40 protein-coding genes and 1 pseudogene are annotated in these 40,972 nt (G+C 70.1%); 23 read left to right on the top strand and 18 right to left on the bottom strand.

Features of this window, described 5'->3' with window-relative positions; translation table 11 throughout:
• From ACFSXZ_RS30140 to ACFSXZ_RS30150, 3 genes and pseudogenes are all read left to right on the top strand, one after another.
• A pseudogene (locus ACFSXZ_RS30140) lies at positions 1-318 on the top strand (hypothetical protein); the annotation flags it as partial.
• Positions 305-1,081, top strand: a complete 777-nt coding sequence (locus tag ACFSXZ_RS30145) for an ESX secretion-associated protein EspG (RefSeq protein WP_378268736.1) — start codon at positions 305-307, stop codon at positions 1,079-1,081. The pseudogene ACFSXZ_RS30140 and the gene ACFSXZ_RS30145, both read left to right, overlap by 14 nt.
• A gap of 105 nt (positions 1,082-1,186) precedes the next feature.
• The gene (locus tag ACFSXZ_RS30150) at positions 1,187-1,615 is read left to right on the top strand and encodes a YbaB/EbfC family nucleoid-associated protein (RefSeq protein WP_378268738.1); all 429 of its coding nucleotides are present in this window, start codon (positions 1,187-1,189) and stop codon (positions 1,613-1,615) included.
• 17 nt (positions 1,616-1,632) lie between these two features.
• Here ACFSXZ_RS30150 and ACFSXZ_RS30155 read toward each other — a convergent pair whose 3' ends face one another.
• Entirely contained in the window at positions 1,633-2,115 is a 483-nt protein-coding gene (locus ACFSXZ_RS30155; RefSeq protein WP_378268739.1) for a GNAT family N-acetyltransferase, read from the bottom strand.
• 96 nt (positions 2,116-2,211) lie between these two features.
• On the opposite strand from ACFSXZ_RS30155, the gene ACFSXZ_RS30160 reads away from it, so the two are divergent.
• On the top strand, positions 2,212-2,619 hold the full coding sequence (locus ACFSXZ_RS30160; protein WP_378268741.1) for a hypothetical protein: 408 nt from the start codon (positions 2,212-2,214) through the stop codon (positions 2,617-2,619).
• A 4-nt stretch (positions 2,620-2,623) separates the two neighbouring features.
• On the opposite strand, the gene ACFSXZ_RS30165 is transcribed toward ACFSXZ_RS30160, so the two are convergent.
• Positions 2,624-4,024, bottom strand: coding sequence for an MFS transporter (locus tag ACFSXZ_RS30165; RefSeq protein ID WP_378268743.1), 1,401 nt, complete (start codon positions 4,022-4,024; stop codon positions 2,624-2,626).
• A gap of 58 nt (positions 4,025-4,082) precedes the next feature.
• Here ACFSXZ_RS30165 and ACFSXZ_RS30170 point away from each other — a divergent pair, with 58 nt between their 5' ends.
• Complete coding sequence (locus tag ACFSXZ_RS30170; RefSeq protein WP_378268744.1) at positions 4,083-4,520, top strand: MarR family winged helix-turn-helix transcriptional regulator; 438 nt, start codon at positions 4,083-4,085, stop codon at positions 4,518-4,520.
• A gap of 16 nt (positions 4,521-4,536) precedes the next feature.
• Here the strand turns inward: ACFSXZ_RS30170 and ACFSXZ_RS30175 are convergent, their stop codons facing one another.
• Genes ACFSXZ_RS30175 through ACFSXZ_RS30195 form a run of 5 tightly spaced genes read right to left on the bottom strand, consistent with a single transcriptional unit; the run spans position 4,537 to position 8,962 of the window.
• Positions 4,537-5,763 carry a sensor histidine kinase gene (locus ACFSXZ_RS30175; RefSeq protein WP_378269092.1) on the bottom strand — a complete coding sequence of 409 codons (1,227 nt, stop codon included), beginning with the start codon at positions 5,761-5,763 and terminating at the stop codon, positions 4,537-4,539.
• A 16-nt stretch (positions 5,764-5,779) separates the two neighbouring features.
• Complete coding sequence (locus tag ACFSXZ_RS30180; RefSeq protein ID WP_378268746.1) at positions 5,780-6,454, bottom strand: response regulator transcription factor; 675 nt, start codon at positions 6,452-6,454, stop codon at positions 5,780-5,782.
• Positions 6,451-7,149: an FAD:protein FMN transferase gene (locus ACFSXZ_RS30185; protein WP_378268747.1), complete on the bottom strand. Its 699-nt coding sequence runs from the start codon at positions 7,147-7,149 to the stop codon at positions 6,451-6,453. The genes ACFSXZ_RS30180 and ACFSXZ_RS30185 overlap by 4 nt, the downstream gene beginning before the upstream one ends.
• Positions 7,149-7,616 carry an FMN-binding protein gene (locus tag ACFSXZ_RS30190; protein WP_378268748.1) on the bottom strand — a complete coding sequence of 156 codons (468 nt, stop codon included), beginning with the start codon at positions 7,614-7,616 and terminating at the stop codon, positions 7,149-7,151. The genes ACFSXZ_RS30185 and ACFSXZ_RS30190 overlap by 1 nt, the downstream gene beginning before the upstream one ends.
• Before the next feature lie 11 nt (positions 7,617-7,627).
• Positions 7,628-8,962, bottom strand: a complete 1,335-nt coding sequence (locus ACFSXZ_RS30195) for a ferredoxin reductase family protein (RefSeq protein WP_378268749.1) — start codon at positions 8,960-8,962, stop codon at positions 7,628-7,630.
• A gap of 318 nt (positions 8,963-9,280) precedes the next feature.
• On the opposite strand from ACFSXZ_RS30195, the gene ACFSXZ_RS30200 reads away from it, so the two are divergent.
• Positions 9,281-9,472, top strand: a complete 192-nt coding sequence (locus tag ACFSXZ_RS30200) for a PspC domain-containing protein (protein WP_378268750.1) — start codon at positions 9,281-9,283, stop codon at positions 9,470-9,472.
• Between the two features lie 45 nt (positions 9,473-9,517).
• Here ACFSXZ_RS30200 and ACFSXZ_RS30205 read toward each other — a convergent pair whose 3' ends face one another.
• Positions 9,518-10,633 (bottom strand): FAD-dependent monooxygenase, encoded by a 1,116-nt coding sequence (locus tag ACFSXZ_RS30205; RefSeq protein ID WP_378268752.1) that lies wholly within the window; start codon positions 10,631-10,633, stop codon positions 9,518-9,520.
• Positions 10,634-10,669: 36 nt separating this feature from the next.
• Complete coding sequence (locus ACFSXZ_RS30210) at positions 10,670-10,798, bottom strand: hypothetical protein (RefSeq protein WP_378268754.1); 129 nt, start codon at positions 10,796-10,798, stop codon at positions 10,670-10,672.
• Positions 10,799-10,974: 176 nt separating this feature from the next.
• On the opposite strand from ACFSXZ_RS30210, the gene ACFSXZ_RS30215 reads away from it, so the two are divergent.
• Positions 10,975-11,616, top strand: coding sequence for a TetR/AcrR family transcriptional regulator (locus ACFSXZ_RS30215; protein ID WP_378268756.1), 642 nt, complete (start codon positions 10,975-10,977; stop codon positions 11,614-11,616).
• On the opposite strand, the gene ACFSXZ_RS30220 is transcribed toward ACFSXZ_RS30215, so the two are convergent.
• Complete coding sequence (locus ACFSXZ_RS30220) at positions 11,613-13,691, bottom strand: S9 family peptidase (protein ID WP_378268757.1); 2,079 nt, start codon at positions 13,689-13,691, stop codon at positions 11,613-11,615. The genes ACFSXZ_RS30215 and ACFSXZ_RS30220 overlap by 4 nt on opposite strands.
• A gap of 147 nt (positions 13,692-13,838) precedes the next feature.
• On the opposite strand from ACFSXZ_RS30220, the gene ACFSXZ_RS30225 reads away from it, so the two are divergent.
• Both ACFSXZ_RS30225 and ACFSXZ_RS30230 read left to right on the top strand, forming a co-directional pair.
• A complete protein-coding gene (locus ACFSXZ_RS30225) occupies positions 13,839-14,942 on the top strand; it encodes a glycoside hydrolase family 172 protein (protein WP_378268759.1) in 1,104 nt (367 codons plus the stop codon).
• Positions 14,943-15,331: 389 nt separating this feature from the next.
• Positions 15,332-15,883, top strand: coding sequence for a GTP-binding protein (locus tag ACFSXZ_RS30230; protein ID WP_378268761.1), 552 nt, complete (start codon positions 15,332-15,334; stop codon positions 15,881-15,883).
• A 373-nt stretch (positions 15,884-16,256) separates the two neighbouring features.
• Here the strand turns inward: ACFSXZ_RS30230 and ACFSXZ_RS30235 are convergent, their stop codons facing one another.
• Positions 16,257-17,000, bottom strand: coding sequence for a TetR family transcriptional regulator (locus ACFSXZ_RS30235; RefSeq protein ID WP_378268763.1), 744 nt, complete (start codon positions 16,998-17,000; stop codon positions 16,257-16,259).
• Between the two features lie 91 nt (positions 17,001-17,091).
• Here ACFSXZ_RS30235 and ACFSXZ_RS30240 point away from each other — a divergent pair, with 91 nt between their 5' ends.
• Positions 17,092-17,559, top strand: coding sequence for a hypothetical protein (locus ACFSXZ_RS30240; protein ID WP_378268765.1), 468 nt, complete (start codon positions 17,092-17,094; stop codon positions 17,557-17,559).
• Positions 17,560-17,739: 180 nt separating this feature from the next.
• Here ACFSXZ_RS30240 and ACFSXZ_RS30245 read toward each other — a convergent pair whose 3' ends face one another.
• Entirely contained in the window at positions 17,740-19,899 is a 2,160-nt protein-coding gene (locus ACFSXZ_RS30245; RefSeq protein ID WP_378268767.1) for a transglycosylase domain-containing protein, read from the bottom strand.
• Positions 19,900-20,085: 186 nt separating this feature from the next.
• Positions 20,086-21,963: a GMC family oxidoreductase gene (locus tag ACFSXZ_RS30250; protein ID WP_378268768.1), complete on the bottom strand. Its 1,878-nt coding sequence runs from the start codon at positions 21,961-21,963 to the stop codon at positions 20,086-20,088.
• Between the two features lie 423 nt (positions 21,964-22,386).
• Here ACFSXZ_RS30250 and ACFSXZ_RS30255 point away from each other — a divergent pair, with 423 nt between their 5' ends.
• The 4 genes from ACFSXZ_RS30255 (at position 22,387) to ACFSXZ_RS30270 (ending at position 26,539) form a co-directional block, all read left to right on the top strand.
• The gene (locus ACFSXZ_RS30255; protein WP_378268769.1) at positions 22,387-23,268 is read left to right on the top strand and encodes an SAM-dependent methyltransferase; all 882 of its coding nucleotides are present in this window, start codon (positions 22,387-22,389) and stop codon (positions 23,266-23,268) included.
• Positions 23,269-23,352: 84 nt separating this feature from the next.
• Positions 23,353-24,987 carry a cytochrome bc1 complex cytochrome b subunit gene (gene qcrB, locus ACFSXZ_RS30260; RefSeq protein ID WP_378268771.1) on the top strand — a complete coding sequence of 545 codons (1,635 nt, stop codon included), beginning with the start codon at positions 23,353-23,355 and terminating at the stop codon, positions 24,985-24,987.
• 151 nt (positions 24,988-25,138) lie between these two features.
• Positions 25,139-26,206 carry a carboxylate-amine ligase gene (locus ACFSXZ_RS30265; RefSeq protein WP_378268772.1) on the top strand — a complete coding sequence of 356 codons (1,068 nt, stop codon included), beginning with the start codon at positions 25,139-25,141 and terminating at the stop codon, positions 26,204-26,206.
• Positions 26,207-26,302: 96 nt separating this feature from the next.
• Entirely contained in the window at positions 26,303-26,539 is a 237-nt protein-coding gene (locus tag ACFSXZ_RS30270; RefSeq protein WP_378268774.1) for a lipopolysaccharide assembly protein LapA domain-containing protein, read from the top strand.
• Between the two features lie 45 nt (positions 26,540-26,584).
• On the opposite strand, the gene ACFSXZ_RS30275 is transcribed toward ACFSXZ_RS30270, so the two are convergent.
• The gene (locus ACFSXZ_RS30275; RefSeq protein WP_378268776.1) at positions 26,585-27,055 is read right to left on the bottom strand and encodes a TspO/MBR family protein; all 471 of its coding nucleotides are present in this window, start codon (positions 27,053-27,055) and stop codon (positions 26,585-26,587) included.
• Between the two features lie 134 nt (positions 27,056-27,189).
• On the opposite strand from ACFSXZ_RS30275, the gene ACFSXZ_RS30280 reads away from it, so the two are divergent.
• The 4 genes from ACFSXZ_RS30280 to lipB all read left to right on the top strand — a co-directional run bounded on the left by ACFSXZ_RS30280 (position 27,190) and on the right by lipB (position 32,226).
• Complete coding sequence (locus ACFSXZ_RS30280) at positions 27,190-28,521, top strand: chloride channel protein (RefSeq protein ID WP_378268778.1); 1,332 nt, start codon at positions 27,190-27,192, stop codon at positions 28,519-28,521.
• A gap of 173 nt (positions 28,522-28,694) precedes the next feature.
• Complete coding sequence (locus ACFSXZ_RS30285) at positions 28,695-30,065, top strand: MFS transporter (protein ID WP_378268779.1); 1,371 nt, start codon at positions 28,695-28,697, stop codon at positions 30,063-30,065.
• A 685-nt stretch (positions 30,066-30,750) separates the two neighbouring features.
• Positions 30,751-31,002: a hypothetical protein gene (locus ACFSXZ_RS30290; RefSeq protein WP_378268780.1), complete on the top strand. Its 252-nt coding sequence runs from the start codon at positions 30,751-30,753 to the stop codon at positions 31,000-31,002.
• 555 nt (positions 31,003-31,557) lie between these two features.
• Entirely contained in the window at positions 31,558-32,226 is a 669-nt protein-coding gene (gene lipB, locus ACFSXZ_RS30295) for a lipoyl(octanoyl) transferase LipB (RefSeq protein ID WP_378268781.1), read from the top strand.
• A 68-nt stretch (positions 32,227-32,294) separates the two neighbouring features.
• Here the strand turns inward: lipB and ACFSXZ_RS30300 are convergent, their stop codons facing one another.
• A complete protein-coding gene (locus tag ACFSXZ_RS30300; protein WP_378268783.1) occupies positions 32,295-32,924 on the bottom strand; it encodes an aldo/keto reductase in 630 nt (209 codons plus the stop codon).
• A gap of 193 nt (positions 32,925-33,117) precedes the next feature.
• Here ACFSXZ_RS30300 and ACFSXZ_RS30305 point away from each other — a divergent pair, with 193 nt between their 5' ends.
• Positions 33,118-34,650 (top strand): MDR family MFS transporter, encoded by a 1,533-nt coding sequence (locus ACFSXZ_RS30305; RefSeq protein WP_378268785.1) that lies wholly within the window; start codon positions 33,118-33,120, stop codon positions 34,648-34,650.
• Between the two features lie 194 nt (positions 34,651-34,844).
• Complete coding sequence (bla, locus tag ACFSXZ_RS30310) at positions 34,845-35,741, top strand: class A beta-lactamase (RefSeq protein ID WP_378268787.1); 897 nt, start codon at positions 34,845-34,847, stop codon at positions 35,739-35,741.
• Here the strand turns inward: bla and ACFSXZ_RS30315 are convergent.
• Both ACFSXZ_RS30315 and ACFSXZ_RS30320 read right to left on the bottom strand, forming a co-directional pair.
• Positions 35,736-36,383 (bottom strand): class F sortase, encoded by a 648-nt coding sequence (locus ACFSXZ_RS30315; RefSeq protein ID WP_378268789.1) that lies wholly within the window; start codon positions 36,381-36,383, stop codon positions 35,736-35,738. The two genes, bla and ACFSXZ_RS30315, sit on opposite strands and share 6 nt — an antisense overlap.
• On the bottom strand, positions 36,380-37,204 hold the full coding sequence (locus ACFSXZ_RS30320) for a DUF4397 domain-containing protein (RefSeq protein ID WP_378268790.1): 825 nt from the start codon (positions 37,202-37,204) through the stop codon (positions 36,380-36,382). The genes ACFSXZ_RS30315 and ACFSXZ_RS30320 overlap by 4 nt, the downstream gene beginning before the upstream one ends.
• A gap of 278 nt (positions 37,205-37,482) precedes the next feature.
• Between ACFSXZ_RS30320 and ACFSXZ_RS30325 the strand changes: the two genes are divergently transcribed.
• Complete coding sequence (locus ACFSXZ_RS30325) at positions 37,483-38,055, top strand: YceI family protein (protein WP_378268791.1); 573 nt, start codon at positions 37,483-37,485, stop codon at positions 38,053-38,055.
• Between the two features lie 129 nt (positions 38,056-38,184).
• On the opposite strand, the gene ACFSXZ_RS30330 is transcribed toward ACFSXZ_RS30325, so the two are convergent.
• Entirely contained in the window at positions 38,185-38,991 is an 807-nt protein-coding gene (locus tag ACFSXZ_RS30330) for an RICIN domain-containing protein (protein ID WP_378268792.1), read from the bottom strand.
• 314 nt (positions 38,992-39,305) lie between these two features.
• On the opposite strand from ACFSXZ_RS30330, the gene ACFSXZ_RS30335 reads away from it, so the two are divergent.
• Together ACFSXZ_RS30335 and ACFSXZ_RS30340 are read left to right on the top strand one after the other, a co-directional pair.
• A complete protein-coding gene (locus ACFSXZ_RS30335; RefSeq protein ID WP_378268794.1) occupies positions 39,306-39,692 on the top strand; it encodes a YciI family protein in 387 nt (128 codons plus the stop codon).
• 28 nt (positions 39,693-39,720) lie between these two features.
• A complete protein-coding gene (locus ACFSXZ_RS30340) occupies positions 39,721-40,944 on the top strand; it encodes an RNA polymerase sigma factor (protein WP_378268796.1) in 1,224 nt (407 codons plus the stop codon).
• The last annotated feature ends 28 nt before the right edge of the window (positions 40,945-40,972 follow it).

Below are 40,972 nucleotides of genomic sequence, written 5' to 3' on the forward strand. Positions count from 1 at the left end.
CCTGGAACCGGCGCCTGGGGGTCGTCGGTTCCAGGAGGCGGTTCGGCACGCCTGGACGCCGGGGCGCGGACAGGCTCCGGCCCGGGGGCGGCCGGGGCACGCCCGGGCGGTGCCCTCGGGGGTGCCGCCGCGGGACGCGCCGCCTCGTCGCCCGGCATGCCCGGGATGGGCGGGCAGGGCCGGGGCGGCGGCGAGGACACCGAGCATCGCGGCCGGGGGCTGGTGAAGCATGACTGGGAAGACGACCTGGTCGGCAACCTGCCGCCGCATGTCCCGTCCGTCATCGACTGCGGGCCGGACGGCTATGAAGACGAGTAACCGGCCGTGGACGGCACCGATCGTCCTGCCTGAGAGCGCCTTCGTCGTCCTGTGGGAACGGCTGGGGCTCGGCGATCTGCCGAGGGCCCTGTTCATCCCGTCGCCGGGTGCCACGGACGAGGAACGGGCGGAGGTGGAACACCGGGCGACCGCCACCCTGGAGCGGGTGGGGATCGGTGCCGGCGGCGGGCTCACCGGTGCCGCCGAAAACGCGTTACGGCTGCTCGCGGAGCCGCCGGCCGAGTACTACGGCTGGCTCGTACCACCGGGTGGCGACACGATCGGCCTGACCGCGGTCACCGACGGCCGTCGCGCCGTCCTGGCCGCGCTCGCGGACGGATTCGTGCACCTGGTTCCGGTGGCCGCACACGACATCGCGGGCGCGCTGTGCCGGGAACTTCCCCTCGAAGGTCCTACCGCCGGCGAAGCTTTCGCGGTGGGCGCCGACGACCCGCGCCTGCGCGACCTTCTCGCGCCGGGACGACTGGGCACGAGGGCACAGTTCTTCGTGTCGGTCGCCGGGCGCGGACGGCGCCTGCGGTCGCCCCACGCGATCGGCTACGCCGAGACCCGTCAGGGGAACTGGTTCTTCCACGCGCTCGGCGAGGGGGACCGGATCACCGCCGTGCCCGCTCGCGCGGAAATCCTTTCGGTTCTGTTCGAACGGACGAGCCGTTGGCTTTCGGATCACCCGCTCCCCGCCGGTATGGCCCGAAAGGGAAATAATCACCGCGGCGGTTGGGCCGGAAACCGAAATGCGTAACGCCATCACGGGTGCCGGCGACCCCTATCCGGGCGCGGGTCTTCCGCACCGGAGTCCATGCCCGAATACTCCGTTCGTGAATCGACCGACGAGGAACAGGCAGCCATGACCGACCCCTTCGCCGAATCCAACGCCGCGCTACGGCACCATGCCGCGGAGGTGGCGCGAAAAACCCAGCGTTACCAGGAAATGCGAGAAGGCCTGGCGGAGATGTCGGTTACCGAGACCTCGCCCGACGGGCGCGTCACCCTCACGGTCGACGCCGGTGGCGTACTGACCGATCTTCGTCTCGACGACGAGGACACGCGAGCGCCGGGCCACGAAATATCGGCCACCGTGCTGATCACCCTCCGGCGCGCCCAATCCCGGTTGCCCGAACGCGCGGCTGAAATCATCGGCGCGCTGGAAAGCGACCCCGACACGGTGGACCATGCGCTTTCCGGTTACCGGGCGCGTTTTCCGGAAATGCCCGCGGAATTTCCGGTGCCGCTCCGCGCCGAAAACGGCTCTCGGGATGCCAGACCCCGGCGCTGAAAAGTTTCACGACGTGCTCAGGAACCCAGCAGGACGTGGAGAAGGCGCGGCGAATTCTCGAACCCCTGGCGCACGTAGGCCGGAACCGCCCGGGGACTGGAATGCACGGTCACCCGCTCCATCCCCAGCTCCCGCGCGAGCTCCTCGATCGCGTCGATGAGGCGGCCGCCGAGACCGTGGTTCCGCTCGTGCGGCAGGACATAGACACACTGCAGGTCCCCCGACAGGCGCTCCAGCGCGCCCGCGGCCGGTACCCGGGGCACGATCGCCAGCCAGGCCATGCCGATCACCTCACCACGACGGAGCAGCACCAGGCAGCGATGGGCGGACGCGTGTTCCCGTGCCCAGCGCACGAAATGGTGCTCGAACTCGTCGCGGCCCACCTCCGGTGTGCGCGGTTTTTCCTGGTGCCGCTGGTTTTCCAGGAACCATTGCCACCGCAGCCCGGCGACGGCGGCCAGTTCCCCGTCCCGCGCGGGACGGACCTCGATCTCCTCCACCCTTTCCACTCCCCCTTCAGGCCGGCCACACCGTGCCGGCTCCTCGTCCGCCCAACCTCGTCCCACGCGCCCGCGTTCTGTGCTTGGATCCTCCCTGTGGCGACGTGGAACGATCTGGTGACGTTCATCAGGCGAGAGTACGAGATCATGCGGGACGAACCGGACGAGATCCGGATCCGTCTCCACTACGGTGAGCCGGAGGATCGCGAACAGCGGACCCAGATGGTGGTGGTGGCGCGGGAGGTCCTCGACGGCCGCGAGGACTGGATCCAGATCGCCTGCCCGTTCGCACGGCTGGAGCAGGTCGACCTGGTCCGGGTCCTGACCGAAGTCGGCGCCACCACGGTTGTCGGCGGGATCGTGCTGATGGGCCCGTATCTGGTGCTCCGGCACTCGCTGCCGCTGCTCAATCTCGACATCAACGAGTTCGTCGACCCGCTGGTGATGGTCACCGGCGCGGCCGACGACCTGGAGGAGATGTTCACCGGCCGCGACGACTTCTGAGAGCTCACCAGCTCCCGCGGTGGTCCGGGACGAGGCGGAGCAGGGGCAGCACCGCGACCATCACCCCGGCGAAGACGACGAACACGTAGGCCTGTGCCATGCCCGGGTCCGAACTGCGCGCGATGATCGCGGTGGCGACCGAGACCGCGGTGATGGACCCGCTCAGCCGGAACATGCCGCGCAACCCGGCGATCGCGGCGGCCTGGTCGGGCGCGAGTTGCAGGCTCGCGTTGTTCGACGCGGGCATCGACATGCCCATCCCTATACCGGTGATGCCGGCCGCGATCGACAGCCACAGGTACGGGGTCACGCCGTGCGGGGCGAAGCTCAGGCAGACCAGCCCGGTGGCGGTGCAGAGGTAGCCGACGAGCATCGGCAGCCGATGGCCGGTCCGCCGCAGGGCCAGCACGGCGAGACCGGCGACACAGACCGAGCCCACCGCCCGCGCGGTGAGCAGGGTGCCGGCCGCGGCGGCGTGGATGCCGAACCGGTGCTCGGCATAGAGCGGCACGAGGGCACCGAACCCCACGGCGCAGGCACCGAAGACGACGTTGAACAGGTTCATCACACCGAAACCGCGCCCGCGCACGAGTTCGAGGGGAATGAAGGGGGCCTCGTGACGTTTGGCGTGCCGCACGAAGAGCACGCCCACTACGATCGCGGTCCCCTCGCAGGCCAGGAACACCGGATCGGCCAGGGAAACGCTGCCGTTGCCGAGGTAGGTGATGCCGAACATGCCGGCGAGCACCATCACGCCCAGCAGGAGGACGCCGAGCAGGTCGATCTTCCGGCCGGGGCGCGGCTCGCTCGCGGGCAGGAAACGAGCCCCGAGCAGGATCAGCGCGATCCCGATCGGCACGTTCACCAGGAAGATCCCGCGCCAGGACCAGTATTCCGCGAACAGGCCACCGGTGACGGGCCCGATCAGCCCGCCGACGGGCAGGATGCTGGTGAACATGCCCAGTGCGCGGTCGCGGCCCTCGCCGAAGTGTTCGGCGACGATGCCGGTCGCCGAAGGCATGAACGCCCCGCCGCCGACCGACTGCACCGCGCGCAGCACCACGAGCATGCCGATGTCGTCGGCGAAACCGCAGGCCAGCGACGCCACGGTGAACAGGGCGACGGCGATCAGCAGGACCTTCTTGCGCCCGTACAACTCGCTGATCCGCCCGGCCACCGGCATGGTCAGGACCTGGCCGAGCATGTAGATGGTGATGGTCCAGCCGCTCCAGGTGACCCGGGCGCCGAGGTCGGCCTGGATCGAGGGCAGCGCGCTGGCCACGATCGTCGCGTCGATGGAGGCCATGAACAGCGCGATCGAGACGATGGCGAAAATAAGACGGCGACGAGGAAGAGGTTCCGCCACGGTTGCGACAGGGGGCGGGCTGACGCCGGTCGATTCCATGAAGGACAATTTAGTTGCTTGCCGACAGGCAATCAATCCACTGGATGGTGGGAGCGCGATGGACGCCGAGGATGTGGCACGGCTGCGGATAGTCATCTCCCGGCTCGCCCGGCAGCTGAACGCGACGTCGGCCGGGGAAGGACTGACCCCGACCCAGGCGTCGGTGCTCGGGATGATCACCTTCCGGGGGCCGCTGGGGCTCGCGGAACTGGCCGAACTGGAGGGCCTCAACCCGACGATGGTGTCGCGCGTGGTCCGCAAACTCGACGAGGACGGCCTCATCCGGAGGGTTCCCGATCCCTCCGACCTTCGCGCCGCCCACGTGGAGGTCACCGCCGAAGGCGCCGTGGTCCACGAGCGCGTCCGCGAACTGCGCACGCGTGCGGTGTCCGAATGTGTCGAACGACTCCCCGAGGAGACCGCGCGGCAACTGCTGGGGGCGCTGCCCGCGATGGAGGCACTGGCCGAGGAGCTCAAGGTCGCCCGCGCATCCTGAACGCCGCTGCGGCGCGTCAGCGCTCCCCGCGCGGCAGCAGCAGACGGAGGATGGCGCCGCCGTCCTCACCGTTGCTCGCCGAGACGGAACCGCCGTGCCTTGTGGCGATGTCACTGACCAGTGACAGGCCCAGCCCGTAACGACGCCGCTGCCCCGGGGAAAGTTCCTGGGCGCCCGAAGCGAACCGGCGGAACATGGTCGGCATGATCGCCGGGTCGATTCCTGGCCCGTCATCGGCGAAATCCACCCTCGCCTGCTTGCCCGCCGGCTCCACGACGATCCTCAGTGTGCTTCGCGCGTGCCGGATTCCGTTGTCCAGCAAGGCGATCACGGCCCGCCGCAGACCGGCCTCGTAGCCGGAGACGGTGACCGGCTCGCTGTCCACCACCAGCCGGACCCCTCGCTCGGCGGCGGCGGGCTCCGCGGCGGTGACCGCCTGCCGCACGAGCGCGACGAGATCGACCGGTTGGCGCGGCACCTCCTGGCGGGGATCGGCGGCCAGCAGCAGGTCCTCGAGAATGTCGGTCAGCTGCGCGGTGTCGGCCACCAGATCGTCCACATCGGACTCCAGCGTGGCCGGATCGACGGAACGGGCGCGTCTGCGCAACAGTTGCGCACGGGTGGACAGCAACGTCAACGGGGTCCGCAGTTCGTGCCCGGCGTCGGCGACGAACCGGCGCTGCATCGCCAGTGCCTCCGCCAGCGGGGTCACCGCCCGGCGGCCGAGCCAGACCCCGGCGACCCCGGCGATCACCAGGCCCACCAGGCCGGTGGCCACCAGCGCCTCCACCAGCCGGTCCCGCTCGGCGTGCGCCGCGCGCAGGTCCATGATCGCCTGCACCACGGCGTCGCCGCGCTTCTGCGTCCGGACGGCGTACTCGGCCCGATCGAGGTGGACGTCCCGGTCACGGGTGAGTCCATCGGCGGCCGTGGCCGACAGGTCGCCGCTTTCGGGTAGCCCCGGCGGAACGCCGCGGCTGACCGCGCGCTGAGAGCCGCGCTGCAGCACCAGCCACATCCCGTCGGGCGGATCATCGACGTCGTCGGCCCTGGCGATGGTGGTGACCATGAGGTTCGCCTCCTGCGCGTGCTGATCGCGGAGGACCACCAGCACCGCGACCCCGCACAGGAGCACCACCGCCACGGCCACCACGAGCGCCGACTGCAGGCCCATCCGCAGGGCGGTCCGGCGGAGCAGCCGGTCGTCGGGCGAGCCCTTCGGTGCTCGCCACGCCCATCGCATCACCGGTACACCCGGATCATGGCGCACGGCCCAGCTGGTAGCCGCGCCCGCGGACCGTGTCGACGATCTTGCGGCCGAGCTTCCGTCGCAGGTAGTGCACGTAGGTGTCCACCACGACGTCGCTCTCCGCTTCGTCGAACACCAGCTCGAGCAACTGGCGCCGCGTGAAGACGTTCCGGGGCCGGGTCGCCAGCGCGGCGAGCAACGCGCACTCGCGCTCCGACAGCCGGACCACCCGGGGGCCGTCACCGGTTTCGCGCGTCACCTGGCGCGTGTCCAGGTCCAGCGCCCCGCTCGGCAGCGGCAGCGAGCGTGCCACGTCGAGGTGACGCCGTCGCAGCGCGCGCAGGCGCGCCAGCAGTTCGTCCACGTCGAAGGGTTTGGGCAGGTAGTCCTCGGCGCCCGCGTCCAGCCCGGCCACCCGGTCGGCGGGGTTGCCCAGGGCCGACAGGACCAGCGTGGGCGTCACGACACCTCGCTGGCGAAGGCGGCCCAAGAGGTCGAGGCCGTCCAGGACGGGCAGTCCACGGTCGAGGAGGAGCACGTCGTAGCTGCGCGTGAGCCCCAGGTGCAGCCCGCGCTGCCCGTCACCGGCGGGGTCGACCGAGTAGCCCTCGTCCTCGAGCAGGCCGGTGAGCATCTTGAGTAGCTGCGGGTCGTCTTCGACGACCAGAACCCGCGGGGTGGTCACACCGTGATTGTGCCTGGTGAGCGGTATACCCTTCGTTGGGCGTCCACGGCGAACACCGTGCAGCCGGGGCGGGCCGCCGCCCATTCGACGCCTTCGAGCCCCATCGCGAAGGCCGCGGTCGAGGTCGCGTCGGCCACGGTCAGGTCGTCCGCGATCACGGTGAGGCTGACCAGTTCCCGCGCGGGCAGGCCGGTGCGCCCGTCGATGATGTGCTCGCCGCGTTCGTAGCACCCGGAGGTCGCGACCGCGCGGTCGGAAACCTCGAACACCGCGCACACCTCATGGGGAAGATCGGGATGCCGGATGCCGACCGACCACGGCCGGCCGGGTTCGGCCTCCCCCGCCGCCACCACGTCCCCGCCCGCGTTGAGGCAGAAGTCCCGGACACCCGCTTCGCGCAGGAGGTCCGCCGCACGCTGCACGGCCCAGCCTTTGACCACTCCGCACGGGTCGAGCTCGCGGCCCGGCAGCCGGGCCCGGAAGGCACCGCCGGAGTCCCGCTCGTATTCCGCGCACAGACCGAGGATCTCCGTCAGCTCCGGGCTGTGGTCCCCCCGGCACAGTTCGCTGTCCGGACGGAACGGGCTGAAGCGCCGGTCGGCTTCGGCGAGCCAGTCGAACACGACATCCCCGGCCTCGCCATGCGGTGTGTGCAGCGAGATCGGCAGGCCCATGATGTGCTCGACGCGGCGCATCAGTTGCCCTTGGCGTCGATCGCGGCCTGGAGGGACTGGGCATACGCCTCGCTGGTCTGGGTCGCCCCGGAGACGGTGTCGATGTGCGCGCTCTGCGCCCGCAACGCTTCCGCCCGCAGCGAGGAAGCCGCCATCGCGGCGATCCGGCGGCTGCGCCGGTCGGACGGCTCGGTGATCATCTGCACATCGATGATCCGCCCGGCGCTGAAGGTGGCCCGCACCTGATACGGCCCGAAGTCGGTGTCCACTTTGGACCCGTCGACGATCCGCGCGCTCGGCGGCCCGCCGGCGGAGGAGGGCGCGCTGGAGGAAGGAGTACCGGGGTCCGGTGGCGCGGTCGCCGAGGGCGGGGCGGGCGCGCTGGGAGCGGGCGCGCTCTGGGCCGCCTCGGTGGCCGCGGGGTGGTAACGCAGCAGGGGAAACAGGCCGGCGAGAGCCAGCACGATGATGAACAAGACCTTGCGCATCGGGAATCTCCTTACGCGGCGAAGGCGAAGCGTTCGGCGTGAAGCTGGGTGGCGGGGACTCCGAGCTGGCTCAGCGCGCTGGTCACCGCGTCGGTCATCCCGGGCGGACCGCACACGTAGACATCACGGCGGCGCACATCGGGAACCAGGGACGCGATGTGCCGGGGACCCATCATCGGCCCGTGCCGGCCGATGGCGGAGGACGGCCCGAGCACGACATGCAGGCGAGCCCCGCACCACTGCGCGAGTTGCGACATCTCCTCGGCCAGCACCGCGTCCTCCTTCGTGCTCGCCCGGTAGATGACGACCGTGTCGCTGCCGGACCGGTCGCGCGCGAACTCCTCGAGCAGCGCGCGGATCGGGGTGACCCCGACACCACCCGCGACCAGCAGCACATGACGGAGGGTGCGCTTGCGACCGGTGAAGGCACCGTAAGGACCTTCGGCCAGCACGCGGGTGCCCGGCTGGACGTTGCGCAGCCAGGCGCTTCCGTCACCGAGAGCCTTGACCGTGATGCGCAGGTACTTCCCGTCCGGCATGGCCGAAAGCGAGTAGGGGTGCGCCTCCATCCACCGGCGGCGGGTGAGGAACCGCCACAGGAAGAACTGGCCGGCCCGTGCGGGCAGTTTGTCCAGGTGCCGCCCGCCGATCCAGATGGTCGCCACATCGGGGCTTTCCTCCACCACGGCCACCACGCGCAGCCGGTGCCGGAGGTTGCGGATCACCGGGAGCCCGATCCGGGTCACGAGGATCGCGGCCAGCGCGGCGCCGTAAAGCGTCCACCAGTAGGCCCGCGCGACCGGCGATCCGGTGAAGTCGCGCCCGATGCTGACCTGATGGAAGAAGGCCAGTACCACCGCCATGTAGGCGTGGACGTGGACGAAGTGCCACTTCTCGTACCGCATCCGGCGCCGCGCCGCGCGCGCCGACGTGATGCCGACGCCGATCAGCACCACCACGGCGATGGCGGCCTTGAGCGTGTCCCCCATGGTGAAGACGAGTGTGCCCAGCTCGTTCAGGGCAGGCGTGCCGTCCTGAGCCGCGTAGCCGAGCGTGATGAACACGACGTGCGCCAGCACCAGCCAGAGCACCCAGAACCCGCTCCACCGGTGCCACGCGGTGAGCTGGTCCATGCCCAGCCTGCTCTCCAGCCACGGCAACCGCGCCACCAGCACGAGCTGGAGCACCAGGGCGAGCGCGCCGTAGAGTCCGAGGAGCCTGCCGAGCCCGAGCAGCAGGCCACCAGGGGCGTCGAAGCCCGAGAAGCCGCCGCCGAGCACGAAAACGTCGGTCGCCCAGGCACCGTTGAGTGCGAGCAATCCGAACAACCACCAGGTCGGTTTCACGCTGGCCAGTCTCGGCAAGTTTTCTGTGTGAAGTCTTGGAGCCAGATTTGAGAACCCGTAGAAACGCCCGGATTTACCGGAACCGGAAATCCGGGGCCCCGTCAGGGGCATCACCGATGCGCCACCTTGCCGCCTGCGGCAAGCTTTCACCATGACCCTTTTCCCGCGAGTGTGCGCGCCCCCGCGACCGTGTCGACAGGGCGCTCCTCCACTCGCTACGTCGCGCAGCGATGGAGGGCGCCCTGCCGCCCCGCCAGCGGACCCAGACGGCGCGCTCTGTGGTCACCTCGAAAACCGCGAACGCAAGAACGGAGTGTCATGACTTCACCGACGATGCGCCTGACCAGGCCGCGTAATGACCGTGTGATCGCCGGCGTCTGCTCCGGACTGGCCAGGAAACTGGGCTGGAAGCCCGGTACCGTGCGGGTGCTGTTCGTCCTGTCGTGCCTGCTGCCCGGACCGCAGTTCCTGATCTACCTCCTGCTCTGGATCATCATCCCCAGCGAGTGAGCACCCTTGGGCTGTGGCGGTCGGCCGGCAGCGGGCGAGGGCGCGCTACTGACCGGCCGCGACAGGCTGGAGCAGCCGGTTCCGCGCGACGATCGCTTCCTGAGTGGGTGGCACGAGAAGCGCGCCACCACCTTTGACCGTACCCTGGGCGAATTCGACATAAGGCCGTTGGCGCGCCTCGTAGCGGGGAAACGCCGTGACGTGGTCTCCCTCCGATCGCTCGAGTTCCTCAGCGAGGAACTGGGCCCCCGTCAGCGCCAGGGACGTGCCCCGGCCCGCGAGAGGAGATGCGCAATGGGCGGCATCGCCCACGAGCGCGATCCGGCCCCGGTGCCAGGTGGGCAGGTGAATCTGGCTGACCGAATCGAAGTAGAGGTCTGGATCGGCGCGCACCGCGTCGAGGATCGTCTGGACCTTCCACGAGCGGCATCCGGCGAACTGGTCGAACAGGATCTTCTTCTGCGCTCCGACATCGCGGTGGTCGTAGTCGAGGGGATCCGACGCGAACATCAGGAGACCGATCGCCCTGTCCTTGAACCGGGCGATGCCGGCCAGGTGCCCGGGATAGCTGTACATGGGATTGATCCGCTCGGCTTCGGCATCGGCCTCGCCGGGCATGTCGGTGATGGCGACGTAGAGACCGAGATGCCGGATCCAGCGCTGCTCCGGACCGAACACGAGCCGCCGCACCGCCGAGTGCATACCGTCGGCGCCGAGGACGAGATCGAAACGCTCCGCATCGCCGGAAGCGAAACCGGCGTCCACCCGGTCGCCGTGCTCGGCGAGCGAGTTCACCGACTCGCTCAGACGCAGATCCACGGTATCGGGCAGCGCGTCGGCCAGGATCCGGGACAGGTCCTCGCGGGCGATCTCGATGTCGTCGGGCGAATCGCCGATGTCTTCGGGCAACCGGCCGACGGGCGCGCCGTCCTCGTCGACGAAATGCACCTGCTCGGTCATGCGGATACGGGCGTCGCGGATCGCGGGCAGGATGCCCATTTTCCCGGCGGCCTCGATCGCGTCGCCGCGGACGTCGATGGGCGAACCGTTGCCCCGGAGCCGCTCCGCCCGCTCGACGATCGTGACGTGATGACCTCGCATCCCGAGATCACGTCCGAGTGAGAGGCCGGCGACTCCCGCGCCGGAGACGAGAATTTTCATGCGTTCTCCACAACAGTGACGATGAACCGGGGATTCTCACCGCGCCGGCCGCGACGGGTGGGTGCTTTCGCCGCCGTGCGGCAGAATCACCGGCTCGCCGGCACCGGACGCCACGTAGGCGATCTCGATCTCGCCGGCCTTTACCGTGTTCAGCGCGGTGGTCATGCCTGAGCCCCGGAGTTCCCGCCGACGAACGGTGCCGGCCGTTGGTTTCCCCGGGCAGGCGCGCCCGGACAGGTGGCCTCCACACCCATCACCTCCTTAAAGAGACTGTTTGCCTCTTTAAGCTAGTCGCGATCCACCGCGGTGTCCACCGAGAGGGAGGTGTGAAAATCAGAGGCGTGCCAGAGAACGGGGAGACCGCGGAGACGACCGGCGCCGCCACACGACCGGCAGCGCGGCCGGGCGGCCGTAACGCCCGGGTGCGGTCGCAGATCCTCGCGGCGACGACGGAACTCGTTGCCCGGAACGGCGTGGCCGGCCTGCGCTACGAAGAGATCGCCGAACTCGCCGGAGTCAACAAGAACAGCGTCTACCGCAACTGGCCGGACCGCGCCGAACTCGTCAGCGACGCGCTGCTGCGGTACGCGGAGGACTCCGCGCCTTTCCACGACTCCGGCGATCTTCGCCGCGATCTGGTCGACTTCTTGATGGTGTTCTCCGAGCGTCTGTCGAGTCCGATCGGCCGTGCCCTGTCGCAGGCCGCCATCGCGGCTCCCGGGAACGCGGATCTCGACGAGGCAGTCCGGGTTGCCTACGACCAACGGCTTGCCACCGCCCGGAAGCGATTCGACAGCGCCGTCGACAAGGGAGAAATCCCTCCTGTCGACAGCTACTTCCTCACCGAACTGCTGTCCGGGCCGGTGTACCTCTACATCAACCGGCGACGCCGGCCCTTCACCCGCGAGGTGGCGGAGAAGATCGTCGACGTCGTCTTGGCCGGCATCCATGCCATCGTGCCGGAGGGTCCGATCAACTCCTAGCCGAGAATCTCGGGCGGCTTGAATTCCTCGCCGCGCACGTGATGCGCGAGGAAGGCGAAAACCGTGGCGTACCAGAGCTTCGCGTGGTTCGGGGTCAGGATCCAGTGGTTCTCGTCAGGGAAGTAGAGGAACTTGTGCGGGCTCGTCCCGTCCTCCGACTTCGACCGCGACAACAGGTCCCACCACAACCGCAGGGCCTCCCCGACCGGCACCCGGTAGTCCTTGTCGCCGTGGATGACCAGCATCGGCGTGGTGATCGCGTCCGCGAAGTGGTGTGGCGAGTTGGCCTCGACCATTTCCGGCGTCATCTCGCGGTGCCAGTAGTAGGCGTCGTCGGTGGTGGGCCCGAACTGGTCCAGCGCCCACAGCGAAGCGTGCGTGACGATGGCGGAGAACCGGTCGGTGTGCCCGGCGATCCAGTTGGCCATGTAACCGCCGAAGGAGCCGCCCATCGCCGCGGTACGGGCCGCGTCGATGTCCTCGCGGTCCTGGGCGGCATCGGTGATCGTCATCAGATCGGTGAACGGCGCCTGGCCCCACGCACCCCAGCCGCGGCGGATGAAGTCGATCCCGTAACCACTCGAGAGGGCGGGATCGGGCAGCAGCACCGCGTATCCCTCGGCCACGGCCAGCCACGGATTCCACCGCCAGGTCCACGCGTTGTGCGACATCAGCGGACCGCCGTGGATCCACAGCAGCAGGGGTGCCGGATCCGCCGGGCCCGCCTGATGCGGCAGCGCGAGCCAGCCGCGCACGGCTGTCCCGTCCTTGGCGGTGGCGGTGATCTCGTCGAGACGGCCGGGCAGTGCGGCGACCCGGCCGAGCGCTTCGGCGGGGCCGGGCAACGGCGTCACCTCCGGCTCTCCGGTGAGCGCGACCCGCACTGGCGCGGGCGGGCTGTCGTAGGCCGAGCGAAGCGCGTAGGCCCAGCGCCCGTCCGGGGAAATCCGGACATCGGTGTAGGCGCCCGGGCCCGGAGTCAGCCTGGTGGGCTCGCCGGAGGTCACGTCGACCCGCCACAGCGGGGAACTGCCGTGATCGTCGGCCGCGACCACCAGTGCGCGGCCGTCGGGCGTCCAGCGCGCGGCGTGGGGCCAGCGGTCCCAGGAGGCGGTCAGGTCCCGGACCTCGCCGCCGGCCAGATCGACCACGCCCAGCCAGAAGTCGCCCGGATCGTGCGGAGTCGACCTCCGGTACACCACGATCGCGACGCTGGTGCCGTCCGGGGAAACGCGGGGCGCCTCGTACTCGTGATCGGGATCCGACGCCAGCGTCCGGCGCTCACCGGTCTCGGTGTCGATCGCGACCACCGTCCGCCGTTGCATCGCCCCGGACTCCGGCACGGTCCAGGTGGTGACCACGGTGCGGCCGTCCGGCGTGATGTCCCAGCTGCCCTCGTCGTCGAGCGAGCGGCCGGCGTGGCCGGTGAGGTCCCGCAACTCCAGCGTGCCCTCGCCGGCCGTGACGTCCTCGGTGAGGCGGGCGGCCATCAGCCGCAGCCGGGCGGGGCCGAGATCGTGGTCCCAGAAACGCACCGGGTACTCCTCGTGGAGGATCGCCGTGACCGCGGACTTCTTGCGCCGCTCGCGGATTTCCGCGTCGGTGTCCGCGCTGGTGGCCGACGGCATCATGGCCGCGCCGGCGAGCAGTGTCCCGCTCGTGCTGACGACCGGGTCCCGCACGCCGCCGGGCGGGGCGGCCACCACCCTGGCGTCACCGCCGCCTGCCGGCTGAAGCCACAAAGCGGGGACCTCTCCCCCGGAGTCCGGCGAATCACGCCCGGGTCCGGGGCGCGCCGAGACGAACAGCAGGTCTCCGGAAGGAGCGAAGGCGGCCCCCGACTCGCCCTGCGCGCCGCGGGTCAGCCGCCGGGCCGGCCGCGTGCCTGCCGGATCCACTTCCCACAAAGCCGTGGTGTACCGGGTCTTTTCGTGATCCGGCGTGGAGACCCCGACGACGAGCCGGGTACCGTCCGGCGAAAGCGACAGGCCCGCGAGCCGCGGGAGCGCGGAGTAGGCGTCGAAGTCGGAGAAGGGATCGGCGGATCGTTCGTCGGTTACGTCATCGCTGATCACCAATTCTTCTTACCACTCCCGCGGCGATCGCGGTCAGGCTCCGAAAGCGTGGTGCCGTGGTCCTCGCGTGGACCTTTTCACCGGCACGGCACCGGGCGGAGACCACGGCGGTGTGTGAGGCTTGCCAAGGAAAGCGGGAGGGCTTCGATGGAAGAAATCTGGCGGCTCGAAGACGGTCCCACGCGATCGGTGAGCCCCGAGAACTTCGGCGGCGCGAAGGGCGCCGGAGGGATGGCGGAGGCCGGCACGGGCGCGGGCGCGGCTCGTGAGCTGGGCCGCGGCTGGAAGGTCTCGCCGTCGATCGACCTCGCCGACGGTGAGACCGCGACCCTGGCCGACCTCGAAGGCCCGGCGGTGGTGCGCCACTTCTGGCTGACCACCGACCGCTCGGCCCTGCGGCAGTTGATGGTGCGGATGTACTGGGACGCCGAGACCGATCCGTCGGTCGAAGTTCCGCTCGGCGACTTCTTCTGCAACGGCTGGGGCGAACTCGCCCTGGTGGACTCGGAAATGATCGTGGTCGCCCCGGCGGGCGGCCTCAACAGTTACTGGCCGATGCCGTTTCGCGCCCGCGCGCGCATCACCCTGGAAAACCGGTGCGGACATTCCGTCCCGGTGTATTACCAGATCACCTTCAATCAGCGGGAACTGCCCGCGCGCACGGCCTACCTGCACGCCACCTGGCGACGCAGCAACCCACTGGGAAGCCCCGCCGAACACACCATTGTGGACGGTATAGAAGGCGAAGGTTGCTACGCCGGAACGTATCTGGCGATCGAACCCGGCGCGCCCGGATGGTGGGGCGAGGGCGAGCTGAAATTCTTCCTCGACGGCGACGGCGAATTCCCGACCATCTGCGGAACGGGAACCGAGGACTATTTCGGTGGCGCCTGGAACTTCGACATGGGGCGACGTTACCTGCCCTATTCCGCCGCCCGCCTCGGGCTGCCTCAGGTGCTTCCCCCGAATCGCATCTACCAGCCGCACCAGCGTTTCGGCGCCTACCGCTGGCACACCGCTGACCCGATCCGGTTCGATCGGGACCTCCGGGTGAGCATCCAGGCACTCGGCTGGCAGTCGGGCGGCCGTTACCTGCCGCTGACCGGCGCCGACATCGCCACCACGGCCCTGTGGTACCAGACCGAGCCGCACCGCCCCTTCCCCCCGCCCGGCGACCCGGTGATCACTCCCCGCCCGCCGTCGCCCGGCCGCCTCTACGCGCGCTTGCGCTCGCTGTTCCGCTCCGGCTGAACCGGATCGAACCGGTAGGACTCGCCGGAGGCGGACACGCGCCCTGATCTCCGACGCCTACGCCCCGCTGCCGGCTCCGGCCGACATCACCCGGTCGGGTGAGACCGGGCCGTCCACCTCAGCGGTCGTCACCGGGCCACACCCCCGCGGGACCCGGCGTATGCCCGTCGTCTGGTCACCGGGTTGCTCGGCGAGGAGGGCCTGGAAAATATTGCCGACGAGCGGCAACCACGGCCCTCGCGTTGTCCGGGCACCTGACACGACCTGCGGAATTTCGGCGGTAAGTGGCGTGCCTCCCGCGCCCGGCGTCCGGTGAACGGGTAACCTCTGCGCGGTCCTCGCCCGGACCGGCGTTGCCGGATCCCCGACATCGAAAGGAACCAGGGACCTTGTTGAGGCCTTCGGCAGCGCTGTCCTCGGTCAAGGTCGTCGTCAGTGGCGGCTTCGGCACCGGCAAGACGACCTTCATCGGTTCGATCTCCGAGATCGAGACCATGGGCACCGAGGCGTCCCTGGCCGGGTCCGACACCGGATTCATGCCCACCACGTTCGACGCGACGGTCCCCGTGGACTTCGGGCGGGTCACCCTGGACTCCTCGCTCGTGCTCTACCTGTTCGGCATGCCGGATCACGACGGCTTCACCTACGTCTGGGACGACCTGACCCACGGAGCGATCGGCGCGGTCGTCCTGATCGACACCCGCCGCATCCGGGACTGCATTCCCACGATCGAGTATTTCGAGAAGCGGTCGATACCGTTCCTGCTCGGCGTCAACCGGTTCCCGGGCACCCACCGGATGGGGATCGACGAGGTCCGCGCGGCCGTCGCCGTGCGCGACGACGTCCCGGTCGTGGAGTGTGACGCCCGCCAACGCGACTCGGTCAAGGGCGCCCTTCTCACGCTGCTCGACTGCGTGCTCTCCACTCGCGCGGGACGCTAACTCGCTCCCGAACCCCGGCCGATGGACCCCGCGCCGGCTTTCGGTGCGCAAAGGAAGAATCAGGAATGAGCACAGAGGTTCACCGGAACCGTTTTACGACGAGACCGGTTTTCCTCTGGCCTTGACGCGGAACCGGGCCGAAGTGCGATCACGCGGCGGCGACGTCACGGGTGATGGCCTGAACTGGCGCGTCATTCATCCGGACCCGAGTGTGCCCGACATCCGGCTTCGCCGGACTGCCTGGCGTGTCGTCGGTCACGAAACGAGAAGTGACCTACCCCGCGTGGCCCGAGCCGTCGTGAACTGCGCGGGAAAGGCCCGTTGTCCACCCGTTCGGGCGCGTTCGTGACACTCCGTGCCACTTGGCGGCCGGTCACCGGCCTTCGGTCGCGTGGAGTTCGGCGCTGATCCTGCGGACCACCTCGGTCATCGGGGCCGAACACCGCAGCACGGCCACGAGTGTCTCTTCCCCTTCCGCCGCGCGCCGCCCTTCCGGCGGGAAGGCCTCGATGACCAGCCGGAACGCTTCCTCCGCGTGGGCATGGGCATCGCCGGTTCCCCCGCTGCGCAGCCAGCGCCGCAGCACGTGGTTGTGCGCCGCCGCGACGGCCGCGGCCGCGACCGAACCGCGGAGGTCGGCCAGCGGGTCGCCACCGGCTTCGAAACGGGCCCGCAGATACCGTGCCAGCACCCGCTGGTAGCGGTCGACGCTGGCGACCTCCCGGTCCCGCAGCGAAGGCACGGTCCGGGTCAGCGCGTACCGTTTGACCGACACCTCCGGATCGGCCAGATAGAAGTCGAGCACCAGGCCGACCGCGGCGCAGGCCACCTCGACCGGGTTGCGCTCGGCATCGGCGGAGGCGAACAGCGCCTCGATGTCGTGCAGCACCTCGTCGTGGTTGGGGAAGATCGCGTCCTCCTTCGACCGGAAATACCGGAAGAAGGTGCGCCTGCCGACGCCGGCCGCCGAAGTGATCTCGTCGACCGTGGTGGCTTCGTAGCCCTGCTCCAGGAACTTCTCGATCGCGGCCACGGTCAGCGCGTGGCGCAGCCTGCGCCTGCCCGCGCTGGTCCGGCCGGCGCGCGGCCTCGGCGATCGCCGGGAAGTCTCCGACATGCGCAGAACCTAACAGTATCTCTTGCTAAGGGCACGCAGTGCCATTACGGTGGGGGAAGTGCCAGCGCCGCCGTGACCCGAGGGGGATTCCGTGCAGACCGAGTCGAAAGTGGCGGTACGGACCGCCGAGATCATGGACTACCGCGGCGTGTTCGGCTGGCCGGTGCGCCCGCACAACGGTGGTCCGGTCCTGGTCACGGGCGCGGGCGTCGGCGCGGTGGCCATCCCGAAGGCACTGTCCGAACAGGTGCTGGAAGGCCTCGAGCGGCACGGGTGTTCCGGCCCCGCGCTCAGCGTGCCGACCCGTCAGGGCACGATCGTGATCCTGCTGGTCGAGACCGACTCCCCCGCCATCGACGAAGAAACCCTGCCGCCGGGAGTGCGGGTGCTCACCGCGGGCACCGCGATCCCGCTGCCCGCCGGGAACCTGCCGGAGAACCTCAGGCGGTGGATCGTGGCACCGGACACCAGCCGGCGGTGGCTGCCGGGTCTCGCCGCGGTCCTGACCAGCATCCGCTCGGCCTGCCGGGTCCAGCTTCCCGTCCCCTGGCACCTGTGACCCGGTGACAGTCTGGCGCGTGTCTCATAAGTCCGTGTTGGCGCACGAGGCGAGCAGGTGCGCGCGAGTGCCGAAGGCCTCGGATTTTCTCCAGGCGGGCCGCCTGCCTGCGAAGGTGATGGTGGCTCGTGAGCCACGGCCGTCTCCGCAAATCCGATCGCGCGCCTTGGAAACACAGCCTCAGCCTTGTCCGTGGTGCCTGCCGCCTCCACCGCCGGGGCGCGGCGGCGGACCGGGACGCGGCGGCTCTCCGCGGGGCGGCTCGGGCTTGGGTTCAGGAGCCGGTGCGGGAGGAACGCCGTTGATCGTGGGCCCGTCGCTGAACCGCGCGACGGGTTGCCCGGCCAGGTAGGAGTTCATGAACGCCTGCCAGATGTAGCCGGGTTCTTCCCGGCCGTAGACGTCGTAACCCTTCTCCGGCGCGCGACCGTTGTGGTAGTCGCCATAGATCGGCGCGGGCTGTTTCTTGTTGCCGAACCACACGGCGGTCACGATCTGGGGCGTGTACCCGACCATCCACGCCTGGGAGTTGTGGCTCGTGTCGTTGAACTGCGCGGTGCCGGTTTTCGCCGCGGTGGGCCGGTTCCCGGCCAGACCGTCGCCCGAAGAGGTGGCCACGTCCTTCAACGACTCCGTGACCGTGCGAGCGATCGAGGCGTTCGTCGCCAGGTCGGGACTGAACGCCGGTTTGGGCGCGGCGGCGAACTGGTAGAGGGTCTTCCCCTCGCCGTCGACGACCTTCGTGACGAAGTGGACGGGCACGTACATGCCGTTGGCGGCGAACGTCGCGTAACCCTGGGCCTGATCGATCGGCCGCACCGGATACTGCCCGAGCGCGATGCCCAGCTCGGTGACCCCGGTGCCCTTGCCGGTGGCGGGATCGGTCTGCTGGAGCGAATCGAAGGCGGATCCGAGCGAGGTGGTGATCCGCTTGGGGATGCCCGCGTCCCAGGCGGCCTGCCGGACCGCGCCCACTCCGGCCTGCTCCGCCATCCGGTAGAACACGGTGTTGACCGACCGGGTCATGGCGTCGGAGACCGTGATCCGGTCCGCTCCCTCACCGTCGGAGTTGTGGACCACCCGCCCCGCGATGGTCTGGTTGTCGCTGCCGTCGTAGACGGTGCCGAGCCCGATGTGCGCCGGATCCCCGCGAAGCCCGGCGGCCAGGACGTAGGGCTTGAACGACGACCCCGGTTGCTGCGGGGTTCTCGCCAGGTCGTAGGCGGTGGACCCGTCTCCGCCGTAGTAGGCGATCACGCCCCCGCTGACCGGGTCGACGGCCACCAGCGCGGCGGCCTCGTCCGGGTAGGCCGTGTCCGCCGCCATGATCTTGGTCACAGCGGCCTCGGCCGCGGCCTGCGCGGGCGGGTTGATGGTGGTGTAGATCTTCGCGCCGGACTTCGACAGGGCCTGCTCGGAAAAGCCTTTCCCGGCCATCTCGGCCAGCGCCGCGGACACCGCGTACTGACGGGTGGGACTCGTGGGGCCCGGCCCGCCACGGGCGCCGATGGGAGTGGGAAACTGCGCGGAATCGTACTGCGCCTGCGAAATCCAGTGGTTGGCGAGCAGTTGTCCCATCACGTAGTGGAACCGCTGGTTCTGGTAGGCGGGGTCGTCCGCCTCCCCGGGGAGCTGCACCAGTCCGGCCAGCAACGCGGCCTGCTCGATGCTCAGGTTGCGGACATCGATCCCGAAATACGCCTGCGCCGCAGCTTGGACACCGTAGGCGCCGCGTCCGAAGTAGACGGTGTTGAGGTAGGCGGTGAGGATGTCCTGCTTCGAGTAGGTCCTGGTCATCTTGTACGAGGTGACCATCTCGGTGAACTTGCGTTTCAGGGTGGACTCGTCGTTCCCGGTGGCGTTCTTGACGTATTCCTGCCCGATCGTGGAGCCGCCGCCGGTGCCCCCGCCCAGCCGGTTCCAGACCGTGCGCACGATGGCCTCGGCGTCGAAGCCGGAGTTCGTCATGAAACTGGAGTCCTCGGCGGCCATCTGCGCGTTCCGCATGGCGGGCGGGATCTTGTCCCAGGTGACCAGCCGGTGGGTGTCCGCGCTTTCCTTGGCATACAGCGGGGAACCGTCGGCGTAGTACATCGTGACCGGCTGGTTCAGACTCGCGACCAGCGCGTTCGGGTCGGGGACCGAAACGGAGGCGTAGACGATGAGGAACGCGACCACCGGCGCGGCGAACGCCAGGGCCAGCACGACATAGGCACCGCGGCGGACCCGCCGCCAGACCATCCGTCTTCGGAGTCGCACCGCTTCCCCGGGCTCGGCTCCGTAGGCGGCGGGCACCTCGTCCGGAGCTTCCGGGCCCGGCTCGTCCCGGGGCTCCGCCACCGGCGCCACACCGTGTCGGGGGCCGGTGCGCGCGGCACGGTGGCGGTTCACGGTCATCCCTCCGGAAAGCCAGGGTCGAATGGCGGCCGTCACTGTAACCGGCGAACCGTGAGTAGCCAAACGAGTCCATAGTGGACTGTCAAGGAAGGCACACTCGGCTTCACTGTGGGAAATTTGCCACCAGGCTCACAGGTAACGCGCGGCGGCGTCGATGATCGTCGCGGCGGCCTTTTCCGCGACCATGTAGGTCGGGGTGGCGAGGGAGAAGCCGGGAAGGTGCGGGAACACCGAAGCGTCGGCGACCCGGAGGCGATGGGTGCCCAGGACACGGAAACGGCTGTCCACCACGGTAGCGGGGTCGCCGGGGGCGCCCATCCGCGCGGTGCCGCAGGCGTGGTGTCCCCAGGCCTCGTCGCGGACGAAGCGGCGGAGTTCGTCGGTGCTCTGCAGCGCGCTGCCGGGCAGGAGTTCCTTGCCCGTCACGCCCTGGGCGCGCTGCATGATGTCGCGGGCGAGCCGGATCCCGTGCACCACCGCGTCGAGGTCCTCCCCGCCGGCGTCGTCGCCCTCTTCGAAGTACCGGAACGAAATCCAGGGCGGCACACGGGGATCCGCGCCCTCCAGCCCGACCCGGCCCGCCCGGTTCACCGTGTGCGCCTTGAGCACGGTCCAGGTGAAGTGCCGCCCGTTGCGCTCCATTTCCCCGGCGTAACCGGGGTGGTAACCGCGGAAGTTCGCGGGGAGCCCGGTCAGGAGCAGGTCCGGCACCGGCAGGTCCGGACGGGACCGCGTGGTCACCGCGGCGAGGACGCCGTTGGTGGTGTAGAGGCCCTTCCCGGTCGTCCAGTCCGCGAGGCAGCGGTCGTAACGCCCGCCCTCGCGCGGCGGCGCGAACGTGCAGCCGTCCAGCACCGTGAAATCGGGGCTCAGTTCGAACACGACACTGGCTTCGTAATGGTCCTGCAGGTTCGCGCCGACACCGGGCAGGTCCACCCGGACGTCGATCCGGTGACGCTCGAGTTCCTGCCGCGGACCGATGCCGGAGAGCATCAGCACCTGAGGCGTGTTGAACGCGCCTGCCGCGAGCACCACCTCGCCGCGGGCCTCGGCCTCCTGGGTGTACGGGGGCCAGATGTCCTCCGGCGCGCGGGGGTCGGCGCGGTAGACATGCCGCTCGTCGACGAACTCCACCCCTCGCGCGATGGCCCCGGGGTCGTCGAACAGCACGCGGGTGACCAGGCAGCCGGTCCGGACCGTCAGCTTGTCCGCGAACAGCGTCTCCACCCGGCCGAGCAGGTCCCGCACCCCGGACCGCCGGCCGTGCACGGTCGACAGTGGTACCCGCCAAAGGCCCTCGCGGGTCGCGCTGCCCGTCCGCTGGTCGTTGGGGTCGGCCGTGCCGCCGGGCATTTCGTGGCCGGGCCCGAGGTCGGCGGCCAGTGCCTCTTCGGCCGCGGCCAGCACCAGGCGCACCAGGCGCGGATCCCGGACGGCCCGTTCCGGATCCGCCAGTGACGTGCTCAGCCAGCCGTCGAAACCGTGGCGGCCCCGGTTGATCAGACTCGACGGCAAGGGCAGCCGCTCCAGCACGGCGGAAAGCAGTTCGTGGCGCGGCAACCACCGCGGGCGAGGGAGGTAGGTACACCGCTCGAGCCGCTCGAACCAGTACCGCATCCGCCACGCTCGCCAGGAACGGTCGCCGGTGACGCGCGCGAGCATGTCCCAGTAGGCCTCGTGCGGGCAGAACGCGATCATCGCGTCGGTCACGCTGCATCCGCCCAGCGAGCCCGTTCTCGGATACCAGACGCCGTCACGGCGGGCGACGAACTTGCTGTCCCGCCGCTGTTGCTCGTAGTCGTCCCAGTGCCGGACATGGAAATCCCACCGCAGGTCTTCGTCTTCGGTGGCGAAGGCGTGAAAGGCGGGCACATCGGAAACGGGACCGCCCTCGCGACCGCCCGCCTCCAGCAGCAGCACCTCGAAACCCGCCTCGGCCAGCCGCGCGGCGATCGGGCCGCCACCGGCGCCCGAACCGACCACGATGTAGTCGTATTCGGTCTTCACGGCCGGTCCCGGAGCGCCGGGGGAAACGCGAACCGGCGGACCGGACAGCGAGCGGCGCGAATGGTTTTCCTTGCCTGCCGGGGCGATTCCGGTTTTTGTGCCGAGAAGATCCGCATGCGCCCCTCCGCTGTCCTCACTCCGGAGAAGTGTCGCAGCAGCCGGAGACTGCGGACTTCACCCTCAGCCGGTGAAAACTTTCTGGATCACTTTTCCCCTGGGATTGGGAAAAAACGGTGTCAACGGCGTGACGCCGGCCCGGCAGAATACGCTCGGAGGACGCACGCGCCGCCGTTTCCGGACACTGTTCTCTTCCGCCGGCGGAGAGCGCTTCCCCGCGGGCGGCGCCGTGGCAGCGATCACATCGCGCCGCTTTCGCCCACCCAGGGTTGGCCGGGTCACTCCGCTCGGGTAAAACTTCGTCCTATGGCCCCTAACGAACCCGTGGCGCCGCCCGCACCGGACGGTGTGGACGTCGAGAAGCCGTCCGCGGCGCGGATCTACGACTGGTTCCTCGGCGGCACCCACAACTACGCCGTCGATCGCGAGTTCGGCAAGAGGCTGGTCGCGGGGTTCCCGCTCATCCGGCCGATCGCCCGCTCCAACCGGGCGTGGCTGGGCCGCGTCGTGCGCGACGCCGTCGGCGCGGGCTTCCGGCAGTTCCTGGACCTGGGCTCGGGGGTGCCCACGGTCGGCAACGTCCACGAGATCGTGCGCGACACGCTGCCCGCCGGCGAAGAGGCGACGGTGGTCTACGTCGACTACGAGGAGGTCGCCGCCGCGCACGCGCGCATCATGCTCGAGGAGCAGGAGGTGACCGACTGGGTCGGTTTCGTGCAGTCCGATCTGCGCGACGTCGACCGGGTGCTCAAGGCCCGGGAGACCCGGGAGCTGATCGACTTCAAGCAGCCGGTCTGCCTGCTGCTGGTGTCGGTCCTGCACTTTCTCGGACCGGGCGACCAGCCGGCCGAACTGGTCGCCCGCTACCAGCAGAAGCTGGCACCCGGGAGCAGGCTCGCCATCTCGCACGTCACCGTGGACGGAGCCCCGTCCGAAGACCTTCCCGAAGCGCTGAAGGTCGTGGAGGCCTACAAGAGCACCAGCAATCCGTACTGGCTGCGCACCCACGGGGAAATCGCCGCGCTCTTCAACGACTGGCCGCTGATCGATCCGGGACTGGTCGCCCTGACCGACTGGCACTCCGAGAACCCGCGATGGATGAGCCTGGAGGACGAAGAGGTCCGGCCCTACAACTGGGGCGCGGTCGCCGAGAAACCCGCGAAGAACCGGCGGTCGAAATCCACCTGAGTTCCCGGCGGTGGCTTCCGGAGGCGGAACGCGATTAGACTGACTCACCACTAGCGGTGCCCGAACGAGGGTGAAGGAGCCGCGGTGAGTTCGCTGACCACGCCGACCAAGGGTTCGAGCGTCGCCCAGCGCCAGGCCGAACGGGCGGCCAGGGACGCCGATCAGCGATACCACCTGGCCAGAGGCCTGCGGCGCCAGTTGAACAAGGTGTTCCCCACCCACTGGTCGTTCCTGCTCGGCGAGATCGCGCTCTACAGCTTCATCGTGCTCATCGTCACCGGCATCTACCTGTCGTTGTTCTTCGACCCGTCGATGCTGGAGGTCACCTACCGGGGCAGCTACACCGACCTGCAGGGCGTGTCGATGTCGCGGGCCTTCGCGACCACTTTGGACATCTCGTTCGACGTGCGCGGCGGGTTGTTCGTCCGGCAGCTGCACCACTGGGCCGCGCTGGTGTTCGTGGCGGCGATGATGGTGCACATGTTCCGGATCTTCTTCACCGGAGCGTTCCGCCGGCCGCGCGAGGCGAACTGGATCATCGGTTCCCTGCTGCTGATCCTGGGCATGTTCGAGGGCTTCTTCGGTTACTCGCTGCCCGACGACCTGCTCTCCGGCACCGGCGTCCGCGCCACCCTGTCCGGCATCGTGCTCTCGGTCCCGGTGATCGGCACCTGGCTGCACTGGGCGCTCTTCGGCGGCGAGTTCCCCGGGACCATCATCGTGCCGCGCATGTACGCGCTGCACATCCTGATCCTGCCGGGGATCATCCTGGCGCTGATCGGCGTACACCTGGCGCTGGTGTGGTACCAGAAGCACACCCAGTTCCCCGGGGTGCGCCGGAAGGAAACCAACGTCGTCGGGATCCGGATCATGCCGGTGTTCGCGCTCAAGAGCGGCGCGTTCTTCGCCACCGTCACCGCGGTACTGGCCCTGCTGGCCGGGATCTTCCAGATCAACGCGATCTGGAACTACGGCCCCTACCTGCCCTCCCAGGTGCTGGCCGGCTCGCAGCCGGACTGGTACCTCGCGTGGGCCGACGGCCTGCTCCGCATCTTTCCCGCCTGGGAACTGTACCTGGGGCCCTACACCGTGCCGGCCGTGTTCTTCGCCGGTGCCGTCGGCATGCCGGTGTTGTTCATCCTGTTGCTGAGTTATCCGTTCGTGGAACGGAAACTCTCCGGCGACACCGCGCACCACAACCTGCTGCAACGCCCGCGTGACGCGCCCGTGCGCACCAGCCTGGGCGCGATGGCGCTCGGGTTCTACGCGGTGATCGAGGCCTCGGGCTTCAACGACATCATCGCCGAGCAGTTCGACATCTCGCTCAACGCGACCACCTGGGCCGGCCGGATCGGGGTGCTGGTGGTGCCGCCGCTGGCCTACTTCGTGACCTACCGGATCTGCCTCGGCCTCCAGCGCGCCGACCGTGAGGTGCTGGAACACGGCATCGAGACCGGCATCATCAAGCGCCTGCCGCACGGCGAGTTCATCGAGATCCATCAGCCGCTCGGACCGGTCCGCGACGACCATCCGGAGCCGCTGGACTACCAGGGCGCGCCGGTGCCGAAGAAGGCCAACAAACTCGGCCTTGCCGGGCGCCCGTCGTCCGGCAGCCTGCTCCGTCCCGACCCGCCCGACGAGGCGCGGGCGCTCGAACAGGCGCGCGCCCGAGAAGGTGGCCAACCCGCGCAGAGCGCTACCCGCGAGCTGCCGCCCTGACGGCGCGTCGCGAGGATTTGAATCGCGTCGCCCTGGGTACTGTGCCGCCCGTTACCAATCCGACGGCAGCCACGGCGGAAACGGATGTCTACAAGCGGGTCCGCTGCGGATCGTATCCGCCTACTTTCGGTCGGATTGGTAACATCCGCGCGTGCTGACCGTCGGTGTCGAAGAAGAGTTCCTGCTGGCCGATCCGGCCGGGCACCTGTCGTTCGCCGGGCCCGAGGTGGTCGGCGCGGCGCGGGAACAGGAAGGAGAACTGCAACTCGAACTCGCCACCTGCCAGGTCGAGTCCGCGACCGACGTGTGCCGCGGCGCCGAGGAACTGATCAAGCAGCTCGACGGGCTCCGCGCCGGGCTCGCCGAGGAGGCCGGGCGCCGGGATCTGCGTGTGGTGGCGAGCGGAACTTCGCTGCTCGCGGAGCCGGGAACCCCCGAGATCACGCCGACCGGGCGATACCGCCGGATGGCGGAGCGGTTCGGCGCGATCACGCACACCGCGACCACCTGCGGCTGCCACGTGCATGTGGCCGTCCCCGACTCCGAAACCGCGGTCCTGGTCGGCAACCATGTCCGTCCCTGGCTTCCGGCCCTGCTGGCGATGACCGCGAACTCGCCGTACTACGACGGCGAAGACACCCGGTACAGCAGCTGGCGGCACGTGCTGTGGTCGCGGTGGCCGTCGGCGGGGCCGCCGCCGGTCTTCTCTTCCCTCGATCATTACGAGAGCACGGTCGAAGCCCTGTTGCGCAGCGGGGCGATGCTGGACCGCGGAATGATCTACTGGGACATCCGGGTCTCCGACAAGCAGCCGACCCTGGAGTGCCGCGTCTCGGACGTGGCGGCGACCAGCCGGGAGGCGGCGCTTCTCGCCGTACTGACCCGGGGGCTGGTCGGCATGGCGCTCGACGACCTCGGCGCGTCGCCGTACCAGCCGCCGCAGGAAGTCCTGCGCGCGAACCTGTGGCGGGCCGCCCGCGACGGAATCACGGGCGACTGCCCGCATCCGGTGACCGGCGAGGTGGTGCCCGTGTCCGGGCTGCTGGGCGAACTGGCCGAGTTCGTCCGTCCCGTACTCCGCGAGACGCCCGGCGACGCGGAGTTCGTCGCGGACATGCTCGCCGAACTGGACAAGACCGGCGGCGGCGCCGAGCGCCAGCGCGCCGCCTACGCGAAACGGCAACGCCTGGAAGACGTGGTCACGCTGCTGGCGCAGTGACGCTTCTCCGTGCGCACTTCACCCCCGGCAGGTGATCCGCACGGCCATCGCGATCGGCACGGTGCGGTAAGAGGGCACCCACGTAAGGAGATCGTCATGGCGCAACGGCAATCCGCCACCGCCACGAACACTCAGCTGTACATGAAGTGGGTCGCGGCGATGGTGTTGTTCGCGATCGCGCTGACCTTCATCGTGCAGAACAGGCAGCTCATCAGCATCTACCTGTTCACCACCTCGGTTTCCAGCCCGGCATGGATAGCACTGGTGGTGATGCTGGTGATCGGCATACTGATCGGCTTCCTGATGGGAGTCCGCGGCATCAAACGCCGCTGACCGCCAACGGAAATCCACTGTGGACTGTAGAGGAATGCCGCCGCCTCAGCGGGTTTCGGACGGATCGCCCACCGACGCGGTGAGCGCCGTCGCGAACAGGCTCCAAGCCAGGTAGGGGCCGAGCAGACCCGCGGCCAGGGGATCGCGGCGCGCCGCGAGCACGATCTCCGCGGCCACCGCACCGTCGAGCGCCGCGACGACCGCGAGCGCGGCCGGACGGTTGCGCGCGGCGAAGAACGTCACCGGCCACAACGCGTTCAACGCGAGCTGCGCGACGTGCAGGCCGAGCACGCCGCGACCGGCCCGCCGGTTCCACAGCCGCCAGCCGGCCACGCCGATGGCCGCGTACAGCGTCGTCCACACCGGACCGAACACGCCCTCCGGCGGTGCCCAGCGCGGCTTGCGGAGATTCCGGTAGACCTTGGGTGCCCGGGCCGAGGCCAGTGATCCGATCACGGCCGCACCCAGCGCCGACCCCCCGCCGAAGACCACCCCGCCTGCCGATCGCTTGGTCATGACCCGACGCTACCCGAGCCGCCGCGACCTGGCCGGGTTCGCTTTCCCGCCCGGTCATCCGGCCCGGGTGATGCCCGCGCGGTTGCCGCGGTAGGACGCTCTGCGGTGGCCGGACGGCACGACAAGGAGCGTGGATGGCGGGAACGACGGCGGCCGGCCCGTCCCCGGAGGACGCAGCGGGCCTGGACGCCACCGCCCGGTTGGCCTCCCGCGGCTACCTGGCGCTCCTGCTGCTCGCGGCGCTGATCGGCATCCCCATCTCGGCCAGCGCGTACTACTTCCTCCATCTGGTCGTCCTGATCCAACAGTGGGTCTTCGTGGACCTGCCGCGGACGGCGGGCTTCGGCGGCACCCCGGTCTGGTGGCCGGTGCCCGTTCTTCTCCTCTCCGGCTTGCTGACCGGTGCGATCGTGAAATACGCGCCCGGCGCGGGCGGGCATTCGCCGGTCGACGGGTTCAGCGCCAAGGCTGTCCCCCGCCCCGTCGAGTTGCCCGGTGTGCTGGGTGCCGCGCTGGCCAGTCTCGGACTCGGTGTCGTGCTCGGTCCCGAGGCACCCCTGATCACCCTCGGCGGCGGACTGGCCGTGCTTTCGCTCCGTCTCGCCCGGAGGCAGGCGCCGCGCCGGCTCGGCGCGGTGGTCGCGGCGGCGGGCAGCTTCGCCTCGATCAGCGCGCTGCTCGGCTCGCCGCTGATCGGCGCGTTCCTGCTGATGGAGGTGTCCGGGCTGGCCGGGCCGGAGCTCGGGCTGGTCCTGGTGCCCGGCCTGCTGTCCGCCGGGATCGGCTCGCTGGTCTTCGTCGGACTGGATGAGGTGACCGGACTCGGCCGGGTTTCGCTGGCTCTGCCGGGCCTGCCGCCGTTCGACCGGCCGACCCTCGCGGAGTTCGGCTGGGCCCTGCTCATCGGGGCGCTGGCGGCCGTGGCGGGATCGGCCGTCCGCCGTCTCGCGGTGGCCCTGCGGCCTCTCAGCGAGCGCTGGACCGTGCCGGCCACCGCGGTCGCCGGCCTGGTGATCGCCGCGCTCGCGATCGTCTACCCCACGGGCACCGGTCACACCGCGTCCGACGTGCTGTTCTCCGGCGAACAGGGGCTGGACACCCTGTTGGCGGCCAACTCCACGTATTCGGTGCCGGCGCTGCTCACCCTGATGGGGTGCAAGGGCGTCGCCTATGGGGTTTCGCTGAGTTCGTTCCGCGGCGGGCCGGTCTTCCCCGCCATGTTCCTCGGCGCGGCCGGCGGTATCGCGATGTCCCACCTTCCCGGCCTGCCGCTGGTCGCGGGGGTGGCCACCGGGATCGGCGCGATGAGCGTGGTCATGCTGCGCCTGCCGCTCACCTCGGTGATGCTGGCGACGCTGCTGCTGTTCTCCTCCGGCGTCGCGGTGATGCCGCTGGTCATCGTGGCCGTGGTGGTGGCGTACGTGGTTTCCGCCCGGCTGGAGCCGCGTCCGGCGAACGCGCGGTGACCCACCCACGGCGCGCGGGTTACGGTGGCTGGGACGGCCGCTGGGGTCCAGGGCCGTCACCGCAGGTCGTCGCCCTCCCTCAGCCGGGTGAAAGTCGGGCATTGCGGTGACTCACCGCGCTTGAGCCTTTACGGTGTGCGCATACCGTGTCCAGTGGGTGTTGGGGGTGTGGCATGGCCGGAGCGGACCGGACGGGTCTCCTCGGCGTCCTCGCCGAGCGCGAATTCCGCGCGCTGTGGTTCGCCGAGCTGCTCTCGGTGGCCGGTGACCAGCTCGCGCGGGTGGCGCTCGCCCTGCTGGTCTACGGCCGGACCTCCTCGGCGGTGCTCACCGCACTGACCTATGCCCTGACCTTCGTCCCGTCGGTGCTCGGCGGCGCCCTGCTCTCCGGGCTCGCCGACCGGTACCCCCGCCGGGCCGTGCTGGTGATCACCGATCTCCTCCGCGCCGGGCTGACCGCCCTGATGGCGTTGCCGGGCCTGTCACTGCCGGTGCTGTGGGCCTGCGTCGGCCTGGTTTCGATCGCGTCCGGGCCGTTCAAGGCGGCGCAACTGGCGCTCCTGCCGCAGATCCTGCCCGGCGAGGCCTACCCGGCCGGGCTCGCGCTGCGTCAGGTCACCGGCCAGGCCGCCCAGCTGGCCGGGTTCGCCGGCGGTGGTTTCCTCCTCGCCGTGGTCGAACCACACGTCGCCCTCGCGCTCGACGCCGCGACCTTCGCCGCCTCGGCACTGTTCGTGCTCGCCGGCGTCCGGGCGCGGCCTGCCCCCTCGGCGGGGACGGCCGGTTCGCCGCCGGTCGCGCGTGCCGGGCGGCCGGGCGGGGCCGGTGGCCGCGTCGCCGTGCTGTACGCCCTGGTCTGTCTCGTCGGCCTGTACGTCGTGCCCGAAGGAGTCGCGGCGCCCTACGCGCGGGGAATCGGCGTCGCCGCGGCCGGGCTCGGCCTGCTGATGGCCGCGGATCCGCTGGGCAGCGCGCTCGGGGCGTGGCTCACCACCCGGTTACCGGTGCCCGCTTCGCTCAGCGCCATCGTGATGCTGGCCGCGGCGGGCGGGCTGCCGCTCATAGCCTGCGTCTTCCAGCCGGGGCTCGCGGTGTCCATGGTGCTGTGGGCCGCTTCCGGCCTGTTGTCGACCGCGTACCTGATCAAAACCCAGGTGCTCGTGGTCGAACTCGTTCCGGACCACCGCCGTGGCCGGGTGATGGGGCGGATGACGACCTGTCTCTACGCCTCACAAGGGCTGGCGATCCTCGCCGGTGGTGTCGCCACCCAGTTCGCCGGTCCGTTCCGCACCGTCGCGGGCGCGGGGCTGGCCGCCGCCTTGGGCGCGCTGCTGATCGGCGCCGGAGCCCGGATGGGCCGGTCCCGGCAAGAGAGGGTGGCCGAGCCGCCGGGCGAAGCGGCGCGATTCCCGCCGCGCGCGTCCGAGATCGCGTGCGCCTGCCCGCGTCCCTTCCGGTCGGTCCTCCGGCGCCGGTGCCGGGCTCACCCGCCGCACGGCAAGCAGACCCGCCCCCGCACCCGCGGCGGCTCCCCCCGGGGCTGACGCGTCCGCCGCCGAACGCTTACCGGCCTTACCCGCGCCTTGGTCGTTCTTCTCCAGGGAGGACAACGGGATGTCCTGGGCGGCCCGATGGAATAAAGAAATCAATTCGCGGACTGATGGTGGAATCCGTCAAGAATGTACACGCCGATTTCGGCGATATCGGGTAGATCTCACCGAGAAAAGACACAGGTGTGCTCGGCCAGAGCGCGTGGTAATTCGACCCTCTTCGCCGAGTGATCAATAGCGTCCGGTGAGAGTTTCCGGACGGTCGATCACCTTCCCTGGGCGGGCCGTCTCCCGGCCGGCCGGTCCTCCTGATGGGTCGATCGGGTGACCTGGGGAACCAGGAGCGTGAGAACGACGACCTGGACTTGCGGCAGAGGACCGCACATCGGAAGGGGAACGACCATGAACCACGGTTGCTGTGGCGCCTGCACCGGCAAGGGGTGCGGCTGCTGCGAGAACTGCAAGTGAGGAACGCGGCCGCCGGCCTGGGGATGACGGGAGGTGAGACGGTGCACTGCACGGACTGCAACTGCGGCGGGACCGCTTCCTGATCCGGGACGTCCCCGGCGAAGCGGCTCCCCCGGCCCTCGGTCCCGGTGCCTCCGGCGGCGGGCCGAGGGCTGGGGCCGGCGGCGCGCACGACGATTGGGCCGCCGGGGCACCGGGTATTCCTTTGCCCATGTGGCGACAACTGAAGCGGCTGTTCACCGGCCGTACCCCGGCGCAGGAGCAGGGCCAGGAGGCCGACGTCCAGCACGATCCGGCGGAGGCCACGACCAGGGCCACCGGCGGCGAGTCCCGGCCCGGGACCTCCGCCGACGCCCACTCGACCACCGGACCCTCGGCCAACGACACGTTCGTCGGCCGGGTCGCCGGTGAGGATTCCGGCGACGCCGGCGAGACCGGCGCCGAACGCCGGGCGCGATCGTAGGGATCCGGCCTCCGGGTGCCCGGTCACGGCCGGGCACCCGCCGTCTTCCTGACGTCATTTCCACCGGTGGCGTTCGGTCCAAAAAGGACAAACAGGCTGACCTTCGCCGCGTCCGCCGCCTTCGGCTCTGATATTTCCGCGCCGCGCACCGATCACCGTTTCTTTTCTTGAATTCCTCAGTTCTTCATCGCGATGGACACTCGGAGCGGACCTTCGCCGCGACCGCGGTTCCCGCGAAGACCCCGCAGTACTCCGGAATCTGGAACGATTCCATTCTGGACGTTTCCCGGATAGTGCGTGCCGCCCGGGTTATCCGTCCCGTCCCGCCCCAATCGGTGGTTCCCGGACAGGAAGGGGTTGCGGTACCACCGAAATCAGGAACAAGATCCTCCATGCGGAGCACCCGCAACCCGCGCGTTCAGGCGCCGCCGGGCGTTCCGGCGGACGGGAAGGTAGGGTTCTGCTCCGGCACGGAAAGGAAGTTCAGGTGGGGGCGTTTGTCCGGCGGCTCCAGGATATCGACGAGCCGGCGAGGTTTCGCGATATCATTCCGCAATGCGACAGAGCGCGGGCCCAGCGGTGACGACTCAGCCGATGAAGCGCGTCGAACTCGGCGAAGTACCGTACGAGCGGACGCTGGAGGACATGCGGCACTGGGTCGAAGAGCGCCGTGCCGGCACCGAAGGCGACCGGCTGTTCTTCCTGTCCCATCCACCGGTGATCACCTACGGCCGCCGGACCGCGCCGGGCGGCCTGCCCGGCAAGATGTCGGACATCCCGGTGATCGGGGTGGACCGCGGCGGCATGGCCACCTATCACGGCCCGGGCCAGTTGATCGGCTACCTGGTGATGAACATCCGCGAGCGGGGACCGGTGGACGTGGTCCGCTGGCTGGAGACGAAACTGGTCGAGGCGCTGGGCAAACTGGGGTTCGAGACGCTGCGCCGCGACACGCCCCTGGGCGGCGCGAGCCTCGCCGGGGTGTGGACGCCGGACCACCGCAGGCTGGTCTCCATCGGCATGCGCATCCGGGGCGGCATCACCAGCCACGGGTTCGCGCTCAACGTCGACCCGGACCTGAGCGTGTTCCGCCGGTTCATGGCGCTGGGGCTGCCCGACGTGTGGATGACCTCCCTGCAGGAGATCTGCGCCGAGGAGGAACGGCGCATGCCCTCCGGTGACGAACTGCGCGACACCATCGCGGCGGTGCTCGGCGCGCAGTGACGTGGGGCCCCGGCGGGGCCCGCACGCCGTGTCCCCGGGCACGCACTCCGTATCCACAGTGGACAGACTCAGGCCGCGTCCAACCGGCTCAGCTCCGCCGCGTCCAGCGTCAACCCGACCGCGGCGGCCGAGTCGCGGATCGTCTCGGGACGCGACGAGCCCGGAATGGAAGGAGGTCTGGGGGCTTGCCCCCAGTCGGGGGTGTGGGGGCGGTGCCCCCACAGAACACCGCACGACCGGGTCCTTGGCCAGCAGCCACGCCAGGCAGACCTGCTGGGGGCTGACCCCGCGCGCCCGCGCGATTTCGGCGAACGGAGCGAACCGGGAGCCGAGGTCCGCCGCGCGGGCGATCCCGCCGAGCGGGCTCCACGGCAGGAACGCGATGCCGAGTTCGGCGCACAGCCGCAGCTCCGGCCGACCGTCCACGAGCCGTCGCCGGGCCGCAGATGGCCGCCCTTGGTCGCCACCAGCACATCGGAGGTGTCGCCCCGGTAGGCGGCCGGCGCCCGGGCGATCAGCGTCTCGTTGTGCCCGACTTCGCCCGCGTCCCGGTGGTAGGCGTCGGCGGTGTCGACGAGCGTGACACCCGCGCCGAGCGCGGCGTGGATCGTCGCGACCCGAACGCTCTTCGCCGGGCCTACCCTCGATCGACATCGGCATCCCGCCGAGCCCGATCGCGCTGACCACGGCGTCGCCAATACGGCGAGTCCGCATGGTTGTCGTCTCCGGAAGTGGGGAACAGGTACTTACGCAGACTCGTCCGCGGGCGGCGTGCTGTCCAACTGAGGGATCCGGTTGACAATAGTGCTCTGAGTCACAGCAAAACCGGGGGAATGTTCCGCCAGGCGGAGTAGTTGAGAGGGTCTAGTCGGGTGAGGGAGAGGAGCTGGGGTGACGCATGCGGCAACAGCGGCCGGCGTGGGTTTCCGCTCGGAACGCGGCCGGGTTCTCGCGGCCATCATGCTCAGCACCGGTCTGGTCGCACTGGACTCGACCATCATCGCCACGGCCGTGCCCTCGATCGTCCGTGATCTCGGCGGGTTCTCCCAGTTCCCCTGGCTGTTCTCGATCTACCTGCTCACCCAGGCGGCCACCGTGCCGCTCTACGGCAAGTTCGCCGACTCGCTGGGCCGGAAACCGGTGATGTACTTCGGCATCGCGGTGTTCCTGCTCGGCTCGGTGCTGTGCGGGATCGCGTGGAGCATGCCCGTGCTGATCCTCTCCCGGGCGGTGCAGGGCGTCGGCGCGGGCGCGGTCCAGCCGATGAGCATGACGATCGCCGGCGACCTCTACACCGTCGAGGAACGCGCCCGCGTGCAGGGCTACCTGGCCAGCGTCTGGGGAATGGCGTCGGTGGTCGGGCCCACACTGGGCGGGCTGTTCTCCGAATACGCCTCGTGGCGGCTGATCTTCTTCGTCAACCTGCCTTTGGGCGCGATCGCGGTGTGGATGATCGCGCGCCACTTCTCCGAGCGGGTCGAGCGCCGCTCGCACCGGGTGGACTACGCCGGCGCCGCGGCGCTCACCGCCGGGTTCTCCCTGATCATTCTCGGCCTGCTGGAAAGCGGCGTGGCCTGGCCCTGGGTGTCGGCGCCGACGTTCGTGATCTTCGCGCTCGGGGTGGCCCTGCTGGTCACCTTCCTGGTCGTGGAGCGCCGGGCGAGCGAACCGGTGCTGCCGCTGTGGGTGTTCGGCCGCCGGATCCTGTGCGGGGTCAACCTTTCCTCGCTCGTGGTCGGCGCGCTCATGATCGGGCTCAGCTCGTACCTGCCCGCCTATGTGGAAGGCGTGCTCGGTATGGGCGCGGTCGTGGCCGGCTTCGCGCTCGCCGCGCTGACCGTGGGGTGGCCGCTGGCCGCCTCCCTGTCCGGGCGGATCTACCTGCGGATCGGGTTCCGGGACACCGCGCTGATCGGCAGTGCCCTCGTCATCTGCGGGACCGTGCTCGCGCTCACGCTGCTCGGTATGGGCACGTCGGTGTGGACGGCGGCGGCCGCGGCGTTCGTGGTCGGCCTCGGGTTCGGCCTGTGCGCCAGCCCGGTCGTGGTCGCCGCGCAGTCGGTGGTCGGCTGGGAACGCCGCGGCGTGGTCACCGCGACCACGATGTTCAGCCGGTCGCTCGGCAGCGCGGTCGGCGCGGCCGTGTTCGGCGCGATCGCGAACGGCACGCTGGCCACCCGCTTCGCGCATCCGCCCGCCGGGGTCGCCGGGCAACTCCCCGGCAGTGTCGACGCGACCAGCCTCGTGCTCGGCGGGAACGCCGGTTCCGGGGCTCCCGCCGTTTCGGACTACATCCGCTCGTCGCTCCAGTCCGCCACGCACCACGTCTTCCTCGCGATGGTGATCCTCGCGGTGCTCGGTGTCGGTGCGCTGGTGCTGATGCCCCGCCGCGCCGAACCCCTGGTCTTCGAACCGGTTGCCTAAGCTGTTTTCTTGCCAGGCAACGCCTCCCCCGCGCCGCGCGTCCTGCCGGTGTTACCGATTCGACCGAAAGTAGGCGGACACGATCGCAACCGACCTGCTTGTATAGATCCATTTCCGCCGTGGCTGCCGTCGGACTGGTAACGAACGGCACAGTAGCGTGATCGAACGAGGGGGGCCGGGTGTCCGGAGCGAGAATGAGCCGCCGGGTCCTGATGGCGGGCGGCGTGACCGCGATACTCGCCGCGTGTGCCGCGAAAACGGTCCCGTCAGGCCCGCCACCGGTCGCGGCCGGTGCGCCGCCGGGATCGGCCGAACTGGCGGCCCTGGAAAGCCGGTCCGGTGGCAGGATCGGGGTGTACGCGCTCGACACCGGAACCGGCAGGACGGCCGGTTACCGGGCGGGCGAGCGGTTTCTCCTGTGCTCCACGCACAAAGTGCTCGCGGTGGCGGCGATCCTGCGCCTGCGCACCCGACAGCCGGGCCTGCTGGACCGGGTCATTCACTATGACTCCTCACAAGTCCTGGAATACGCCCCGGTCACCTCGCACCACGTCGCGGACGGCATGACCGTCTCGGCGCTGTGCGAGGCGGCGCTGACGGTGAGCGACAACACCGCGGTGAACCTGCTGGTGGGAATCCTGGGTGGCCCGCAGGCGGTGACGGCGTTCGCGCGCACGCTCGGCGATCCGGTCACCCGCCTCGACCGGCTCGAGCCCGACCTCAACACCGGCGCGCCCGGCGACGAGCGCGACACCTCCACGCCCACCGCGATGGGGGCGGACCTGCGCGCGCTCGCGTGCGGTGACGCGCTGGACCCGGCGGGCCGGGACCTGCTCAACGGCTGGCTGACCGCCGCCGGCACCGGGACCGACCTGGTGCGCGCGAGCCTGCCTCCGGGCTGGCGGGCCGGGGACAAGAGCGGGTCGGGCACGCACGGCGAGGTCAACGACCTGGCAGTGGTGTGGCCGCCGGGGCGCGCGCCTCTCGTCATCGCGATCTACACCGCGCCCGCGGACCCGGCCTCCCCCACGCGACGGAAGACGGTGGCCGAGGCGACGACGATCGCGCTCCGCGCGCTCGGAGCTTCATGAGGCACCCGGCACGGGCACCGCGGTCACGACCACGTTGTCCTGATAGGTCTTCGACTCGTCGTCGAAGGAGCCACCGCAGGTGATCAGCGTCAGGCGCGGGATGCCGGTCGTGGAGAAGTAGCGGCGGAGGTCTATTTCGGACTTCGGATACTCTTCCCGGCCGACCACGCGGTAGGCGCGGCCGTGCCCGTCGTCGGCGCCGACGATGATCCAGGCCCCGGGAGTGAGCAGCCGCAAGCGGAAGAAGGCGCCTTCGTCCTTTTCGGAGTCGTCCACGTGTCCGCCGAGGACGACCGAACCGGTGAGCTCCCCGAGTCCCGGGCCGAGCCGGTACCAGGCGACGGTGTCCACAGTGGACGGAAGGGCGAATTCGCCCCGCGAGTCGAGTCCCGTGGGCACCACCCTCGCGGCCACTCCGATGTCAGGGATGGCCAGTTTCACCGGCCGCACGACACGACCGTGCCGGTCACCGGGCGCGGCGGCGATATCCGGTACCCCCGCGGCGAGACGGCTCACCAGATCCGACCCGACGTTCTCAGCGGGCTGAACCCGGTACCGGAGCGGTACCGCCGTCGCGAGCACCAGCAAGCCGAGACCGCACGCCACCGCGGGAAGCACGCGCCGCGCCGCCCGTGGCCTCATCCCGCCGTCCGGCGGCGGGCGATCAGGGTCAGGGCGCCTGCTGTCGTCAGGACCAGGCCGGTGGCGACGAAGAGGTACCACCAGACTCCGACCCCGGTACGGGCGAGTCCGCCGGTGCCCGCGGGAACCCCGGCCGGCACCTCCCCCGCCGTCGTCACCACCAGGCTCATGGTGCCGGTGCTCGTCGAGCCCATCGCGTACACGATCGTGGTGACGCCCTCGATCAGCCGTACCGGCGCCGGGCCCAGCACGACCGTGCCGGTCCCGGCGAACACGGCGTCCACGGTCACCGTTCCGGCGGGCACCTCGGCCTTCAATTCGCGCGGATTGGTCAGCCCGGCGAGGACCGGCTTGCCGTCGGCACGCACGTCGACCGCCGGAGCGACCGCGGTGTGCCGGACGATCAGCCGGGCCAGACCCGGTCCGGCCGGGCCCGCGTCGTCGAAATAGGTGGACAGCACCCGGCGACCGCCGGCGGTCGGATGCGCGACCACGCTGATGTTCCTTCCGCGCACGATGTCCACGTGCGCGTCCTCGACGATCGCCGAATCGGCCGGCTCACCGGAGGGAGCCAGTGCCACGTCGTAGGTGCCGGGGGGAAAGATCAGGGGACGCGAAACGGCGCCGGGAGCGGACCGGGCCAGCAGCAGCGCGCCGTTGACGTAGAGATCCAGCGGTTGCGCGGGAATCCCGTTCACCACGGTCATCGTCGGCAGGCCGTCGGCCCGCGCCCCCGGGGCGAAAGCGAGCATCACGCCCGCGACCACCATGAGGACCGCCAACGCCGCCGCGAGCCGCCTGAGGACACTGGTTACGATCATCATCTCTCCTTGTCCTCCTCGATGGTGATCGAGCCGCGTCGGACGAGACATACCTGCGGGGAAACGGCCCCTCGCACAGTATTGTTCATCGGCGGGCGGCGGATTCCCCTCAACGCCTCATCGGATTACCCGGACGCGGAATTCCCGGGGAACCCGCTTCTCTTTTTCGCCGATTCGACGAATTGATTTTCCCGCACCGTCACCGATTCCCCGCCGCGACGACACGGCCGGGTGACCACACCGGCGGTGGATACGGCCGGCATCGTAGCCTTGCTGTCATGGCACTCCAGGACGGCACATACCGGATAGGACCGGATTCGGGACGGCTCGTGGTGCACACCGGCCGGACGGGCCTGGGCGCCAAGGCCGGTCACGACCTGACGATCGAGGCGGGCGCCTGGACGGGCAGCGTCGTGGTGAACACGAAGGATCCCGCCCTCTCGTCGGTGACTCTCGAGATCGAGGCCGGCTCCCTGCGCGTGGTGGAAGGCACCGGCGGGGTCAAGCCGCTCACCGATTCCGACCGCGCGGACATCGAGGCGACCATGCGCGAAAAGATCCTGTCCACGGATCGTCACCCGGCCATCACCTTTCGCTCCACGGTGGTCGCCGGCTCACCGGATTCGTTCACTGTGGACGGGGAACTCACCATCCTGGGTACCGGCAGGCCCGTCCAGGCGCGCGGAAACGTCAGCGCGGAGGGCACGGTCCGCGGCAGGGCCGCGGTCGTGCAGAGCCGTTGGGGCATCAAGCCGTACTCGGCCTTCTTCGGCGCGTTGAAACTGGCCGACGAAGTCGTGGTCGACATCGAGGTGACCCTGGCCCCGGCCGGCACTGGGCCGGACGCGTGAAAATGCCCCAAGGGCAACCCGTCAGCGGCTGGTCCGACGGATTTCCCCTGGGGCACAACGGTTCCGCGATGAAGCGAAGACCGGCGCTCCTGGTCGGCCGAGGGGATCGGCGCGGTGGGCCGGCGAACCCTAGTGACCGGGGACCAGCACGGTCCCCGAACCCGGGTTGCCGCCGGGAACCAGCGGCCCATCGGTCAGCCCGTCACCCGGAACCAGCACGGGCCCCGAACCCGGGTTACCGCCCGGAACCAGCGGCCCGTCGGTCGGCCCATTACCCGGAACCAGCGGGCCCGGCGACGGCCCGATGATGGTCTGGCACGAACCGTCGCGGCAGTCGCTGATCGTGCCCGGGTTGCCACCCGGAACCAGCGGGCCCGCGGTCGGCGGACCCAGCGTCGGGCCGTCAGTCGGTCCGGGCAGGAAGCCGGGCCCGGTGTCGCTCAGGCCGTGGAAGATCGATGAGGACCACTGCTGCTGCTTGAGTCCATTGCAGTCCCACAGCTGCACCTTCGTGCCGTTGGCACCGGCGGTGACCGCGTCGGCGTCCAGGCACTGGCCGCTGAGGGAATAGACCGCGCCCCCGCCCGAGTACCACCGCTGCTGCTTCTGCCCGTTGCAGTCCCACAGCTGCACCTTCGTGCCGTTGACGCCCAAGGTGTTGAGATCGGCGTCCAGGCAACGGTCGTTGAGGGCATTGCGAAGGATCGAACCGTCCCTGTACCACTGCTGCTGCTTCTGCCCGTTGCAGTCCCACAGCTGTACCTTGGTGCCGTTGGAACCGGCGGTGCCGGTGTCGGCGTCCAGGCATTTGTTGTCGTAGGCCGACCGGATCGCCGACCGCGGCGAATCGGCCGTCGCCGTCGGGACCAGGCCGACAGCGACGGCACCGGCGGTGATGGCACCCGCCGCGACCGCCGCGTAGATTCTCTTCTTCATGGGTTGTCTCCAGAATTCCGATATTCAGGCCGTGACGGCCGGTGCCCACCCTTCCCTTATCCGGTCGCCAGGTCACGAACAACAGCCGCCGCGCGGTACCCGTTTTCCGCGAATTGGTGCCATCGGCCCGTCACGGCTACTCCACAAGGAGGCCGGTGTGATGGGGCATTACGCCCCAAAACCGGATTTCCGGCATGAAAAGCCCCCACGATTTTCACCGGCCCGGCCGGTTTGCCGGATCCGGGCATCCGGTGGTCGAGATCGGACCCTGCTATTCGTCATCCTGGTGAAGAACAGGAAAAAACGGAGGCCTCATGCGGTACCTGCTGTTGATCTACAACTGTGACCGGCCCGAGCCGGACGATCCCCGCTTCGCCGAGGCACTGGCCGCCGTGAACGCGTTCGCCGAGGAGTGCCGCCGCCGGAACGCGTTCGTCGCCGGGCACCCGCTGCGACCGGAGAGCACGGCCACCACCGTCGCCGTCCGGGACGGCCGCACGCTGATCACCGACGGTCCCTTCGCCGAGACGCACGAGCACCTGGGCGGGTTCTACCTGCTCGACTGCCGTGACCTGGACGAGGCGCTGGAACTGGCGGCCATGTGCCCCATGGCCGCCGACGGCACGGTGGAGGTCCGGCCCGTCGCGGGGGTGCCGGGCCTCGACCACCGCCCGTCGGACGTGGCGGCCGGGCGGGAGTGAACTCCCTCGTGCCGGCCCCGGACAACCGATGACCTCGTCCGCCGCGGTGGTCGAACGGACCTACCGCGAACACCGGGCACGGATGCTCGCCGCGCTGGTCCGCGTGCTGGGTGACTTCGAACTGGCCGAAGAAGGTCTCCAGGAAGCGTGTGCGCTGGCCCTGCGCCGGTGGAGCACCACCGTGCCGGACGACCCGGTGGCCTGGCTGCTGACGGTGGCCAGGAACAACGCCATCGACCGGCTGCGGCGCGCCAGGACCGGACGGGAGAAACACGCGCTGGCCGGCGCGCGCCAGGAGGTGGTGACCGCCATGCCCAGCCAGGAAAGCCTGGCCGAAGCCGGTGACGAACGGTTGAGCCTGATCTTCGCGTGCTGCCATCCCGCGCTGGCGGAACCGGCGAGGGTCGCGCTGACGCTCCAGGCGGTGGCCGGGCTCACCGCGGGCCAGATCGCGCGGATGTTCCTGGTCGGCGAGCAGACCCTGGCGCAACGGCTGGTCCGCGCCAAGCGGAAGATCCGCGACGCGGGGATCAGGCTGGCGGTCCCGGCGGACCACCTGCTGCCGGAACGGCTCTCGGGCGTGCTTTCCGTGGTGTACCTGATCTTCACCCAGGGCTACACGACCGGCGACCCCGGGCCGCGGGAGGAGGCGATCCGGCTCGGCCGGCTGGTGGCCACGCTCATTCCCGGCGAGCCGGAGGTACTCGGCCTGGTGGCGTTGCTGTTGCTGCATGATTCCCGTGCGGACGCGCGCTACACCGCCACCGGGGATGTGGTGCTGTTGGAGGACCAGGACCGGTCCCGCTGGAACCGCGCCGAGATCGCCGAAGCCGTGGGCCTGCTCGACCGCGCGCTGCGCCGCTCCCGCCCCGGGCCCTACCAGGTTCAGGCGGCGATCGCGGCACTGCACGCCCAGGCGGCCACGGCCGCGGAGACGGACTGGCAGGCCATCGCGGCGCTCTACGGCGAACTGCTCGGCATGACGCCGTCGCCGGTGGTGGCGTTGAACCACGCGGTCGCCGTGGCGATGGCCAACGGCCCGGCCGAGGGCCTGGCCTTGATCGACCGGATCGACGGCCTCGATCGCTACCACCTGCTGCACTCGGCACGCGCCGACCTGCTGCGCCGGACCGGGCGGCTCGACGAGGCCGCCGCCGCTTACCGCCGGGCGCACGAACTCGCCACGACCGCGGCGGACCGGCGTTTCCTGGCCCGCCGCCTGTACACGTTGGACCGTGACGAACCCCGGTGAATTCCGGAAAGCGCTTTCTCGCTCGACC

Origin of the sequence: Amycolatopsis pigmentata (assembly GCF_042684065.1) — a bacterium.
GTDB classification, from domain to species: domain Bacteria; phylum Actinomycetota; class Actinomycetes; order Mycobacteriales; family Pseudonocardiaceae; genus Amycolatopsis_E; species Amycolatopsis_E pigmentata.

What these genes read in the sequence shown, in the direction of transcription:
- ACFSXZ_RS30205 (WP_378268752.1), bottom strand. Translation starts at nt 10,633, where the DNA reads ATGAAAATTCTCGTCTCCGGCGCGGGAGTCGCCGGCCTCTCACTCGGA.
- ACFSXZ_RS30255 (WP_378268769.1), top strand. Translation starts at nt 22,387, where the DNA reads ATGGCCCCTAACGAACCCGTGGCGCCGCCCGCACCGGACGGTGTGGAC.
- ACFSXZ_RS30225 (WP_378268759.1), top strand. Translation starts at nt 13,839, where the DNA reads ATGGAAGAAATCTGGCGGCTCGAAGACGGTCCCACGCGATCGGTGAGC.
- ACFSXZ_RS30150 (WP_378268738.1), top strand. Translation starts at nt 1,187, where the DNA reads ATGACCGACCCCTTCGCCGAATCCAACGCCGCGCTACGGCACCATGCC.
- ACFSXZ_RS30290 (WP_378268780.1), top strand. Translation starts at nt 30,751, where the DNA reads ATGTGGCGACAACTGAAGCGGCTGTTCACCGGCCGTACCCCGGCGCAG.
- ACFSXZ_RS30200 (WP_378268750.1), top strand. Translation starts at nt 9,281, where the DNA reads ATGACTTCACCGACGATGCGCCTGACCAGGCCGCGTAATGACCGTGTG.
- ACFSXZ_RS30190 (WP_378268748.1), bottom strand. Translation starts at nt 7,616, where the DNA reads ATGCGCAAGGTCTTGTTCATCATCGTGCTGGCTCTCGCCGGCCTGTTT.
- ACFSXZ_RS30330 (WP_378268792.1), bottom strand. Translation starts at nt 38,991, where the DNA reads ATGAAGAAGAGAATCTACGCGGCGGTCGCGGCGGGTGCCATCACCGCC.
- ACFSXZ_RS30175 (WP_378269092.1), bottom strand. Translation starts at nt 5,763, where the DNA reads ATGCGATGGGCGTGGCGAGCACCGAAGGGCTCGCCCGACGACCGGCTG.
- ACFSXZ_RS30185 (WP_378268747.1), bottom strand. Translation starts at nt 7,149, where the DNA reads ATGCGCCGCGTCGAGCACATCATGGGCCTGCCGATCTCGCTGCACACA.
- ACFSXZ_RS30280 (WP_378268778.1), top strand. Translation starts at nt 27,190, where the DNA reads ATGGCGGGAACGACGGCGGCCGGCCCGTCCCCGGAGGACGCAGCGGGC.
- ACFSXZ_RS30170 (WP_378268744.1), top strand. Translation starts at nt 4,083, where the DNA reads ATGGACGCCGAGGATGTGGCACGGCTGCGGATAGTCATCTCCCGGCTC.
- ACFSXZ_RS30335 (WP_378268794.1), top strand. Translation starts at nt 39,306, where the DNA reads ATGCGGTACCTGCTGTTGATCTACAACTGTGACCGGCCCGAGCCGGAC.
- ACFSXZ_RS30210 (WP_378268754.1), bottom strand. Translation starts at nt 10,798, where the DNA reads ATGACCACCGCGCTGAACACGGTAAAGGCCGGCGAGATCGAGATCGCC.
- ACFSXZ_RS30340 (WP_378268796.1), top strand. Translation starts at nt 39,721, where the DNA reads ATGACCTCGTCCGCCGCGGTGGTCGAACGGACCTACCGCGAACACCGG.
- ACFSXZ_RS30270 (WP_378268774.1), top strand. Translation starts at nt 26,303, where the DNA reads ATGGCGCAACGGCAATCCGCCACCGCCACGAACACTCAGCTGTACATG.
- ACFSXZ_RS30325 (WP_378268791.1), top strand. Translation starts at nt 37,483, where the DNA reads ATGGCACTCCAGGACGGCACATACCGGATAGGACCGGATTCGGGACGG.
- ACFSXZ_RS30320 (WP_378268790.1), bottom strand. Translation starts at nt 37,204, where the DNA reads ATGATCGTAACCAGTGTCCTCAGGCGGCTCGCGGCGGCGTTGGCGGTC.
- ACFSXZ_RS30165 (WP_378268743.1), bottom strand. Translation starts at nt 4,024, where the DNA reads ATGGAATCGACCGGCGTCAGCCCGCCCCCTGTCGCAACCGTGGCGGAA.
- ACFSXZ_RS30275 (WP_378268776.1), bottom strand. Translation starts at nt 27,055, where the DNA reads ATGACCAAGCGATCGGCAGGCGGGGTGGTCTTCGGCGGGGGGTCGGCG.
- bla (WP_378268787.1), top strand. Translation starts at nt 34,845, where the DNA reads ATGAGCCGCCGGGTCCTGATGGCGGGCGGCGTGACCGCGATACTCGCC.
- ACFSXZ_RS30315 (WP_378268789.1), bottom strand. Translation starts at nt 36,383, where the DNA reads ATGAGGCCACGGGCGGCGCGGCGCGTGCTTCCCGCGGTGGCGTGCGGT.
- ACFSXZ_RS30285 (WP_378268779.1), top strand. Translation starts at nt 28,695, where the DNA reads ATGGCCGGAGCGGACCGGACGGGTCTCCTCGGCGTCCTCGCCGAGCGC.
- ACFSXZ_RS30145 (WP_378268736.1), top strand. Translation starts at nt 305, where the DNA reads ATGAAGACGAGTAACCGGCCGTGGACGGCACCGATCGTCCTGCCTGAG.
- ACFSXZ_RS30235 (WP_378268763.1), bottom strand. Translation starts at nt 17,000, where the DNA reads ATGTCGGAGACTTCCCGGCGATCGCCGAGGCCGCGCGCCGGCCGGACC.
- lipB (WP_378268781.1), top strand. Translation starts at nt 31,558, where the DNA reads ATGCGACAGAGCGCGGGCCCAGCGGTGACGACTCAGCCGATGAAGCGC.